This window comes from Microbacterium sp. NPDC064978, from assembly GCF_044543605.1.
Classification (GTDB): Bacteria; Actinomycetota; Actinomycetes; order Actinomycetales; family Microbacteriaceae; genus Microbacterium; species Microbacterium meiriae.
In genome coordinates this window covers 281,415-336,566 of record NZ_JBITWF010000002.1, presented here as the reverse complement: position 1 = coordinate 336,566, position 55,152 = coordinate 281,415, and the positions used below count along the sequence as shown (strand labels likewise).

Genomic DNA, 55,152 nt, shown 5'->3' with positions numbered 1-55,152 from the left:
ACCTCGTCGGCGTGGGTCCAGAGGAGGCCGTGCGGGGCGCCCTCCACCTCGACGTACTCGGCCTCGGCGACGGCCTGGTGGAAGCGGCGGGCGGTCGCGTCGATCGGCAGGATGTTGTCCTTGGTGCCGTGCAGGATCAGGGTCGGCTTGCCGGCGGCGGCCACGGCCTTCACGTCGTCGCGGAAGTCCTCGATCCAGGTCGGGACCACGGCGTAGGCGGCGACCGGGGCGCTGGTGACGGAGAGGCTCCAGTTCGCGTCGACGACCTGCTGGCTGATGCGCGTGCCGAGGTTCTCGTCGAGGTTGTAGAAGTCCTTGTAGAACTGGGTGAACCAGGAGTAGCGGTCGTCCTTGGCGGCGGCCTCGATCCCGTCGAAGACCTCCTGCGGCACGCCCTCGGGGTTGTCGTCGCGCTGCACGAGGAAGGGCTCGAGCGACGCGAGGAAGGCGAGCTTCGCGACGCGCTCGTGGCCGTAGCGGCCGACGTAGCGGGCGAGCTCGCCGGTGCCCATGGAGAAGCCGACGAGCACGACGTCGCGGAGGTCGAGGGTCTCGAGCACGGTGTTCAGATCGGCGGCGAAGGTGTCGTAGTCGTAGCCGGAGCCGACCTTGGAGGACTGTCCGAAGCCGCGGCGGTCGTAGGTGATGACGCGGTACCCCTGGGCGAGGAGCTCGCGGGTCTGGCGCTCCCAGCTGTGCCCGTTGAGCGGGTAGCCGTGGATCAGCACGACGGGCTGACCGCTGCCCTGGTCTTCGTAGTAGAGCTCGATCGGGGTGGTGTTCTCGGTGCCGACGGTGATGTAACCCATGATGTGTTCCTTCCGATGCCGGTGAGAACGATCGTTCTCGCCTGATGTGATCAATCTAGAGAACGTTCGTTCTCATGTCAAGTAGACTTCTGGACATGACCGAAGACGAGGCGCGCGAACGCATCCTCTCCGCCGCGGAGGAGCTGTACTACCGCAAGGGCTACGCGGCGGTCGGCATGGACGAGCTGCGGGCTGCCGCCGGCGTGTCGTTGCGGCGCGTGTACTCGCTGTTCCCGGCGAAGACCGACATCGTCGCGGCGGTGCTGACGCGGAAGCACGCCGAATGGGAGCAGGGGCTCACGGCGGCGGTGGCACAGAGCGGCGACGACCCGCGCGCCCGCCTCCTCGCGGTCTACGGCTACCTGGAGGACTGGTTCTGCAGCGACGGGTTCCGGGGCTGCGCCTTCATCAACGCATTCGGCGAGCTCGGGGGCACGAGTCCCGAGGTCGCCGGCATCGTCCGCGCGCACAAGGCGTCGTTCCAGCAGTACATGGCGGAGCTCGTCGCGGCGACCGGCGCCCCGGTGGGCCTGGCCGCCCAGCTCTCGCTCCTCGCCGAGGGGGCGCAGAGCACGGCGGCGATCGGTGCGGACCCGGAGGCCGCCGTGCACGCGCGCCGCGCCGCCGAGGTCCTGATCGACGCCGCCCTCGCTCCGGCCTGACGCCTCCACTCGCTAACCTGGTTAGCGAAACGAAGGGGCACTGTCAAGGCCACTCCCTTCCGTCCCCGTCCGGCGTAGGGTGCGGGCATGGAGACCTCGACGAAGGGCATCGCCCGCCAGAGCCTCGTGATCGCCGCCGCCGTGTTCATGCTGATCGCCGCGGCCATCGGCGCCGGCGCCTTCGGCGGTGACTCCGTCGATGAGCTGCAGAACGGCGCGCTCTCGGCCCAAGGCTCGTACCTCGCCCCCGCCGGACCGGCCTTCTCGATCTGGTCGCTCATCTATGTGGGACTCCTCGCCTACACCGTGTGGCAGGCGCTCCCCGCGCAGCGCCGCGACGAGCGACAGCAGGCGGTCGGCGGCTGGATCGCCCTCTCGATGGTGCTCAACGGCCTCTGGCTCGTGACCGCGCGCTACCTGACGCTGTGGCTGACCGTGCTCGTGATCGCGCTCCTGCTCGCGACGCTCGCCCGCGTCATCGTGCTCCTCGGCCGGTTCCCCGCCCGCAATCTCGCTGATCGCCTCCTCACCGACGGGGCCAACGGCCTGCACTTCGGCTGGGTCACCATCGCGACGGTCGCCAACACCGCCGCCTGGCTCACCCAGACGGTCCCGGAGATCGGAGCGGGTGCCCCCGACGCTTGGGCCGTCGCCGTGCTCGTGGTCGTGCTGGTGATCGGCGCCGCATCGGCCTGGTTCACCGGACGCCTCGCGCCGGCGCTCGCGACCGCCTGGGGTCTGAGCTGGCTCGCGGTCGGGCGTCTCACGGGCGAGCCGGAGAGCACGCCCACCGCCGTCACCGCGATCATCGTGGCCGTCCTGCTCGTCGTCGTCGGTGTCGTGGCGGTCCTCCGTCGGCGTCGCGTCGCGGGCACGCACGACCGCGCGCCGCTCGGTCGCTAGAGGACCAGCCGGTAGCCCATTCCTGACTCCGTCAGCAGGTGGACGGGCGTCGAAGGCTCGCGCTCCAGCTTCTTGCGGAGCCGGGACATGTAGAGCCGCAGGTAGCCGGAGTCGGACACCTGGGCACTGCCCCAGATCTCCTTGAGGAGATCCTGCCGGGTCACCAGCGCGCCCGGATGCCGCGCGAGGTGCTCGAGCATCCGCCACTCGGTCGGCGTGAGGTGCACCCGGGTGCCGGCGCGGGTCACGGTCTTCGTGGCGAGGTCGACGACGACGTCCCCGAACGCGACCACGGACTCACCGTTCGCGGCGACCGCGCGGCGGGAGAGCGCCCGCAGCCGGGCCAGCAGCTCGTCGACCTGGAAGGGCTTCGTGACGAAGTCGTCCGCCCCGGCGTCCAGCGCCTCCACCTTGTCGGCGGAGCCCGTCCGCCCCGACACGACGATGATGGGCACGCTCGTCCAGCCGCGGAGCGCCTGGATCACCTCGATGCCGTCGAGGCGGGGCATGCCGAGGTCGAGCATGATGAGGTCGGGATGGCTCTGCGCTGCGGCGGCGATCGCGGCGGCGCCATCGGCGGCCACGACGACCTCGTAGCCGTGCGCCGCGAGGGTGATCCGCAGCGCCCGCACCATCTGCGGGTCGTCGTCGGCGATGAGGAGCTTCACTCCGTCCCCTCCGTGTCGGAAGACCCTGCGGCGAGCGGCAGGGAGATGACCATGGTGAGTCCGCCCCCTGGGGTGTCCTCCGGAGTCAGGCTACCGCCCATGCCCTCCGTGAAACCGCGCGACAGGGCGAGCCCGAGCCCGAGCCCCGCTGTGTTGTCGGTGTCGCCGAAACGCTGGAACGGCTGGAAGACGGCATCGCGGCGTTCCGGCGCGATGCCCTCGCCGCGGTCGATGATCCGGAGCTCTGCCCGATCCCCCAGCCGGCTGCTCGACACGAGCACGCGACTGCCGTCGGGAGCGTGACGGTGGGCGTTGGCGAGCACGTTCACGAGTACCCGCTGCAAGAGCACGGGGTCCGCGTGCAGCGGCGGCAGGTCGGGGTCCAGGGCGAGCTCGACGTCGGCGGGGCCGAGACCGAGCTCGTCCACCGCGGCGAGCACGGGGCCGGCCGCGTCGATCCGCTGGGCCGAGACCGCGAGCACCCCCGCCTCCACGCGGCTCACGTCGAGGAGATCGGTGACGAGGGCGGAGAGGGTCGCGAGGCTCTCGTCCGCGGTCTCCAGCAGCTCCGCGCGATCCCCGGCGGACAGGCCGTGCGCGCCGCGGAGCCCGCCGATCGCGGCGACCGCCGAGGCCAGCGGCCGGCGCAGGTCGTGACTGACGGCGGAGAGCAGGGCGCTGCGGACCTGGTCGGTCTCGGCGAGGGCCTCCACCTCCCGTGCGGTCGCGCGGAGATCGGTGTGCTCGATGGCGGCGGCGAGCTGGGCGACGATCGCGTCGAGCAGTCGGCGCTCCGGACCGGCGATCGGCTCGCCGTTGAGCTCCAGCACGGCGCGCGGGCCCCCACCGGACGCGACCCCGACCGGGATGGTCGTGGCGCGGCCGTCCGGTACCGGCTCGCCGTCCCTGGCCAGCACCTCGCCGGAGGGAGTGAGCAGCCGCACCCCGCTCAGGCCGAACGCCTCCCGCGTGCGGCTGACGAGGGCGAGCACGGCGTTGTCGCCGCGGAGCACGTTCCCGGCGACGGCCGCGAGGAGCTCCGCCTCGGCGGTCGCCCGCTGCGCGGTCCGCGCTCGGCGGGCGGCCTGGTCGACGATGAGGCTCACGAGGATCGCGATGATCACGTAGAGGGTGAGCGCGAGCACGTGCAGCGGGTGCGCGATCGTGATCGTGAACAGCGGGGCGACGAAGAGGAAGTCGAGGGTGATGCCGGAGAGCACCGCCGCGAACACGGCGGGACGGATGCCGCCGATGAGGGCGACCACCACGACGAGCAGCTGGTAGGCGAGCACCTCCGCCGTGATCGACTCGGGGCTGCGGACGGTGAACATCAGCCAGGACAGCAGCGGGCCGAACACGAGGGCCACGCCGAAGCCCAGCGCCTGCCGACGCCAGCCGAGCGCACCGCCGGTGATGCGGGGGAGGGCGAGCCGGCCGCCCGCCGCGGCGTGGGTCACGATGTGCACGTCGATGTCGCCCGAGCGGCGGATGACCTCGGCGCCGATCCCCGGCCCGGTGAGGGCGGCGGCGAGGCGGCCGCGCCGGCTCACCCCGATCACGAGCTGCGTGGCGTCGGCGCCCTGCGCGAACTCGACGAGCGTCGCCGGGATGTCGTCCCCGACCACCTGGTGGTACGTGCCGCCGAGGGACTCGACGAGGGAGCGCTGCGCGGCGAGGGCGCCGGGGGTCTCGTCGCGCAGTCCGTCCTGGGCGGTCACGTGCACGGCGAGCAGCTCCCCGCCGGCGGAGCGTGCGGCGATGCGGGCCCCGCGGCGCAGCAGCGTCTCGCCCTCCGGGCCGCCGGTGAGGGCGACGACCACCCGCTCGCGCGCCTGCCAGGCTCCCGCGATGCCCTGTTCCGCGCGATAGCTGCGGAGCGCGCTGTCGACCTCGTCGGCGAGCCACAGCAGGGCGAGCTCCCGCAGGGCGGTGAGGTTGCCGAGCCGGAAGTAGTGCGAGAGGGCGGCGTCGACCCGCTCCGCGGGGTAGACGAGACCTGCGGCGAGCCGGTCGCGGAGCGTCTGCGGTGCGAGGTCGACGACCTCGATCTCGTCGGCGGCGCGGACGACCGCGTCCGGGATGGTCTCGCGCTGGGCGATCCCGGTGATCTTCTCCACGACCGCGTTCAGCGACTCGATGTGCTGCACGTTCACGGTGGTGACGACGTCGATCCCCGCGTCCAGCAGCTCCTCGACGTCCTGCCAGCGCTTGGGGTTCCGCGAGCCGGGGGCGTTCGTGTGCGCGAACTCGTCCACCAGAGCGATCTCCGGGGCGAGGGAGAGCACCGCATCGAGGTCGAGCTCGGAGAGGGTGACCCCGCGATGGGCGTCCTCGCGCCGCGGCACCTCGGGCAGGCCGGAGGTGAGGGCGGCCGTGGCCGCACGGCCGTGGGTCTCCACGATCGCGATGACCACGTCGCGGCCTTCCTCGCGGAGTCGCCGACCCTCGGCGAGCATCTCGAAGGTCTTCCCGACGCCCGGCGCGGCGCCGAGGAGGACGCGCAGCCGTCCGCGGCGGTTCCGGTCCGTCGCGGGGCGCGGCGGCCGCTCTGCGCTCATGCACCCTCCCGGTCGTCGAGTGCGAGATTCAGCTCCGCGACGTTGATGCGCTCCTCGCCGAGGAACCCCAGGTCCCGCCCTTGAATCCTAGACTCCACGAGGGCCCGCACCTCGTCTTCGGACAGGTCGCGGGCGGCGGCCACCCGCGGCACCTGGAGCAGGGCGTACGCGACGCTGATGTGCGGGTCGAGGCCGGAGCCGGACGCGGTCACGGCATCCGCGGGGACCGCAGACGGATCGACGCCCTCTCTGGCGGCGACCTCGGCCTTCCGCGCGGCGATGGCGGCGACGAGGTCGGGGTTCTCCGGCCCGAGGTTGCTGCCGCCGGACGACGCCCCGTCGTACCCGTCGCCGGCCGCCGAGGGGCGGGACTGGAAGTACTCGGGCAGGGCTTCACCGTCGGCATCCGTGAAGGACTGGCCGAGGAGCGCGCTGCCCCGGTCGCCGGGGAGCATCGAGCCGTTCGCCTGTGCGGGGAGGAGGAGCTGGCCGATGCCGGTGACGAGCAGCGTGTACCCGACGCCGAGGACGAGGGTGAGGACGAGCATCGCGCGGACGGCGACACCGGCGGTGCGCATCGTGGTGCGGGTGGTGGACGACATGGCGTTCCTTTCAGGCCCGGTCAGAAGCCGGGGAGGAGGCTGACGAGGAGGTCGATGAGCTTGATGCCGAGGAACGGGGCGATGACGCCGCCGAGGCCGTAGACGAGCAGGTTCCGCTGCAGGATCTGCGAGGCGCTCGCCGGCCGGTACTTCACGCCGCGCAGCGCGAGCGGGATGAGGAACACGATCACGATGGCGTTGAAGATGATCGCGCTCGTGACCGCGGAGGCCGGGGAATGCAGCTGCATGATGTTCAGTGCCGCGAGTCCGGGGAACACCCCCATGAACATCGCCGGGATGATGGCGAAGTACTTCGCGATGTCGTTCGCGAGCGAGAACGTCGTCAGCGCGCCGCGGGTGATGAGCAGCTGCTTCCCGATGCGGACGATGTCGATGAGCTTGGTCGGGTCGGAGTCGAGGTCGACCATGTTGCCGGCCTCCTTGGCCGCCGAGGTGCCCGTGTTCATCGCGACGCCGACGTCGGCCTGGGCGAGCGCGGGAGCGTCGTTCGTGCCGTCCCCGGTCATCGCGACGAGACGTCCGCCCTCCTGTTCCCGGCGGATGAGGTCGAGCTTGTCCTCCGGGGTGGCCTCGGCGAGGTAGTCGTCGACGCCGGCCTCGGCCGCGATGGCCTTCGCGGTGAGGGGGTTGTCTCCGGTGATCATGACCGTGCGGATGCCCATGCTGCGCAGCTCGTCGAACCGCTCTCGGAGGCCGTCCTTGACGATGTCCTTGAGGTGCACGACCCCGAGGATCCGCGCGTCCACAGCCTGGGTCCCTGAGCCTGTCGAAGGGCCTGAGTCCGGCTGGGTCCCTGAGCCTGTCGAAGGGCCTGGGCCTGTCGAAGGGCCCTGCACCGCGACGACGAGGGGCGTGCCGCCGCCCGAGGCGACGTCGTCGGTGAGGGTCGCGAGCTCGGGGCCGGGGGTCTGCCCCAGCCAGGCCGCCACGGCCGAGGCGGCACCCTTGCGGATCTGCGTGCCGTCGGCGAGGTCGAGACCGCTCATGCGCGTCTGCGCCGTGAACGGGACGACGACGGCGTCCGCCGGGGCCTCCACCCGGATCCCGCGGGCGGCGGCGAGTTCGACGATCGATGCGCCCTCCGGCGTCGGGTCGGCGAGCGAGGAGAGGGCGGCGGTGCGCAGCAGCTCCTCGGCGTCCACCCCGGTGAGCGGCAGCACGGCGTGGGCGCGGCGGTTGCCGTGGGTGATGGTGCCGGTCTTGTCGAGGAGCAGCGTGGTGACGTCGCCCGCGGCCTCCACCGCCCGCCCCGACATCGCCAGCACGTTACGCTGCACGAGCCGGTCCATGCCCGCGATGCCGATGGCGGAGAGGAGGGCGCCGATGGTGGTCGGGATGAGGCAGACGAGCAGGGCGATGAGGACGGGGATGCTCACGGGCGACGCGGCGTACGACGCGATCGGGTTCAGCGCGAGGACCACGACGACGAAGACGATCGACAGGCTCGCGAGGAGGATGTTCAGCGCGATCTCGTTCGGGGTGCGCTGCCGGCTCGCCCCCTCGACGAGGGCGATCATGCGGTCGACGAACGTCTCGCCGGGCTTCGACGTGATGCGCACGACGATCCGGTCCGACAGCACCCGGGTGCCGCCGGTGACAGCACTGCGGTCGCCGCCGGACTCGCGGACGACGGGGGCGCTCTCGCCGGTGATGGCCGACTCGTCGACCGTCGCGATGCCCGCGACGATGTCGCCGTCGCCCGGGATCAGTTCGCCCGCGGAGACGATCACGAGGTCGTCGCGCTGCAGCTCCGCCGACGACACCGTCTCCGTCTCGGGCTCCTGGGTCCCTGAGCCTGTCGAAGGGCCCACCACCCGCCGCGCCATCGTCTGGGTGCGGGTGCTCCGCAGGCTCGCGGCCTGGGCCTTGCCGCGCCCCTCGGCGACCGACTCCGCGACGTTCGCGAAGAACACGGTCAGCCAGAGCCAGAGCGCGATGCCCCAGGTGAACGCCGCCGGGACGGGGGTGCCGCCGGAGGAGGCGGGCCCGCCGAGGAAGGGCTCCGCGATCGCGAGGACGGTCGTGAACGCGGCGCCGACCCAGACGAGGAGCATCACGGGGTTGCGGACGAGCGTCGCGGGGTTGAGCTTCCGGACGGCACCGGGGAGCGCCTGCACGAGCTGGGCGCCGCCGAAGGAGCGCGGCGGACGGGCGGGGACGGCAGGGGCGTCCTGCTGTTCGGGAGGGGTGGTGAGGAGGGTCATGGTCAGAGTCCTTCGGCGAGCGGTCCCAGTGCGAGCACGGGGAAGTAGGTGAGGGCCGTCACGACGACGGTCACGGTGAGGAGCAGGCCGACGAACTGCGGCCGGTGGGTGGGGAGCGTGCCGGTCGTGGCCGGCACCCGATCCTGCGCGGCGAACGACCCGGCGAGAGCCAGCACGAGCACGATCGGGAGGAAGCGCCCGAGCAGCATCGCGACGCCCAGGGCGGTGTTGAACCACGGGGTGTTCGCGGTGAGCCCCGCGAACGCGGAGCCGTTGTTGTTCGCGGCGGAGGTGAACGCGTAGAGCACCTCGCTCATGCCGTGCACGCCCGGGTTGAGGATGCTCGTGGACTCCACGTCCTCGCGGATCCCGGGGATCGCGAAGCTCAGGGCCGTGCCGCCGAGGACGAGCGCCGGGACCACGAGGATGTAGAGGCTCGCGAGGGTCATCTCCCGCGGTCCGATGCGCTTCCCGAGCCACTCCGGGGTGCGGCCGACGAGCAGCCCGCCGACGAAGACCGCGACGATCGCGAGCACGAGCATCCCGTACAGACCGGAGCCGACGCCGCCCGGAGCGACCTCGCCGAGCATCATGTTCAGCATCGGCATCATGCCGCCGAGCGCGGTGTACGAGTCGTGCATCGAGTTCATGGCCCCGGTCGAGGTGAGGGTGCTCGCGCTGCCGAAGAGGGTCGAGCCGAGGATGCCGAAGCGCTGCTCCTTGCCCTCCATCGCCGCCCCGGCGAGCTCGGGGGCGGAACCGCGTCCCGCCAGCTCCAGCGCCGAGAGCGCGGCGAGCGAGGCGAGGAACAGGGTGCCCATGACCGCGACGATCGCGTAGCCCTGCCGGTGGTCGCCGACCAGTCGGCCGAACGCGCGGGGGAGGGCGAACGGGATCACCAGGATCAGCAGCACCTCGAGGAGGTTGGTCCACCCGGTCGGGTTCTCGAAGGGGTGGGCGGAGTTCGCGTTGAAGAAGCCGCCGCCGTTGGTGCCGAGCAGCTTGATGGCCTCCTGCGACGCGACCGGACCGCCGGGGATCGTCTGCGTGCCGCCGGAGACCGTGGCGACGTCGGTGAAGCCGTTCACGTTCTGGATCACGCCGCCCGTGAGCAGGGCCACCGCGCCGATCAGGGCGAGCGGGAGGAGCAGCCGCCCCAGACCGCGGGTGAGGTCGACCCAGAAGTTGCCGATCGTCGCGGAGCCGCGGCGTGCGAGACCGCGGATGAGGGCGATGGCGATGGTGAGGCCGACCGCGGCGGAGACGAAGTTCTGCACGGTGAGGCCCGCGAGCTGCACCGTGTAGCCCAGGGTCTGCTCGGGCGAGTAGGACTGCCAGTTGGTGTTCGCGACGAAGGAGGCGGCGGTGTTGAACGCGAGTCCCTCCGGCACGGCGGGCAGGCCCAGCGAGGCGGGGAGGAAGGCCTGGAGCCGCTGCAGCCCGTAGACGAGCAGGAGCCCGACGAGGGAGAACAGCAGCACGCTGCGGGCGTAGGCGCGCCAGGTCTGCTCGGAGCGGGGGTCGACCCCGATCACCCGGTACAGCCCGCGCTCGACGCGGAGGTCGCGCCCGGAGGTGTAGACGTGCGCGATGTAGTCGCCGAGGGGGCGGTAGAGGAGCACGAGCACGACCACGACGGCCGTGATCTGGAGGACGCCGAAGAGGACCGTCGCGTCCATCAGAAGCGCTCCGGGGCGACGAGCGCCACGACCAGGTAGACGACCGCGGCGACGGCGAGGACGGCGGCGAGGATCTCGAAGACGATCATGCGCGGTCCACCGCCTTGGCGATGAGGGACACGAGGGCGAACAGCGCCAGGGTCAGCGCGAGGTAGATGATGTCGAGCACGTCCTCGATCCAACTGCGCCGCCCGGCCGCATCCGTCGATCCTCACGGTTCCCCTACGCCCGTCCCCCGGATGCATGCGGGTTGCTCACACCTCCTGCCTTCGAATCGCGCACCTGGTCCCCAACCCGCCGCCGATGCAGCCAGGTGCGCGATTCGAAAGGGTGGCGCCGGCCCTATGCTCACGAGGTGGGGATCGGACGGATGCGGATCGGCGTCGTCGCCGGGCTCGTCGTGATCGCGCTCGTGTGCGTGCTCACGGGGTTCCTGCCGCGCACGGATGCCGGTGCGCTCGGGGCGCGGATCGCGCCGGTGCTGGGGTTCGTCGTCGCGATCACGATCGTCGCCGAGCTCGCCCGTGACGCGGCGGTGTTCGACGTCGTCTCGCAGCGCCTCGCGCGCTGGGGCCGCGGGCGGGTGCTGGTGCTGTGGGCGCTGGTGGTCGTGCTCGCGGTGGTGAGCACCGTGTTCCTCTCGCTCGACACGACCGCCGTGATCGTCACCCCGGTCGTGGTGGTCCTGGCGCAGAGCATCGGTGTCTCGCCGCTGCCGTTCGCCCTGGCCACCGTCTGGCTCGCCAACACCGCATCGCTCGCGCTGCCGGTCTCGAACCTCACGAACCTGCTCGCCGCGCCCGCGATGGGCGAAGGCCCCGGGGCGTTCATCGCGCTGAGCTGGGCGCCCACGCTCGTGGGGATCCTGGTGCCCGTCGCGATCCTCACCGTCCTGCATCGGCGCACGGTCTTCGGCGCGTACGAGACCCCCGTGCCCCGGCGGCCCGCCGATCCGACGCTGTTCTGGAGCGCCACCGGCATCCTCGTCGTCCTGATGCCGCTGCTCGCGCTCACCCCCGTCGTGTGGATCCCGGCCGCGGTGGCGGCTCTCGCGATGATCGTGCTCTTCGCCGTCCGTCGTCGCCGGGCCCTGCGGCTCTCGCTCGTCCCGTGGCAGGCGCTCGCGCTCGCCGCGTCGCTGTTCGTGCTGGTCGAGACCGCGCACGCGCAGGGGTTGCTCGATTTCCTGACCTCGGCGACCGCGAACGGCGACTCTGTCGGCGACCTGTTCCGGCTCGCCGCGCTCGGGGCCGTGAGCGCGAACGCGATCAACAACCTCCCCGCCTACCTCGTGCTCGAACCCGCGGCAGGGGACCCGGTCGCCCTGATGGCCCTGCTGATCGGCGTGAACCTCGGTCCGCTCGTCACGCCGTGGGCCTCGCTCGCGACGCTCCTCTGGCACCATCGCGTGACGGCGCTCGGGGTCGAGATCCGCTGGGGCCGCTTCGCCCTCTGGGGGGTCGTCGCCGCGGTCCCCACCGTCGCCCTCGCGACGCTGGCCCTGGCAGCCTCCTGACCCCTTTCGAATCGCGCACTGTGCTGCATATCCGGCCGAGATGGAGCACAGTGCGCGATTCGAACGGGGGTCACACGCGACGCATCTCGGCGGCCAGCGCGGGGTGAGCGGCGTCGAAGCGGGCGGCGATGCGCTCGCGGACCTCGGGGGCCTTGTTCTGGCTGAGCTTGGCGCGGGCGTCGAACCGGGTGACCCGGAGCCGCAAGCCGACCGTGCCCTTCGCGGCCCTCCGGGTGCCCGGTTCGTCCTCCGCGAGGCTCCGCCCGTGGGGCTGCCCACCCTCGAAGTGGTCGGTGAGCCGGGTGAGCATGGCGTAGTTCTCCTCCGCGGTCAGGATCTCGGGGGTGCCAGAGAGGTGCGCGGTGACATGGTTCCAGGTCGGGACGAGGTCTCCCGGCGCGTACAGACTCGAGGACACGTAGTCGTGCGGCCCCTGGATGATCACCAGGACCTCGTGTCGTCCGAGCTCGTGGAGCTCGTCGTCCGGGCGTCCGAAGTGGCTCACGAGCACGATGCCGTCCTCGTCCTCGTCGAGCAGAACGGGGTAGTGCGAGGCGACGAGACCGGTGGAGGTCGGCGAGACGAACGTCGCCCACGCGTGCGCGCGGATGAGGCGCTTGACCTCCTCCGGGTCGGTCATGAGGTAGCGGGGGGTGTGACGCATGGCGCCTCCTGTCGGGTGGGGGTGGGGGTGGGGGCGGGAGGAGAACTGCGGGTGCGGACGGCGAGTCCGGCGCACACGACGACCGCGAGTCCGCCGAGCACCGTGGCCAGGCCGACGTCCTCGTGGAAGAGGAAGGCTGCCCAGGTGATGCCCATGACGGGCTGCACGAGCTGGATCTGGCTCACCTGTGCCATGGGGCCGATCGCGAGGCCGCGGTACCAGGCGACGAATCCGAGGAACATGCTGACCGCGGCCAGGTAGGCGAACGCGAGCCAGGCGGTGGGGGTGGCGACGGGCGGTGCGGCGACCCCGGCGGCGATGGCCACCGCGAGCATGACGGGAGCGGCGAGCACGAGTGCCCAGGAGATCGTCTGCCAGGCACCGAGCTCGCGCGCGAGCAGGCCGCCCTCCGCGTAGCCGACGGCCGCGGCGATCACGGCCCCGAACAGCTGGAGGTCGGCGGGGCGGAGCGCGCCGGGCGTGCCGTTCTGCAGCGTCGCGAAGACGAGGGCTGCGGCGGCGCCGAGGAGTGCGAAGACCCAGAACGAGGGGGACGGGCGCTCCCGGGTGCGCAGCACGACGGCGACCGCGGTCGCGGCCGGGAGGAGGCCGATCACGACCGCGCCGTGACTCGCGGGCGTGGTGGTCATGGCGAACGAGGTCAGCAGGGGGAAGCCGGCGACGACTCCGAGGGCGACGATCGCGAGTCGCGCCCACTGGACCGGGCTCGGCGGCTGCTGGCGTGTGACGAGGAGGACGAGCGCGGCGAGCACAGCGGCGACGACCGCGCGGGCGGAGCCGATGAACAGCGGCGAGAGCCCGCCCCCGAGTGCGATCCGGGTGAACGGGAGCGTGAACGAGAAGGCGACGACGCCCAGGAGGCCCCAGGCGGGACCGGCGGCGCGGGATAGCAGTGTGCCGTTCGGACGGATAACGCTACTGTGTTCTTTCATGAGTCAGGATAGCACCGCACGCATCGTGGCCGGCCTCCGGACGTGGATCGCCGCCGCCGCACCCGGCGCCCGCCTCCCCTCCAACCGCGCGCTGACGGCCGAGTACGCCGCGAGCCCCGTGACCGTGCAGAAGGCGGTGCAGCAGCTCGTCCGCCTCGGGCTCGTCGAGGCGCGACCCGGGGTCGGCACCTTCGTGCGCGCGGCGCGCACGGTCCTGCCGGCCGACTACGGCTGGCAGGCCGGGGCGCTGGGCGCGGCCGCCGTGCGCCTGGACGGTCTCTCCTCGGCGCAGCGCCCGACCTCGCCGGACGCGATCGGGTTGCACTCCGGGTATCCCGCTCCGGATCTCTTCCCCGAGCGGCTCGTCCGCCAGGCCCTCGTGCGCGCTTCCCGCACCGGGTCCGCCCTCACCCGCTCGCCCGCGGCCGGCGAGCCCGGACTGCAGGAATGGTTCGCGGCGGAGCTGGCCGCGGCGGCCCCGGCCGGGATCACGGTGCCGACCGCCCGCGACGCCGTCATCATCTCCGGCAGTCAGAGCGGACTGAGCTCCATCTTCCGGGCGGTCGTCGGCGTCGGCCGCCCGCTGCTCATCGAGTCGCCGACGTACTGGGGCGCCCTCCTCGCGGCGGAGCAGGCGGGGGTCGTGCTCGTTCCCGTCCCCTCCGGCCCGCAGGGTCCGGATCCGGACGCGGTCGACAGGGCGCTCGCCGAGACCGGAGCCCGGGCGTTCTACGCGCAGCCCACGTTCGCGAACCCCACCGGTGCGCAGTGGCCGGCGGCGACCGGGGAGGCCGTCCTCGACGCGGTCCGTCGTCACGGGGCGTTCCTCATCGAGGACGATTGGGCGCACGACCTGGGCATCGACGCCGAGCCCCGTCCCGTGGCGGCCTCCGACCACGACGGCCACGTGGTCTACCTGCGCTCGCTGACGAAGAGCGTGTCGCCGTCCCTGCGGGTGGCGGCGGTGATCGCGCGCGGTCCCGCCAGGGACCGCATCCTCGCCGATCGCGCGGCGGAGTCGATGTACGTCAGCGGCCTCCTGCAGGCGGCCGCGCTCGACGTGGTGACCCAGCCGGCCTGGCGCACGCACCTCCGCGGCTTCCGCGAACAGCTGCGTTCGCGGCGCGATCTCCTGCTGTCGTGCCTGGCCGCGCAGGCGCCGACCGCGCTGGTGGAGGCCGTGCCGGTCGGCGGGCTGAACCTCTGGCTGCGGCTGCCCGACGGCACCGACGCCGCCGCGGTCGTCCGCGAGTGCGCGGCGCGCGGCCTGGTCATCGCGCCGGGGAGTGAGTGGTTCCCCGCCGAGCCGTCGGGGGCGTACGTACGGCTCAACTACGCGAGCGCCGACCCGTCCCGCTTCCCCGAGGCCGCGACGATCCTCGGCGCGGTCCTCGCCGGAACCTGACCGCCGCCGTCAGGACTCGGACGGCGGCCCGGCGGGGCGGTGCGCCCGGCGTCCGGCCACCACGACCGGCCGCCCCGCCCGCTCCTGACCGGGCAGCGGACGGGAGCGCCGGCCGTAGATGAGTTCGGACGAGTCGAGAAGCCACGGCACCAGGGTGATCGACACCCCGTGCACGAGCATGAGCTGGTTCGCGAGGCGGCGGGCGCGCCGGTTGTGCAGGAAGTTCTCCCACCAGTGCCCCACGATGTACTGCGGCAGGTAGACCGTGACGACGGAGGAGCCGTGCTTCTCGCGGTACTGCCGGATGAACTGCGTCACGGGCTGCGCGAACGAGCGGTACGGCGACTCGACGATCACGAGCGGCACCGGCACGAGGTGGTCGGTCCACTCCTGCTGCAGGCGCGCGGCGTCGTCCTGCGACACGGCCACGTGCACGGCGAGGGTCTTGTCGTGCTTGGCGGCGATCGCGTAGTCGATGGCCTTCATGACCGGCTTCTGCAGGTGGTTCACGAGGACGATGGCGACGTCGCCGGAGGCGCCGAAGCGGGTGGTGTCGTCGATGGCGATCTCGTGCTCGACGTCCCGGTAGTACCGCTTGACGCCGATCATGAGGAACGCGAGCACCGGGATGGCGAAGAACACGAGGTAGGCGCCGTGCGTGAACTTCGTGATCGTCACGATCACGAGCACGAGGACGGTCAGCGTCGCCCCGGCGGAGTTGATGAGCAGCCCCACGCGTGCAGAACGCCGGTCGGCGGCGCCGTCGCCGTTCGGCGGGGCGGGTGTCCGGAGCAGCCGTCGCCAGTGCCGCACCATGCCGATCTGGCCGAGGGAGAAGGAGACGAAGACGCCGATGATGTAGAGCTGGATCAGCGTCGTCAGCCGGGCCTGGAACACCACGAGCACGGCGATCGCGGCGATCCCGAGGAGGATCATGCCGTTGGAGAACACGAGCCGGTCGCCGCGGGTGTTCAGCGACTTCGGGGCGTAGCCGTCGCGGGCGAGCACGGCGCCGAGCAGGGGGAAGCCGTTGAAGGCGGTGTTCGCCGCGAGGAGCAGCACGCAGGCCGTGGCCGCCTGCACGATGAAGAACGGGATGCTGCCGCCGCCGAACGTCGCCGCGGCGATCTGCGCCATGAGGCTCGGCTGCGGGTTCGTGCAGTCGAACCCGATGAGGTCGCAGGGGTTCTCGGCGTAGTGCACGCCGGCGATGAGGGCGAGGGCGGTGAGTCCGGAGAACAGGCAGATCGCGATGGTCCCCATGAGCACGAGGGTCGACTGGGCGTTGCGCACCTTCGGGGCCCGGAACGCCGGGACGCCGTTCGACACGGCCTCGACTCCGGTCAACGCGGAGCAGCCGCTGGAGAACGCCCGGAGGATGAGCAGCAGCACGGCCGCCTGGCTGAGGCTCTCGGCCTGCACGGCGAACTCCGCGCTGGACGCGATCGGGGCGTCGCCGAGCGCCGTCCGGACGAGCCCGGTGACGATCATGACGCCGACCGAGCCGATGAACACGTACGTGGGGATGGCGAACACGAGCGAGGCCTCGCGCACCCCGCGGAGGTTCACGATGATGATGAGCACGACGAAGCCGACGGCGAGCTCCACGCGAAGAGGATCGAGACCCGGCACCGCCGAGATGATGTTGTCCACCCCGGAGGCGACCGACACCGCCACCGTCAGCACGTAGTCGACGAGGAGCGCTGCGGCCACGATCACCCCGGGGACCTCGCCGAGGTTCTTCGACGCGACCTCGTAGTCGCCTCCGCCGGAGGGGTACGCCTTGATGAGCTGCCGGTAGCTCAGCACCACCACGAGCAGCAGCACGACGACCGCCGCCGCGACGAGCGGGGTGAACGACAGGAACGTGAGACCGCCGATGAGCAGGATCATCACGAGCTCCTGCGGGGCGTAGGCCACCGAGCTCAGCGCGTCCGAGCCGAAGATCGGCAGCGCCATGCGCTTGGGGAGGAGCTGCTCGTCGACCTGGGCGCTCGTGAGCGGGTCGCCGAGCAGGATGCGCTTGGCGCGCGGCGGCGCGTCCGGGGTCGGCCTCGTTTGTTCTGACACGTCCGGCGACACTACGCCGACCGCAGCCGCCCTCACGCGATCCTCACGGAATCCCTACGGCGCGGTGGCGCTCCCTCACGGAATCCTCACGGCCTCCCGGTATCCTTGCGTCAGTGGGGGATCAGGTGGTTCTGGGCGTCATCGCCGTGGCGATCGGCCTCGCTGCGGGCGTCGTGCTCTTCGTGCCCTTCGTCGCGATCAGCTACCGCCGCCGCGGACGCCTCTCGCTCGGACGCACGCTGCTCTGGCTCGCGGCGCTCGTCTACTTCTGGGCCATCTGGACGTACACGCTGCTGCCGCTTCCCGACCCGGACACCATCCGCTGCGTGGGGGCGATCACCGACCCGATGTCCGTCGTGCGCGACGTGCGGAAGGCGTTCGCCGCTCCGGGCAACCCGCTGCGCCAGCCCGCCCTGCTCCAACTCGTGTTCAACGTGCTGCTGTTCGTCCCGCTCGGAGCGTTCCTCCGCGTGCTGGGCGGCCGCGGCCTCCCCACCGCCCTCGTGGTCGGGTTCGGTCTGTCCCTGCTGGTGGAGACCACCCAGCTCACCGGGGTCTGGGGGCTGTACCCGTGCGCCTACCGCTTCTTCGACGTGGGCGACCTGATGACGAACACGACCGGAGCGGTCGTCGGCTCCGTCCTCGCGCTCGTGGTGCCACGGTCGCTGCGCGGAGTCCAGGCCCGTGCGGACGCCGATGAGCCCCGTCCCGTCACGCGCGGTCGCCGCGCGCTGGCGATGCTCTGCGACGGGCTCGCGAACGGCTTCGTCGTGCTCGCCGGGGGCGTCGCGGTGCAGCTGTGGCTCGAGTACGTCGTGCAGGACCGCCAGGCCGTGCTCGACGGCACCCTCGCCGGCACGGTGAGCACGGCGACCGCCTGTGCCCTGTGGCTCGTGATCATCCTCGTCACCGGCCGCTCGGTGGGAGACCTCGCCGTGCAGCTGCGCTACACCGGGTCGCGACTGCCGGCCGCGCTCGCCCGGCTGCTGCGCTGGGCGGGCGGCATCGGCGGACTCACGGCGCTGGGGATGCTCGGCGGGGTGTTCGACGCGCTGTCCTCGCTGCTGATCCTCGTCGCGATCGTGCTGCTGTTCACCACCCGCCAGGGTCGTGGGCTTCCCGGCCTCCTCTCCGGCCAGCACCTCGAGGACGCCCGCGTCACCGCGAAGAGTTGAGCCCATTATGTACATAAGAGGTATTCTGTACGCATGAACACTCTCAGCCGCAGCGTGCCGTCGAAGGACCTGCGTGATCAGCTCGCCGACGTTCTCGGCGGTGTCGCGTACGGGGCGGAGCGGGTGGGGGTGACGCGTCACGGCAAGCTCACCGCGGTCGTGATCGGCGTCGACGACCTCGAGCTCCTGGAAGAGCTCGAGGCTGCGCGAGATGCGGCGGAGTTCGGAGCGGCGAAGGCGGCGGACGACGGGGGTCGAGTCTCGCTCGATGACCTCCGTGCGGAACTCCCGTGACGCGGTACCGCGTCACGTTCACCACCGCAGCGGCGAAGGAGGTCCGCAAGCTGGATCCTCCGCTCCGTCGGCGCATCCTCGCCGGGATCTCCGACCTCGAACGGGAGCCTCGTCCGCACGGCGTCCGCAAGCTCGCCGGGTTCGACAACGCGTGGCGCGTGCGGATCGGCGACTACCGTGTGCTCTACGAGGTCGTGGACGAGCGGGTGCTCGTCACCGTGGTCCGCGTCGCCCACCGGCGGGACGTCTACGACCTCTGAAGGCATCTCGAATCCACAGGGGTTTCCGATCACGGATCGATAACGTCGTCCTCATGAGCGTGATCCCGGTCGACGAGCACCTGATCTCCGAGGCGAAGGAGCTCCGCGACCAGCTGCAGCGCTTCCTCCGCGAGTACGAGTTCGGGATGCGCGAGGTGGAGACGAAGATCTCGATCCTCCGCGACGAGTTCACCCACGACCACGCGTACAACCCCATCGAGCACGTCAAGAGCCGGCTCAAGTCGCCGGACAGCATCGTCGAGAAGATCGCCAGGAAGGGCATCGACGACCCGGACTTCGATCGCATCCGCACGGAGATCACCGACATCGCCGGCGTGCGGGTGACGTGCAGCTTCGTCGCCGACGTCTACCGCCTGTTCGATCTGCTGACCGCGCAGGACGACGTGACCGTCCGCACGGTCAAGGACTACATCGCGAATCCGAAGCCGAACGGGTACAAGAGCCTGCACGCCATCATCGAGGTCCCCGTCTTCCTCTCGACCGGGGCGCTGGCCGTACCGGTCGAGGTGCAGTTCCGCACCATCGCGATGGACTTCTGGGCGAGCCTGGAGCACAAGATCTACTACAAGTTCTCCAACCAGGTGCCCGCGCACCTCGTCGACAGCCTCAGCGATGCCGCCGATGCCGCCGCCGAGCTCGACACCCGCATGGAGCGGCTGCACCGCGAGGCGCACGGCGTGCCGCAGCGGCAGCTCGCCCCGCCTCCTCCGCCTGCGCCGCGCGTCGTCGAAGTCTGAGCGCCCCGCCTCAGGCGAGGAACTCGCGGGCGGCCGCGGACATCGCGGTGACCCCGACCTCGATCGTCGGATGGATCTCCGGCGCGAAGAAGGGTGAATGGTTGGTGGGGATGTCCTTCTCCACGGTCCCCGCCGCAAGAGCCTCGACGAATCGGGCGGGGTCGACGCCGCCCCAGAACCAGAACACGAGCGGGACCTCGGCGTCGCGCGCGAACCAGGAGACGTCCTCGCTGCCGGTGAACATGCCGGGGTCGACGACGGCCGAGTCCCCGAGCGCGCGACGCAGCGCCGAGGAGACCCGCGCCGTCGCCTCCTCGTCGTTGATCGTGGCGGGCAGCGTGTGCTGCGTGTGGATCTCGGGCTCGCGCTCGGCACCGGACGCCATGGCCTCGGCGCGCACGATCCGTTCGACGCTCTTCAGCACCTTCTCGCGCGCGTCCTCGTTCGGATAGCGGAGGCTGAGCTCCAGCTTCGCCTCGGCCGGGATGATGTTGTTCTTGAGTCCGGCGTGGATCGATCCGACGGTCACCACGGCCACGCCCTGCGGGTCGATCTCGCGGGAGGCGATCGTCTGCAGGCGCATCACGGTCGCGGCCGCCATCACGACCGGGTCGATCGTGGCGTGCGGGCGGGAGCCGTGGCCGCCGCGGCCGTGCAGGGTGACGGTGAGGCCGTCGGAGGCGGCCATCTGGGTGCCGCTGCGCACGCCGATGATGCCCGCCGGGAGCGGGGTGACGTGCTGACCGAGCACCACGTCGGGCTTCGGGTAGCGGGCGAGCAGGCCGTCGTCGAGCATGGCCCTGGCGCCGGCGCCGTACTCCTCCGCGGGCTGGATGAGCACGACGAGGGTGCCCGACCACTCCGCGCGCTCGGCGACCAGCTTCTCCACGGCCCCGATCATCGCGGTGACGTGCATGTCGTGGCCGCAGGCGTGCATCACGGGCACGGTCGTGCCGGCCGGATCGACGCCCTTCGCGGTGCTCGCGTACGCCAGACCCGTCTGCTCCTCGACCGGCAGCGCGTCCATGTCGGCGCGTACCCACACGACCGGCCGCGGGAAGTCCTCCTCCTGGGTCCCTGAGCTCGTCGAAGGGCCTGTCGAAGGGTTGCGCAGCACGCCGACCACGCCGGTCACGCCGACCCCCTCCTCGACCTCGAGCCCCAGGTCGCGCAGGTGCTGGGCGGCGATGCCCGCGGTCCTGGTCTCCTGGAACGACAGCTCCGGGTGCTGGTGCAGATCGATGTAGAGCGCTTCGAGGTCGATGGCCATGCGCCCGAGCCTAGCCGGGAGGTCAGGGCCGCGCGTAGGACTCCAGGGCCGGTCCCGGATGCAGCACGCCGTTCACGATCGCGCGGATCGCGAACTCGCTCGCGGCGCCGAGGGGGACCACTCCGGGGTGCAGGAGCCACTGGAGCTGCAGCCCGTCCATCACGGCGAGGATGGCGGCCGAGGCGGCGGCGATGGTCGCGGGTTCGGTCACGCCCTCCTGAGCGCAGAGCTCGCCGAACGCCGCCGTCACCTCCCGGCGCAGGGTCGTGTAGCGGTCCTCGAAGTACTCGCGGCCGGGGTGGTCGTCGGTCACCGACTCGGAGGACAGGACCGTGTAGGCCTGCACGATGCCCGGCCGCTTCTCGTTGGCGAACGCCGTGCGGACGAGGTGGAGGAAGAGCTCCGGCCCGTCGGGGATGTGCTTCTCGGCGAGGTCGGCCACGTCGGCCTGATCCCGGTAGGCGAGCACTTCGAGGAGGAGCTTCTGCTTCGAGCCGAAGTGGTGCAGGACGCCCGCGTGGGTGATGCCGACCTGTTCGGCGACATCGGCGAGGGTGCCGTTCGTCGAGCCCTTGTTGCCGAAGATCTCCACCGCCGCCTTGAGGATCTGCTCGCGCTTCTCCCGCGTGGCCGGGCGCACCCGGACCGTGTGCACGTCGTCCGTCATGAGCCCACCTCCCCTCGTCGCACTCTGCTTGCCAACCAACTTACTCCTCGGTAACCTCTCCACAGCTTACTTTCTCGACAGTAAGCAAATGCGCGGCCGGAGGCGATCCGTCGGCCGCGTCGCCGCACAAGGACCCGTGCCCAAGGAGAAGCAATGAAGCTCACGAAAACCCTGATCGCCGCCAGCGCGGTCGCCGTCCTCGGCGTCTCCGCGCTCGCCGGATGCTCGGCCGGAGGGGGCGACGACGCCGCCGCGGGCGAGGCCGTCGCCCTCACCATCGCCAAGCCGGACGGCGCCATCACCACCGAGTCGAACAACCCGTACGTCGGAGACTCGTCCGCCTCGAAGTACGGCTACGGAAAGGTCGTCTTCGAGACCCTCGGCCTCGTCAACCAGACCGGAGACCGCGGGGTCACCCCCTGGCTCGCGGAGAGCATCGAGTGGAACGACGACTACACCGCCGTGACCGTCGTGCCCCGCCCCGACGTCACCTGGAGCGACGGGGAGCCGTTCACCGCCGACGACATCGTCTACTCGTACGAGCTCGTCTCCACGCCCGCGCTGGACACGGCCGGTCTGAAGTTCGAGGGCGCCACCGTCGACGGCGACGCGGTCACCCTGACGTTCGGCGAGTCGAAGTACGTCAACCAGGCGCGCGCCCTGCACGTGCCGATCGTTCCGAAGCACATCTGGGAGAACCTCGACGACCCCGCCACCGATCCCGTCAAGGGCGACGACCTCGTCGGCACCGGCCCCTACGCCCTCTCCAACTGGTCCACCGAGTCGGTCACGCTCACCGCGCGCGACGACTACTGGGGCGGCGACCTCGCCGTGCCCGAGCTGCACTACGTCTCCTACGGCGACAACACCGCGCTGACCACGGCCCTCGCCCAGGGCGAGGCGGACTGGGCGCAGGCGTTCATCCCGCAGATCCAGGAGCAGTTCCTCGACGCCGACCCCGAGCACAACAAGTTCTGGGCCGCCCCGACCACCGGCTCGGCGACGCTCTTCATGAACCTGCAGCAGAAGCCGTTCGACGACCCGACGTTCCGCCAGGCCCTCGCCTGGGTCATCGATCGCGACGCCTACGTGGACATCGCCCGGGAGGGCGCCAGCGAGCCGGTCTGGTCGGTGACCGGACTGTCGTCGATCCTGGACGACGAGATCCAGCCCGAGTTCGAGGGCCAGGAGTACGCCGTCGACGCCGAGAAGGCGCGGGATCTGCTGGAGTCAGCCGGGTACACCTGGAAGGACGACGCGCTGATCGATCCGGACGGCGCCCCCGTCTCGTTCACGCTGTCGGTGCCCTCGGGCTGGAGCGACTGGAACACGGCACAGGAGCTCATCGCGGAGGATGTGACCGAGGCCATCGGTGCCGAGGTGAAGATCGACATGCCCGACTGGGGCGGCTGGCAGGTCCCGCGTGACGAGGGCACGTTCTCCGCGATCATCCACTGGCTGGAGGACAGCGGCACCGCTTACGGCCTCTACACCTCGACCATGGACCCCCGCTGGATCTCCCCGGAGGGCATCGCCGGGTTCAACTTCGGCCGCTTCGAGGACCCGGAGGCCACGGCGGCGCTGAACAGCTACGCCAACGCGTCGTCGGACGAGGAGCGCACCACCGCCCTCACCACGCTGCAGGAGATCTTCGTCGAGCAGGTGCCCGCCATCCCGCTCGGCGCGCACCCGCTGCTGGGGGAGTTCAACACCCGGAACTACGTGGGCTGGCCCTCCGAGGAGGACCCGTACGCCTCGGCCGATCCGACCCAGCAGAACATCGTGCAGATCCTCACCAAGCTGGAACTCGCTGACTAGGGCTTCGACAGGCTCAGCCACCCACGGCGGGGCTTCGACAGGCTCAGCCACCCACGGCGGGGCTTCGACAGGCTCAGCCACCCACGGCGGGGCTTCGACAGGCTCAGCCACCCATCTGGGTCCCTGAGCCTGTCGAAGGGCCCGCCCCCCTCGAAGGACACCCCCATGTCAGATCCCCTGCTCACCGTGCGCGACTTCTCCGTCGTGTACGACGTCGACCCGCCCGTCGCGGCGGTGAAGAACGTCACCCTCCAGCTGCAGCGCGGCGAGATCCTCGGACTCGCCGGCGAGAGCGGCTGCGGCAAGACGACGCTCGCGTACGGCGTCCAGCGCCTGCTGCGTGCCCCGGCCGTCATCACCGGCGGCAGCGTGACATTCCACGACGTGACCGGTGTCGACATCGACATCAACGCGCTGGACGTCGACGCGATGCAGCGGTTCCGCTGGGACAAGGTGTCGATGGTGTTCCAGGGGGCGATGAACGCCCTCAATCCGGTGGCGACGGTCGGATCGCAGCTGGAGGACGTGTTCGAGATCCACCGACCCGACATGACCCGGAAGCAGCGCCGAGCCGAGGCGGAGGAGCTGCTCGAGATCGTGAAGGTCGGGCGTGAGCGTGCTCGCTCCTTCCCGCACGAGCTGTCCGGAGGCATGCGGCAGCGCGTCATGATCGCGATGGCCCTGGCGCTGCGGCCGCAGCTCATGGTGATGGACGAGCCCACCACGGCGCTCGACGTCCTCGTGCAGCGGGAGATCCTCACGCAGATCTCGCAGCTGCGGCACGAGTTCGGGTTCTCGGTCGTCTTCATCACGCACGACCTCCCCCTCCTGCTGGAGATCAGCGACCGGATCGCGATCATGCGCGAGGGAGAGATCATCGAGCTCGATACGGCAGAGCGCATCTGGACGCAGCCCGAGCACGAGTACACGAAGACCCTGCTGTCGTCGTTCCCCCGGCTCACCGGGGAGAGAAGAGTGCTGGTGCGATGACCACCCTCGAATTCCGTCACGTCACGAAGGCGTACAACGTCCGAGGCGCCGGCCAGATCAAAGCCCTCGACGACGTGAGCTTCACGCTGACATCCGGGCAGACGATCGGCCTGGTCGGACAGTCCGGCAGCGGCAAGTCCACGATCGCGAAGATCCTCACCCAGCTCGAGACCCCGACCGCCGGCGACGTGCTGCTAGACGGCGCGCCGGTCCCGCGCCGCGGCCGCGGACTGCGGAGATATCGGCAGCAGCTGCGGATGGTCTTCCAGGACCCGTTCGCCTCCCTCAACCCCTCGCACTCCATCCGGTACCACCTGGAGCGGCCCCTCCGTCTCGACGCCGTCGTGCCCAGAGCGGAGACGGAGGCCGAGGTGCGCCGGCTCCTGGAGCGCGTGCACCTCGACCCGGATGCGGTGATCGACCGCCGACCGCACGAGCTCTCCGGCGGGCAGCGTCAGCGCGTCGCCATCGCGCGGGCGCTCGCCTCCCGGCCGTCACTCCTCGTCGCCGACGAGCCCGTCTCCATGCTGGACGTCTCCATCCGGCTCGGGGTGCTCACCCTCCTCGCCGATCTGCAGCGTGAGGAAGGGCTCGGCGTGCTCTACATCACCCACGACCTCGCCACCGCACGCCACTTCAGCGACGAGATCATGGTCCTCAACCAGGGCCGGGTCGTCGAGTACGGCACGGCGGACGACGTGATCCTCAATCCGCAGGACCCCTACACCCGCGCTCTGCGCGCCGCATCGCCCGACCCGGAGAAGCACTTCGCGTCGGCGGCATCGAACGGAGGTGCGCGGTGAGCACGGCTTTTCCGCAGCTCGACGACAACGACCTCATCGCGCAGGGCGCACGGGAGGCGGGGACGACCGCGACGACGGTGGACCGCGGGACCCGGCGCGTGCCCTGGCGCTTCTTCGCCGGACGCGCCGCGTTCTACCTCTTCACGCTCTGGGCCGCGATCACCATCAACTTCTTCCTGCCGCGGCTGATGAAGGGCGACGCGGTGACGTCCTACCTCGCCCGCAACCGCACGGTGAGCCCGGAGGCCGCCGACGCCCTGCGCATCCTGCTGGGGATCGACACCGACAAGAGCCTCTGGCAGCAGTACCTCGAGTACTGGGGCATGCTGCTCCGCGGCGACCTCGGCATCTCGACCCTGCACGGGCTGCGGCCGGTGGCCGAGGTGCTGGGGGCGGCGTTGCCCTGGACACTGGGGCTGGTGGGCATCGCGACGATCATCTCGTTCGCGCTCGGCACCGTCGCCGGCGCCATCGTCGGCTGGAAGCGCGGGAGCAAGCTCGACGCGATCATCCCGGTCACGACGTTCTTCAACACGATCCCGTACTTCTGGCTCGGACTCATCGCGATCGCGATCTTCTCCTCGACCCTGAAGTGGTTCCCCTCATCGCACGCCTACGACAAGGGGCAATCGCCGGAGTGGAGTCTCGACTTCATCGGCCAGGTGATCATGCACGGCACGCTGCCGGCGCTGACCATCGTCGTCGCCTCGCTCGGCGGCTGGGTCCTCGGCATGCGCAACATGATGCTGACGGTGCTCGACGACGACTACATCACGGTCGCGCAGGCGAAGGGCATGCCCAACAAGCGGGTGCTCTGGGGCTACGCCGCCCGCAATGCGGTGCTGCCGCAGATCCAGAGCTTCGCGCTGTCGATCGGCTTCATCGTGGGCGGCACCATCGTGATGGAGATGGTGTTCAGCTATCCGGGTGTCGGCAAGCTGCTGCTCGACGCGACCAACGCCAAGGACTTCGCCCTCATGCAGGGTGTGTTCCTCGTGATCACGCTGTCGGTGCTCGTGGCCAACATCCTCGCCGATGTCGTCTACGCCTACCTCGACCCGCGCACGCGCCAGATGGAGTCCTGACATGACCGTTCCCACCACCGCAGCGACGACAGCGCCGGACGGATCGACCGTCGTCTCCGGCATGCCCGAGACCGCCACGCTGCGCACCCCGCCGACGGGAGCGCCGCCGCGCAAGACGTTCTGGTCGCAGCTCGCGCAGGCGTTCGCGATGTTCCGCAACCCGAAGTCCATCGCGGGGCTGATCATCCTCGGGGCGTTCGTGCTCATCGCCGTCCTCGCCCCCTGGATCGCCCCGTACGGCCCGACGCAGAAGGACCGCTCCGCGCTCCGGCAGCCGCCGTCCTGGGAGCACTGGCTCGGCACCACGCACATGGGCGAGGACGTCCTGAGCCAGATCATCTACGGCACGCGCGGGGTCATCGTCGTCGGCTTCCTCGCCGCCTTCATCGCCACGGCGATCGCGATCACCATCGGCGTCATCGCGGGCTACGTGCGCGGGTGGCGGAGCGAGTCGCTGTCGGCGCTGACGAACGTGTTCCTCGTCATCCCCGGCATCCCGCTCATCATCATCATCGCCTCCCAGTTCGACAACCCGCCGCTCATCGTGATCGCCGCCGTGCTCGGGCTGACCGGGTGGGCGTGGGGAGCCCGCGTGCTGCGCGCGCAGACCATGTCGCTGCGCAACCGCGACTTCATCCAGGCCGCCCGCGCGAACGGCGAGCCGCTGCGCCGCATCATCACGGTAGAGATGCTCCCGAACCTCATGGCGCTCATCGCCTCGAGCTTCGTCGGCACCGTGACCGCGGCCATCCTCGGCCTCACCACTCTGGCCTTCATCGGCGTGATCCCGGTCAGCAACCTGAACTGGGGGACGATCCTGTTCTGGGCGCAGCAGAACGGCGCGTTCCCGCGGCTGTGGTGGTGGTATGTGCCGGCCGGGCTCTGCATCGCGATCATCGGCGTCGCGCTCTCGCTCATCAACTTCGGCATCGACGAGTACGTCAACCCGCGCCTGCGCTCGGCGGGAGAGCGGGCCAGGGCGATGAAGAAGAAGGGGCTCAACGTGAACGACGCCGTCACGGCCGTCCGCAGCGTGCCCCTGCCGGAGAAGAGCCCCGATCCCGTATCGTCGGCGACTTCGCCGGGCGCTTCCGGCACCACCGACTCCTCGAACACCGCGACACCGCACACGAACCAGAACACGAAGTGATGACCTCTCAGACTCTGACCACGCAGCTCCCGTACCAGGACCCCGCTCTCTCGATCCCCGAGCGCGTGGCCGACCTCCTCAGCCGCATGACGCTGGAGGAGAAGGTCGGGCAGATGCTCCAGCTCGACGCCCGCGACGACATCGACGACCACGTGCTCCGGCGGTACGCGGGCTCGATCCTGCACGCCTCGGACGAGCGTCTGCGGCGGGCTGCCGTCCTGGTCGCGCAGACCCGACTCGGCATCCCGCTGCTCGTGGGCGAGGACTGCATCCACGGCCACTCCTTCTTCCCCGGTGGCACGATCTACCCGACGCAGCTCGGCATGGCGGCCTCGTGGGATCCGGCGCTCGTCGAGCGTGTGGCGCGGGCGACGGCCGAGGAGGTCGCCGTCACCGGCATCCACTGGACGTTCTCGCCGGTGCTCTGCATCGCCCGCGACCTGCGCTGGGGGCGGGTGGGGGAGACCTTCGGGGAGGACCCGTTCCTCATCGGGGAGCTGGCTTCGGCCATGGTGCGCGGCTATCAGGGTGACGGGCTCGACGACCCCACCGCGATCCTCGCCACGGCCAAGCACTTCGCCGGCTACTCGGAGACGCAGGGTGGACGCGACGCGAGCGAGGCGGACATCTCCCCGCGCAAGCTGCGCTCCTGGTTCCTGCCGCCGTTCGAGCGGGTCGCCCGCGAGGGCTGCCGGACGTTCATGCTCGGCTACCAGACGACGGACGGGGTGCCCATCACGCTGAACGAGTGGCTGCTCAGCGACGTGCTCCGTGGCGAGTGGGGCTACACCGGCACGCTCATCACCGACTGGGACAACGTGGGCCGGATGGTGTGGGAGCAGCGGGTGCAGCCCGACCTCACGCATGCGGCGGCCGCCGCGGTGCGCGCAGGGAACGACATGGTGATGACCACGCCCGGGTTCTTCGAGGGGGCGCTGGACGCGGTCGCCAGGGGGCTGCTGCCGGAGGACGCGTTCGACGACGCGGTCTCCCGCATCCTCACGCTGAAGTTCGAGCTCGGACTCTTCGAAGACCCCCGGCTACCCCGCGACGACGTGTCCGCCGTGGTCGGCAGCGCCGCGCATGCGGAGCTCAACCTCGAGATCGCGCGCCGCTCGCTCGTGCTCCTCGAGAACGACGGCCTGCTGCCGCTGGACCCGGCGGCACCGCTGCGAGTGGCGGTGACCGGGCCGCTCGCGGACGACGCGCAGACGCAGCTCGGCGACTGGGCGGGCGGCTCGGGCCAGGCGGGCTGGCTCGACGGACAGCCCCGCGAGATGATCACGACCGTGCTCGACGGCCTCCGCGCGGTCGACGCGTGGACGGTCACGCACACGCGCGGCGCCGACATCCTCACGCTCGCCGACGACCCCCGCGGCACGCACTTCCCGGACAACCAGCCGCGTCCTCCCGTGGTGCAGCCGTGCCCGCCGGATCCCGCGCTGATCGCGGAGGCGGTGGCCGCCGCCGAGGCCGCGGACGTCGTGGTCGCGGTGGTGGGCGATCGCATCGAGCTCGTGGGTGAGGGACGGTCCACGGCCACGCTGGAGCTCATCGGCGGCCAGAACGCCCTGCTCGATGCGTTCATCGAGACCGGGACGCCCGTCGTCGTGGTGCTGCTGGCATCCAAGCCTCTCGTGCTCCCGCCTTCGGTGCAGCGCGCGGCGGCCGTCGTATGGGCGGCCAACCCGGGCATGCAGGGCGGACGGGCGTTCGCCGACATCGTCACGGGTGCCGTGGAGCCCTCGGGGCGGCTGCCGATCTCGTTCGCGCGGCACGTCGGACAGCAGCCGACCTACTACAACCAGATCCGCGGCCAGCACGGCGACCGCTACGCCGACCTCACCCAGGCGCCCGCGTGGGCCTTCGGCGAGGGCCGGTCGTACACGACCGTGGCGTACGCGGACCTGGAGCTGGAGCAGACGGAGCTGCGCCTCGGCGGCACCGTGGTGGGGCACGTGACCGTGACGAACACGGGGGACCGGCCCGTCCGCGAGACCGTGCAGGCCTACGTGCGGGACGAGGTGACGAGCGTGAGCTGGACCGATCGTGAACTGAAGTCCTTCCGGCAGGTCGAGCTCGCGCCGGGGGAGAGCGCCCGCGTGCGGATCGAGGTCCCCGTCGCGGACTGCACGATCGTGACCGCCGCCGGCGTCCGGACCGTGGAGCCCGGTGCCTTCACGCTCCTCGTCGGCCCCAGCTCCCGCGAGGAGCACCTCCTCCCCGCCCCCTTCGAGATCTCCCCGTCCTGATTCCCCGAGACCCCGCTTCCCCGCCGAGACCCCGTCGTATCCGCGCGGCGGCGGCGGGGTCTCGGCGCGAGGCCGGGGTCTCGGCGCCTCGATTTGACCTCAAGTGCACTTGAGGTTTTACGGTGGAAGGCGTGAGTGGGACAGAGAAGAAGTCGCGATGACGTACGTGATCGCGCTGCCGTGCGTCGACCTCAAGGACAAGGCCTGCATCGACGAATGCCCCGTCGACTGCATCTACGAGGGCGAACGGTCGCTCTACATCCACCCGGATGAGTGCGTGGATTGCGGGGCGTGCGAGCCGGTGTGCCCCGTCGAGGCGATCTACTACGAGGACGACCTCCCCGACGAGTGGCAGGACTACTACAAGGCCAACGTCGAGTTCTTCGACGAGATCGGCTCGCCCGGCGGCGCCGCCCGCACCGGACTCATCCGGCACGACCACCCCCTCATCGCCGCGCTCCCGCCGCAGGAGGTGCACGAGTGACCCCGCGCATCGCCATCGTCGGCGCGGGCCCCGCGGGCATCTACGCCGCCGACCTCCTCCGGGCGCAGGTGCCGGAGGCGGCCATCGACCTGTACGAGAAGCTCCCCGCCCCGTACGGCCTCGTCCGCTACGGCGTCGCCCCCGACCACCCGCGCATCCGCAAGATCATCGATGCGCTGCACGACGTACTCCTCCAGCCCGGCATCCGGCTGCGCGGCAACGTCGAGGTCGGCGTCGATGTGACGGTCGACGAGCTCCGCCGGGCGTACGACGGCGTCGTCATCGCGACCGGAGCCGACCGCGACGTGGCGTTCGACGTGCCGGGAGCCGACCTGTCCGGATCGTACGGAGCCGCGGAGTTCGTGGCCTGGTACGACGCGCACCCCGACGTCGCCCAGGGCTGGGGTCCGGAGGCGGAGTCCGTGGCCGTGCTCGGCGCAGGCAACGTCGCGCTCGACGTCACGCGCATCCTCTCGAAGCACGCCGCGGCGCTGGAGTCGACCGACACCCCCGACCACATCCTCGACGCGCTCGCCGCGAGTCGGATCCGCGACGTGCACCTCTTCGCCCGCCGTGGCCCGGCCGATGTGCGCTTCTCGGCCCTGGAGCTGCGCGAGCTGGGCGAGCAGCACGACGTGGAGGTGATCGTCGATCCCGCCGATCTCGAGCTCGACGACCACGCCGCCCGCATGCTGGAGCAGTTCTCCCAGCGCCGCATCATCGTGCGCACCCTCAGGGACTGGGCGGAGCGTCCGTCCGCCGGGGCCTCCCGGCGCATCCACCTGCACTTCCGGCATCGACCCGTCCGCGTCCTCGGTGCGGACCGCGTGGAGGGCATCGAGTTCGAGCGCACCGCGTCCGATCCGCTCGGACGCATGGTCGGCACCGGCGAGCTCGTGCGCTACGAGGTCGGCGCCGTCTACCGGGCGATCGGCTACCTCTCCTCGCCCGTGCCCGGTGTGCCGTTCGACGCGGCACGGGGCATCGTGCCGAATGCGGAGGGGCGGGTGCTCGATGCCGACGGCACGCCCGTCCCCGGCCTCTACGCCACCGGCTGGATCAAGCGCGGGCCGATCGGACTCATCGGCTCGACCAAGTCCGACGCCGCACAGACCGTGCAGCATCTCGTCGAGGACCTCGCTGCCACTCCGTCCGCCCGCATCGACCGGGACCCGCCCCTGGACCTCCCCGGCGTGGTGGACTGGGAGGGTTGGTTGCGCATCGACGAGGCCGAGCGCCGCGCCGGAGCCGTCCGCGGCCGGGAGCGCACGAAGCTCGTCGACCGCGCGGCCATGCGCGCCCACGCGACCCCCACCCCCATCCCTCTCGAGGAGAGCACCCGATGACCCGCGACCCGCACACCACCCCGCACCCCGCCGCTCCGGTGCCCACGCCGGTCGGAGAGGGGCTCAAGGCGGCGTTCCGCACCCACCCCGCCGGTGTCGCCATCATCACGGCGCAGGGTCCGGACGGCCCCGTCGGCCTCACGGCGTCGAGCGTGTCGTCGGTCGCGGTCGATCCGGCGGCCATCGTGTTCTCGGTGACCAGGGCGACCGGAAGCGCCGGGGCCATCCTCGGCGCGGAGACCTTCGTCGTGCATCTCATCGACGACGAGCACTCCGCGCTCGCCCAGAGCTTCGCGGTGAGCGGTTCCGAGCGCTTCACGCCCGAGCAGGGCTGGACGACGCTGCCGACCGGGGAGCCGCACCTGGCGGAGGCCAGGGTCGCGTTGCGCTGCCGAGCGATCCAGACCGTGCCCGTCGGCTCGTCGACCGTGGTGATCGCCGAGGTGCTCGAGGTGCTCGCGGGCCGCCCCGCCCGCCCGCTCGTCTACATCGACCGCCGATTCCACGCCCTGTCCCACGACACCGCCCTCTGATCCCGTCACGAAAGGAACAACCATGTCCACTCCGTACACGCTCCCCGAGCTGCCCTACGACTACTCCGCGCTGGAGCCGCACATCTCCGGCAAGATCATGGAGCTGCACCACTCCAAGCACCACCAGGCCTACGTGACCGGCGCGAACACGGCGCTGGAGCAGCTCGCGGCGGCCCGGGACAGCGGCGACCTCGGAGCGGTGAACAAGCTCGAGAAGGACCTCGCGTTCAACCTCGGCGGCCACATCAACCACTCCGTGTTCTGGCAGAACCTCTCGCCGGAGGGCGGCGGGGCTCCGGAGGGCGAGCTCTCGGCGGCCCTGGCGGACTCCTTCGGGTCGATCGACGGCTTCCGCGCGCACTTCACCGCGACGGCGCTCGGCGTGCAGGGCTCCGGGTGGGCCGTGCTCGCCTGGGACTCGGTGGGGGCCCGCCCCGTGATCTTCCAGCTCTTCGACCAGCAGGGCAACGCGCCGCTCGGCGTCATCCCGCTGCTGCAGCTCGACGTGTGGGAGCACGCCTACTACCTCGACTACCTCAACGTGCGGGCGGACTACGTCAAGGCGTTCTGGAACCTCGTGAACTGGCCCGACGTGCAGCGCCGCTTCGAGACGTCGCGCACCGCGACCGCGGGTCTCCTCGTCCCCTGATCCCCTCTTCGCCGACCCGGCCCCTTGCGTGCGCCCCGGCCCGTTGCGATCGTCCGCAACGGGCCGGGGTGGCCGCGAGGGGCCGGGTCGCGTTCAGGCGAGGGTGAGGAAGAGCTTCTCCAGGTCGGGGAGCGGGACGGCGTCGTCCTGCGCGGGGTCCTCCAGGCAGGTCTTCATGGCGGAGGCGATGATCTGGAACCCCGCCTTGTCCAGGGCGGAGGTCACGGCGGCGAGCTGCGTGACGACGGCCCGGCAGTCACCGCCGCTCTCGACCGCGGCGATCACGGCGCCGAGCTGTCCCTGTGCGCGCTTGAGACGGTTGGCGATCTTGCGCTGCGTGTCGATGTCGACGGTGGTCATGGTCACTCCCTGAAGGCCGGCTGTGCGCTCCACTATACCCCCGGGGGTATAGTGTCTGCATACCCACCGGGGTATCGAGTGAGGAGAGAACACATGTGTCGAGCAGTCCGTTGCCGTACCTGCGGGAAGACCACCTGGGCGGGGTGCGGTCAGCACGTCGACGCCGTCCGCCGCACCGTGCCGGCATCGGACTGGTGCGCGGGCCATCCGAAGGACGAGGCCAAGAGCGGTCTCCTGGCCCGGCTGTTCGGCCGATGAGCGCGCCACTCCGCGTCGTCATCGTCGGCGGTGTCGCCGGCGGCATGTCGGCGGCGACCCGGCTCCGACGCCTCGACGAGTCCGCGGACATCGTCGTCTTCGAGCGCGGGCCCGAGGTCTCCTACGCCAACTGCGGTCTGCCCTACTACGTGGGCGGCGTGATCGAGGAGCGCCACGCCCTCCTGCTGCAGACCCCGGAGTCGCTGCACCGCCGCTTCCGGCTGGACGTCCGCGTCCGTCACGACGTCGTCGGCATCGACACCGCGCGCAAGACGGTCGAGGTCGTCGATCTCGACAGCGGCCACCGGAGCACCCACCCGTACGACCGCCTCGTGCTCGCCACCGGTGCCCGGCCCCGCGGCGACGAGCCGACCGGAGCCCTCCCCGCGCGGAGCCTGCGGACCGTGGCGGATGCCGATGCGATCGAGGCCGCCCTCCGCCCCGGACTGCCGGTGGTCGTCGTCGGCGGCGGATACACGGGACTCGAGGCCGTCGAGAACCTCGTCGCCCGGGGCGCCGCGGTGGCCCTGGCGCAGCGCGGTGCCCAACTGCTCGGGCCGCTGGATCCGGAGATGGCCGCCCCCCTCGCAGCCGAGGTCCGGCGCCGCGGGGTTGACGTGCGACTCGGCGTCGAGGTCGTGGCCACGGCCGCGGATTCCGTGACCCTGAGCGACGGTGCCACCCTCCCTGCGGAGTTCCTCGTCGACGCCTCCGGGGTCGTGCCCGAGGTCGGACTCGCCCGCACCGCCGGGATCCGCCTTGGCGAGACCGGCGGAATCGCCGTCGACGAGGCCTGCCGCACCAGTGCGCCCGACGTCTTCGCGGCCGGCGACGGCGTCGAGAAGGCCGACCTCATCGGCGGTGGTGCGGCACTCGTGACCATGGCCGGTCTCGCCAACCGCCACGGCCGGATGGTCGCCGACGTCATCGCGGGGCGGGAGGAGTCAGCGCGCCCCGCGCTCGGCACCGGCATCGTGCAGGTGTTCGGCCTGGCCGCCGCGAAGACCGGATGGAGCGAGAAGCAGCTCCGTGCCGCGGGCCGCGACTTCTACGCCGTGCATGTGCATCCGGCGTCGCACGCCGGCTACTACCCGGGCGGGGAGACCCTCTCGATGAAGCTGCTTGCCGACCCCGCCACCGACCGCATCCTCGGGGCGCAGATCGTGGGTCGTGACGGCGTGGACAAGCGGATCGACGTCATCGCGACGGCGCTGCAGGCGGGCGTCACGGCCGCCGGTCTCGCGCACCTCGAGCTCGCGTATGCCCCGCAGTTCGGCTCGGCGAAGGACGCCGTGAACATCCTCGGCTACGTCGCCGAGAACACCCGCAGCGGCACCACGCCGACCCTCCAGTGGCACGAGCTCGACGACGCCCTGCAGGCGGGCGCAGCCCTCATCGACGTCCGCTCCGCGGGCGAGTATGCGAACGGCGGCATCCCCGGCGCGCGGAACATCCCGCTCGACGAGCTGCGCGACCGCCTCGACGAGCTGCCGGACGGGCCCCTCGTGGTGCACTGCCAGGTCGGTCTCCGGGGGCACATCGCCACCCGGCTGCTGCGGCAGCACGGGCGCGAGGTGCGCAATCTCGACGGCGGCTACCGCACCTGGCGGGACGCGACCGCAGAGTGCTGAGCTCGACGCGTTCACAACTCAGGAGAACCGGCGCACCTGCGCCCGTCAGGGCCGGAACCGCGGTCTCTGCGCGCCGTACTCCTGAGTTGTGAACGCCACCCGGCTCAGACGAGCCGGGCGGTCGTGCCGCGGACGTTGAGCTCGTACGGCAGGGCGGCGGGCGGGCGCACGGCTTCCGGGTCGGTGAGCTTCGCGAGGACCGCGTCGGCCGCCCGTTCGCCCTGTCCGAGCGGGAACTGGTCGACCGTGGTGAGGCGGAAGAACTCGCCGAGCTCATGGCCGTCGATGCCCACGATGGACAGGTCCCCCGGCACCGCGAAGCCGAGGTCGCGCGCGGCGAGGAGCGCCCCGATCGCCATCTCGTCCGACGCGGCGAACACCGCGGTGGGACGCGGCCCCGGACGCCCGAGGAGCTGCTTCGCGGCGCGGTAGCCGCCCTCCACCGTGAAGTCCGCGGGCTCCAGGAACGCGGGGTTCAGGGGGATGCCGGCCGTGGCCAGTGCCCGCTCGAACCCGAGTCGTCGGTTCGTGGGGATGTGGAAGTCGATGTCGAACTCGGGGTTCGCGCCGATGTGGGCGATCTCGGTGTGGCCGAGGCCGAGCAGGTGCTCCGTCGCGAGCTGCGCCACGGCGACGTCGTCGACCGTGAGCGTGTCGAGCTTCGGATTGGGGCCGCCGATCGCGATGACGGGTAGGCCGAGGTCGAGGAGCTGCTGGGTCTCGTCCTCGTCCAGCTCGATGGACACGGCGATCACGGCGTCGACCCGCTGGCGGCGCAGGAACGTGTCGAACACGTGGCGGCGCACGTCCTTGTCGGCGGTGATGTTGTAGAGCGTGATGTCGTAGCCGGCCCGCATCAGTGCCGCGGAGACCCCGGACAGCACGGTGCTGAAGAACCAGCGGTCGAGGAACGGCACCACGACTCCGATGTTGCGGGTGCGCCCCGACGCGAGGCTCGAGGCGCGGGAGGAGACCACGTATCCGAGCGAGGCGGCGGCGGCCTGCACGCGCTCGCGCGCGGACTCCGACACGTGCCCGCGGCCGCTCAGCGCGCGCGAGACCGTCGCGGTGGAGACCCCGGCGAGCCGGGCGACCTCGTCGATGCTCGCCATCGTCGTTCCTTCGGATCGGAGACGCCCGTGCCGCGCCCCGGGTGGAGCGCGCCACGGGCGCCGCGGTGTCAGGCCGTGGTGTACCAGACGGCGGTGTCGACCGGGACCTGGGCGCCGTCGAAAGGCTGGCTGCGGAGCAGGACGACCGCGCCTTCCGGAAGGTCGAGCGGAGCCGTGCCGAGGTTCGCCAGCACGTGGACCTCACCGCGACGGAAGGCCACGGCGTCGGGGCCGGCGTCCTGCCACACCAGCGACCCGGTGCCGAATCCGAACTCGCGACGACCGGCGAGCAGGCGCTTGTACAGGGCCAGGGTCGACGCCGGGTCGACCTCCTCGACGTCCCGGGCGTAGGCCGCCCAGTCCGCGGGCTGCGGGAGCCACGAGAGTCCGGTGTCGTTGAAGCCGAACGCCGGGGCCTCCGCCTCCCACGGCAGCGGCACACGGCAGCCATCGCGGCCGTAGCGCTCGCCGTTCGTGCGGAACCAGGTCGGGTCCTGACGGTACTCGTCCGGGATCTCCATGGCCTCGGGCAGTCCGAGCTCTTCACCCTGGTAGAGGTAGGCGGAGCCGGGGAGCGCGAGCATCAGCGTGGTGGCCGCGCGGGCGCGGGCGAGGCCGATGGCCGTGTCCGGCTTGTCCGGGGTGTTCGGGCCGATGCCCTCGCCCTGCGGGTTGTCGATCGTGAGCGCCAGGCGCGTGGCGTGCCGCACGACGTCGTGGTTCGACAGCACCCAGGTGCTCGGTGCACCGACCGCGCCGAAGGCGTCCAGCGACTCACGGATCACGTCGCCGAGCGCCTTCGCGTCCCACGCCGTCATCAGGTACGGGAAGTTGAAGGTCTGGTGCATCTCGTCCGGACGCACCCAGAGCGCGGTCTCCTTCAGCGTCGGCATCCAGGCCTCGCCGCAGAGCGCGCGGTCGCCGTCGTACTCCGCGAGCACCTTGTGCCAGTCGCGGTAGATCTCGTGCACGCCGTCCTGGCCCCAGTACGGCACGTTCGACTCGCCGCCGCCCATGGAGTCCGCGTCGGTGGGCGGTGTGTAGTCGGGGAGGCCCTCGGTCTTGATCATGCCGTGGGCCACATCGACCCGGAAGCCGTCGACACCGCGGTCGAGCCAGAAGCGCAGGATCGAGCGGAACTCCTCCTGCACCTCCTCGTTGTTCCAGTCGAAGTCGGGCTGCGTGGCGTCGAAGATGTGCAGGTACCACTGACCCGGCGTGCCGTCGGCCTCGGTGACGCGCTGCCACATGCCGCCGCCGAACACCGACTCCCAGTTGTTCGGGGGCAGTTCGCCGTTCTCACCGCGGCCGTCGCGGAAGATGTAGCGTGCGCGCTCCGGGCTGCCCGGCGCGGCCTTGAGCGCCTCCTGGAACCAGGGGTGCTGGTCGGACGAGTGGTTCGGGACGAGATCGACGATCACGCGGATGTCGCGGGCGTGGGCCTCGGCGAGCATGAGGTCGAAGTCGGCGAGCGTGCCGAACAGCGGGTCGACGTCGCGGTAGTCGGCCACGTCGTAGCCGGCGTCGCGCTGCGGGCTCGTCATGAACGGGCTGAGCCAGATCGCGTCGACGCCGAGCTCCTGCAGCGAGTCGAGGCGACTCGTGATGCCGGGGAGGTCGCCGATGCCGTCGCCCGACGCGTCCGCGAAGGAGCGGGGGTAGATCTGGTAGATGACGGCGCTGCGCCACCACTCGGAACCGGGGGCTGCGATCTGTTCGAGCTGTGCCATGCGATCAGGCTACTGCAAACGCTTACAGTCCCGCCACCACAGGTATCGAAACGGTTCGGCGATCCCTTTCGCCCTCTCCGCCGACCCACCCCTTTCCGTCCGACCCACCCCCTTGCGGACGGCCGGAGGGGGCCGGGAGGAACGGAAGGGGGTGGGTCGACAGGGGATGAGAGTCAGGGGGTCGGCATGCCGCCGTTGACGTTCAGGGTCTCGCCGAGGACGTAGCTCGACTCCGGGGAGGCGAGGAAGACGTACGCGGGGGCGAGCTCCGCGGGCTGACCCATCCGGCCGAGCGGAGTGTCCTGGCCGAACTGGTCGATCTTCTCCTGCGGCTGCCCGTCACTCGGCTGCAGCGGGGTCCAGATCGGTCCGGGCGCTACGGCGTTCACGCGGATGCCCTTGGGTGCGAGCTGCTGGGCGAGGCCCTTCGTGAACGCGTTGATGGTCGACTTGGTCGACGCGTAGTCGACGAGGATGTCCGACGGCGAGTAGGCCTGGATGGAGGTCGTGTTGATGATCGTCGACCCCGCGGGGAGGTGCGGCAGGGCGGCCTTCGTGATCCAGAACATCGCGTACACGTTGGTCTTGAACGTGTCGTCGAACTGCTCGTCCGTGACGTCGGTGAGGGACTCCTGGAAGACCTGCTTGCCGCCGTTGTTGACGAGGATGTCGAGTCCGCCGAGCGCCGCGACGGCCTCGGCCACCAGGGTCCGGCAGTACTCCGGGTCGCGCAGGTCGCCGGGGATGGTGGCCACGGTGGCACCCGCCTCGCGGAGGATCCCGGCGATGCGGCTGGCGTCTTCCTCCTCTTCGGGGAGGTAGGAGATCGCGACGTCGGCCCCCTCGCGAGCGAACGCGATGGCGGTGGCCGCGCCGATGCCGGAGTCGCCGCCTGTGATGAGCGCCTTGCGTCCGGTCAGTCGTCCGGTGCCGCGGTACGACTCCTCGCCGAGGTCGGCCTTCGGGGTGAGGTCCGCGTCGAGACCGGGCTCGCGCATGTGCTGCTTCTGCGGCTGGATGTCGGCGTAGAGCTCGACCGGGTTGGTGAAGGTGTACTGGTCGCGGGACATGGGGTGTCCTTTCCGGGAGGTCGGGGACGGGAGGACCATCGTGCGCCTCGCGCTCCGGGTCCGGCAAACGCCTTGCACGCGTCCGGTCGCTTTGGTACACGCGCATGTGGCCGAAAGACACTTCCCCTCGAGCCTCCTGTCATGACAGGGTGGCGACATCCCCCCGTGTCGCTCGCGGCATGTCCCCCGGGGGGTCCTGCCGTCGAGAGGTCGTGATGTCCGCTTCCGCCCGCCGATCCGCGCCCTGGGCGGTCGTCGCCGCCCTCGTCGTCGGCGCCGTGCTCGTCGGTGCCGCCCCCGCCGTGTCCGATGCGTTCGGCACGCGCGTGCAGCCCCCGGCCGACCCGGTGAACGACCCCGCCGCTTCGGTCGCGCTCGCCTACGAGTTCCTCGACGCCCGGGTCGACGAGTTCTGCGACGGCGAGGGCCGGTGCCTGCCGCGCAGCTACGAGGGCGGATTCTTCACCACGCCGTCCTGGGACTTCACGCCCTCCTTCGTCTACGACGACGCCCTTGTCGTCATCGCCTACACCGCCCGCGGTCTGCCGGACGACCTGCGCCGCGCGCAAGCTGTCGCGGACACCCTCCTCTTCGTGCAGGAGAACGACCCGGTCGCCGACGGCCGCGTCCGCACCTCGTACGAGCCGCACGGCATCCGTCAGGGCCGGATGGAGATCACCGGACCCGGCACCTTCACCGGCAACCAGGCCTGGGTGGGTATGGCGCTCGCCCGCCTCTTCCACGCCACCGGCGAGACGCGGTATCTCGACGGCGCGGTGCGCATCGCGGAGTGGATCCAGGACAACACCGCCGACATGACCCGCGCGCCCTACGGCTACACCGGTGGGCAGACCGATGCCGGGGTGCCGCTGGAGTGGAAGTCCACCGAGCACAACAGCGACATCGCCGGGTTCTTCACGCAGCTCGCCCAGCTCACGGGCGACGCGGTGTGGGCGGAGCGGGCGGCGGTGGCCGCAGGCTTCGTCGCGGCGATGCAGAGCGCCGACGGGCACGTGGACACCGGGACACTGCTGGACGGCAGCACGATCAACACCCGCCCGATCCCGCTCGACGCGCAGACGTGGAGCCTCCTCGGCACCGGGGACGCCCGGTACGGAGCGGCCGTCGACTGGACGCTCGCGCACCTCGTGGCCCAGGACGGTCCCTACCGAGGCCCGTCGATCAGTGACGTGGACGTGTCCAAGGTCTGGTTCGAGGGGAGCGGACACCTCGCCCTCGCGCTGCAGGAACGCGGGGCCCCTGGTGACCAGGCGCGCGCGGAGGAGCTGCTGGCCGACATCCGACTGGTGCAGCGCGACGCGGCGAACGGCGACGGCAAGGGCATCGTGGCGACTTCGACCGACGGACTCGACTCCGGCTTCGGCGACCTCTACTACGCGAGCCTGCACACCGGCACGACGGCCTGGTACCTGCTCGCGGCCGTGGGCGACAACCCCTTCCGTCTCCCCTGACCTCGTCCGTCGACCCGGCCCCTTGTGGTCGACCCGGCCTCGTCAGTGCGCCCGCAAAGGGGTGGGACGCTCGCAGAGGGGTGGGTCGACGGAGGGGTCAGGCGGCGACGCGGGCGACGGCGGCGATCGCGCTCGTGAAGAAGTCGAGACCGTCCACCCCGCTGCGCATCGCGACGGCGGTGTCCGGACCGAAACCGGGCTCCGTGGCGTGCTCGGGGTGCGGCATCAGTCCCACGACGTTGCCGGCCTCGTTCGTCAGCCCCGCGATGTCGCGCAGGGAGCCGTTCGGGTTCACGCCGGCATAGCGGAACGCCACGAGACCCTCGCCCTCGATGCGATCGAGCGTCTGCTCGTCGGCGATGTAGCCGCCGTCCGCGTTCTTCAGCGGGATGATGATCTCCTGGCCGGTGCGGAAGGCGTTGGTCCACGCGGTGTCGGCGTTCTCGACCGTGAGCTTCTGGTCGCGGCGGACGAAGTGCTGGTGCCCGTTGCGGATCAGGCCGCCGGGGAGCAGGTGCGCCTCGACGAGCATCTGGAAGCCGTTGCAGATGCCGAGGACGGGCATGCCCTTCGCGGCAGCGTCCTTGACCTCGCTCATGATGGGCGAGAGCGCGGCGATGGCGCCGGCGCGCAGGTAGTCGCCGTAGCTGAAACCGCCGGGGAGGACGAGGGCGTCGACGCCCTCGAGGTCGTGCGAGCCGTGCCACAGGGCGACCGGCTCGGCTCCCGCGATGCGGACGGCGCGCTGCGCGTCGACGTCGTCCAGCGAGCCGGGGAAGGTGACGACGCCGATGCGGACGGTCACTCCGCCACCTCGACGCCCACGACGTCTTCGATCACGGAGTTCGACAGGACCTCGTCGGCGAGGCGACGAGCCTCGGCGAGGACCTCGTCGGTGACCTCGCCCTCGACCGTGAGCTCGAAGCGCTTGCCGATGCGGACGTCGGTGAAGCCCTCGACGCCGAGGCGGGCGAAGGCGCCGGAGACGGCCTTGCCCTGCGGGTCGAGCAGTTCGGGCTTGGGCATGACGTCGACGACGATGGTGGGCATGACGGCTCCAAGAGTCGCGGGCGGACGGGCGGTTTCAGTCTACCGGCTCGCCGATGCTCCGCCGAGACCCCGGGCTCCCGTCCAGACCCCGCCCTGCGCCCGCCGCTACATCGGGGTGTCGGCGGGAAACCGGGGTCTCGGCGTCAGAGGGGGGGTCAGGAGTGGAAGACGGTGTGGAGGTCGCCGATCGCCTCGCGGCCGCCGAGGCCGTCGATCTCGAAGAGCACCGAGATGCCGGCGACGTGGCTGCCGAGGCGCTCGACGAGCTCGCGACCGGCGGCCAGGGTGCCCCCGGTCGCGAGCACGTCGTCGATGAGGAGCACGCGGGAGCCCGCGGGCAGATCGTCGTGCATCTCGATGGTCGCGGTGCCGTATTCGAGGGCGTAGTCGACGGATGCCGCGGGCCGGGGGAGTTTGCCGGCCTTGCGGATCGGGATCAGTCCGACGCCTGCGGCGATGGCGGCCGCCCCGGCGAGGATGAAGCCGCGAGCCTCGATGCCGGCCACCACGTCGAACTGCCCCGCGAAGGGCTCGATGATCGCCTCGCTCGTCACGCGGAGGGCCTCGGCGTCGGCGAGGAGCGGCGTGATGTCGCGGAAGATGATGCCGGGCTCCGGGTAGTCCGGGATGCTGCGGATCAGGGATTCGGCGCGGGTGAGGGCGGGGGAGAGGGTGGCTTCGGGCACCGGACAAGGGTACGCCGCGTTCACAACTCCGGAGAATTCGCGGGCTCCGGGCCGGCGGCGGTCGAACGGCGGCATCGGATCCCGATTCTCCTGAGTTGTGAACGGGGACCGGCCTGCACCCGGCACCCTTGACATCGTGGGAGCGCTCCCATAGAGTTCACGGAAGTTCGTGGGAGCGCTCCCACGACTCACCCACGCACCACCACCCGCACGAACCCACAAAGGAGTGAACCGTGAACTCACGTGCCCGCACCCGGATCCTGGCGACAGCCGCCGTGGCATCCGTCTCCGCTCTCGCCCTGGCCGGCTGCTCCGGCAGCACCGGCGGCGACGGCGACAGCGGCGGCAGCGCCGACGAGAAGGTCACACTGACCGTCACCACCTTCGGCACCTTCGGCTACGACGACCTCTACGAGGAGTACGAGAAGGCGCACCCGAACGTGACGATCGAGGCCACCAACATCGACACCGGCGGCAACGCCCGCACCGACGCCTTCACCAAGATCGCCGCCGGCTCCGGCCTCAGCGACATCGTCGCGATCGAGGAGGGCTGGCTCGGCGCCATCATGGACGTCTCCGACACCTTCGTCGACCTGCGCGACTACGGCATCGAGGACCGCAAGGACGACTGGGTCGACTGGAAGTACGGTCAGGCCACCGACGCCGAGGGCCGCGTCATCGGCTACGGCACCGACATCGGCCCGAGCGGCATCTGCTACAACGGCGCCGCCTTCGAGGCCGCCGGCCTGCCCAGCGACCGCGAGTCCGTCGCCGAACTGCTCAACGGCGACTGGGAGAACTACTTCCAGGTCGGTGCCGACTACACCGAGAAGACCGGCAAGGCCTGGTACGACCACTCCGGCTTCGTCTGGAACGCCATGGTCAACCAGCTCGACGAGGGCTACTACACCGCCGACGGTGAGCTGAACGTCGAGGGCAACGACGAGCTCCAGGAGCGCTTCGAGCTCCTCGGTGCCGCGACCGAGGGCGGTCAGTCCGCAGCGCAGACCGCGTGGGACTGGAACGGCGGCAAGTCGTTCGTCGACGGCACCTTCGCCACCTTCGTCTGCCCCGGCTGGATGCTCGGCGTCGTGCAGGGTCAGGTCGAGGCCGGCGGCGGCGACGCGTCGACCGGCTGGGACTTCGCCGACGTGTTCCCCGGCGGCGCGGCCAACTGGGGCGGCGCGTTCCTGTCGATCCCGGAGTCCTCGGAGCACAAGGAGGCCGCGGCCGAACTCGCCGACTGGCTGACGCAGCCCGAGCAGCAGGTGAAGCAGTCCGCCGCCGCGGGCAACTTCCCCTCGACCATCAAGGCGCAGGAGTCCCTCGCCGACGAAGCCACGCCCAACGCGTTCTTCAACGACGCGCCGACCGGCGCCATCCTCGCCGAGCGTGCCAAGGGCGTCGTCGCGCAGTTCAAGGGCGCCGACGACTCGGTGATCCAGGAGAACGTCTTCGGCCCGGCGCTGAGCGCACTCGACCGCGGTGAGACCGACACGCAGGGCGCCTGGGACCAGGCGATCGGCCTGCTGAACGACCTCGTCGGCTGATCATCTCGCTTCGACAGGCTCAGCGACCCCGAGTGGACGCCCAGCGACCCGAGTGGGTGGCTGAGCCTGTCGAAGCCCGGCAAAGGACACGCCCATGACCCTCACCGCCCCGCCGGCGGAGCCGCAGGCCGCCGCCCCCGTGGCGGCGGACGCTCCGCCGCGACGCTCCTGGCGCACCCGCGTCTCCCGTTTCGACCACCGCGCCTCTCCGTACTTCTACATCTCCCCGTTCTTCCTCCTCTTCGGGCTCATCGGCCTCTTCCCGCTGCTGTACACGGTGTGGGTCGCGGTGCACGAGTGGGATCTGTTGAAGGGCGAGGGGCCTTTCGTCGGCTTCGGCAACTTCGCGGCGATCCTCGGCGACGGCATGTTCTGGAACTCCATCCGGAACACGCTGAGCATCTTCCTGCTCTCCGCCATCCCGCAGCTCGCCGTCGCCCTGGTGATCGCGTACCTGCTGGACCGCGGACTGCGGACGCCGACGTTCTGGCGGATGAGCGTCCTCATCCCCTTCGTGGTGACGCCGGTCGCCGTGGCGATCATCTTCTCGAGCATCTTCAACGAGGCGGACGGGCTGGCCAACAACCTCCTCAACCTCGTCGGCATCGCCGATCAGCAGTGGAAGCACGACACGTTCCTGTCGCACATCGCGATCGCGGTCATGGTGAACTTCCGCTGGACCGGCTACAACGCCCTCATCCTCCTCGCCGCGATGCAGGCCGTGCCGCGCGACCTCTACGAATCGGCCGCCCTGGACGGTGCCGGGGCTGTGCGGCGGTTCTTCGCCATCACGATTCCCACCATCCGTCCGACGCTGATCTTCGTCATCATCACGGCGACCATCGGCGGCCTGCAGATCTTCGCCGAACCGCGTCTGTTCGACGTCTCCACCGCGGGCGGCATCGGCGGCAGCGATCGGCAGTTCCAGACCACGGTGCTGTTCCTCTGGGAGCTGGCGTTCTTCCGCCGGAACCTCGGCGAGGCCTCGGCCGTCGCGATCCTGCTGTTCCTCCTCATCGTCGCGATCGGCCTCATCAACTTCCTGATCTCCCGGCGCATCGCCACCGGAGACGCCCCGAAGAACCGCGCGGCCCGACGCCGCATCCGCCCGACCGGAAAGGAGGAGGCGCGATGACCGCCACCCAGGCCCTCAGCGTGCCGGAGCGGATCCGTCGCCGGCGCGGCGCCGCGAGCGGGAGCGCCGGCCTCGGCAGCCGCCCCGGCTTCCTCACCTACGGGCTCCTCGCGGCCTTCGTCATCGGCGGCGCCTACCCGCTGTGGTGGTCGTTCGTCGTGGCGAGCGGGACCAACGCGACCCGCGGTGAGACCCTGCCCCTCATCCCCGGCGGCAACTTCCTCGCGAACGCGGCGAAGGTGTTCGATGCGATCCCGTTCTGGCTCGCGCTCGGCAACTCGTTCCTCATCTCGACGATCATCACGATCTCCGTCGTCACGTTCTCGACCCTCGCCGGCTATGCGTTCGCGAAGCTGCGCTTCCGCGGGCGGGACGGCCTCATGGTGTTCGTGATCGCGACCATGGCCATCCCTACGCAGCTCGGCATCATCCCGCTGTTCATGCTGATGCGCGAACTCGGCTGGACGGGGACGATCGGGGCGGTGATCGTGCCGACCCTCGTCACGGCGTTCGGGGTCTTCTTCATGCGGCAGTACCTCGTGGACGTCATCCCGGACGAGCTCATCGAGGCCGCCAGGGTCGATGGCGCGAACCAGTTCCGCACGTTCCTCACCGTCGGGGTGCCCGCGGCGCGGCCGGCCATGGCGATCCTCGGATTGTTCACGTTCATGACCGCCTGGACCGACTACCTCTGGCCCCTGATCGTTCTCTCCCCCCAGAACCCGACGCTGCAGACGGCGCTCAGCCAGCTGCAGTCCGGCTATTACATCGACTACTCGATCGTGCTCACCGGCGCGGTGCTCGCGACCCTTCCGCTCCTCGTGCTCTTCGTGATCGCGGGGCGGCAGCTGGTCAGTGGCATCATGGCGGGCGCGGTGAAAGGATGACCCCTATGACGCGTGCCTTCCCCTCGGACTTCCTCTTCGGCGCGGCGACCGCGGCCTACCAGATCGAGGGTGCCGCCTTCGAGGACGGACGGACGGCCTCCATCTGGGACGCCTTCTGCCGGGTGCCCGGGGCCGTGGTCGGCGGCGACGACGGGGATGTGGCGTGCGACCACTACCACCGGTACCCGCAGGACGTCGCGCTGATGAAGCAGCTCGGGCTGCAGACGTACCGCTTCTCCACCTCGTGGTCGCGGGTGCGCCCGGACGGCGGCGCGGTCAACCAGGCGGGGGTCGACTTCTACAGCCGTCTGGTCGACGAGCTCCTCGCGGCCGACATCCTGCCCTGGCTCACGCTGTACCACTGGGACATGCCGCAGGCCCTGCAGGAGGTCGGCGGCTGGACGAACCGTGACGCCGTCGACCGCTTCCTGGAGTACGCGGGCACCATGCACGACGCCCTCGGCGACCGCGTGAACGTGTGGACGACCCTCAACGAGCCGTGGTGCTCGTCCTTCCTCTCCTACACCGGGGGCGAGCACGCCCCGGGGCACACGAGCGTCGCCGAGGGACTGCTGGCCTCGCACCACCTGCTCCTCGCGCACGGTGCGACGGTGCGCGAGCTCCGCGGTCGCGATGCCTCCCTCAACCTCGGCATCACGCTGAACCACACGGTCGCCGATCCCGCCGACCCGCAGAACCCCGCGGACGTGGACGCCGCCCGGCGGCTGGACGGCCAGTTCAACCGCTGGTTCCTCGACCCCATCTACCGCGGCGCGTATCCCGCCGACACCGTGGAGGACATCCGCGCGGTGGACCCCGACGCGGTCGCGCGGTTCGAGGCGGCGGTGCACGAGGGCGACCTCGATACGATCGCGCAGCCCATCGACACGCAGGGCGTGAACTACTACCACGGCGACCTCGTGTCCGGCACGGGGCCCGACGACGCCCCGGTCTCCAGCGGCCCGGAGACGGCGCACGTGACCCGGAGCCCGTACCCCTCGCACGAGGGCATCCACGCGGTCGAGCGCGGGCTGCCCCGCACCGCCCAGGGCTGGGAGGTCCAGCCGGAGGGACTCACGCGACTGCTGCAGCGGTTGTGGACCGAGTACGCCGAGCCCGCGGGAGTCGTGTTCTCGGTGACGGAGAACGGCGCGGCCTATGACGACACGGTCGTGGTGGCGGACGGGGAGACCCGGGTGCCCGATGCCGACCGCACCGCGTTCCTGCGCGCGCACCTCGACGCCGTGCTGGACGCCAGGGACAGCGGTGTGGACGTGCGCGGCTACTTCTACTGGTCCCTGTTCGACAACTTCGAGTGGGCGTGGGGGTACGACAAGCGCTTCGGGATCGTCCGCGTGGACTACGACACCCAGGAGCGGACGGTCAAGGATTCCGGCCGCGAGTACGCCCGGATCATCGCCGCGCGCTCCCTCTGATCCGTTCGAATCGCCCGATTGGCTCCATCCGCGGCCGAGATGGGACCAATCGGGCGATTCGAAGCGGGGATTTTCACGGGCGAGGGTCCGGGTGGATGAGAATGGGGCGATGGAAGAGAGCAAGCGATGATGTCGCCCCGGGCGACCATCGAGGAGGTCGCGACGGCCGCAGGCGTGTCCCGGTCGACCGTGTCGCGGGTCGTCAACGGGTCGACGGCGGTCAGCCCGGAAGCGCTCGCCGCCGTGCGCGCCGCGATCGACGAGCTCAACTACGTGCCGAACCGGGCCGCGCGCTCCCTCGCCTCCCGGCAGACGCACGCGATCGCCCTCATCGTCCCCGAGGACACGTCGCGCTTCTTCGGCGACCCGTTCTTCGCAGCGATCGTGGCCGGCATCACCGGCGCCCTCCGCAGCTCCGACTACCTCCTGAACCTGCTGATCGCGAGCGACGACCCCGGCGACAAGATGACCAGCTTCGTGCGCAACGGTGGCGTCGACGGTGCTCTCATCGTGTCGCACCACACGAGTGACGCCTTCGTCGACCGGATCGCCGACGCGGTCCCCGTCGTCTACGGCGGCCGCCCGGTGCGCCGCGCCGAGGGGGACTACGTGGTCGACGTCGACAACGTCGCGGGAGCGCGCGAAGCCACGCAGCGCCTCGTCGACATCGGACGCACCCGCATCGCCACGATCTCCGGCCCGCTCACCATGCCCTCGTCGACCGACCGCGTGCAGGGGTTCCGCGCCGCGCTCGCCGCCGCCGGTCTCACCCCCTTCGCGGAGGAGGAGGGCGACTACAGCGAGGCGAGCGGAGCCGACGCCGCCCGCCGGCTGCTCGCGGAAGGGCGGCCGGACGCGATCTTCGTCGCCAGCGACCTCATGGCCCGAGGGGCGCTGACGGCGCTGCGGGGCGCCGGGGTGCGGGTGCCCGAGGACATCGCGCTCGTCGGCTTCGACGACTCGTCGGTGGCGCTGACCACCGATCCGCCGCTGACGACCATGCGCCAGCCCATGTACGCCCAGGGCGAGGCGATGACGCAGGTGCTGCTCTCCCGGCTCGCGGGGGAGGATCCGCCGCGCACCACGATCCTGCCGACGGAGCTCGTCGTCCGCGGTTCCGCCTGAGCCGCGTCGACCCCGGACACGGGTGAGGCCCGATCGCGGGCGACCGGGCCTCGGTGGTGCCGGAGCGAGTCCGACGAGAGGGTCAGTTCCCGTAGAGGGAGACGACCCCGGTGCGGTCGGCGGTGGTCATCGAGAGGTCGTCCGAGCTGCCGTTGCACTGCGGGTAGTGCATGATCGACGACGAGTCGTACGGGGTGAGCGGACGCCAGTTGTTGTCCTCGAAGCAGGTGCCGGCCTCCGGACGGGTGTGCTCGTGGCGGAAGCCGAGCACGTGGCCGAGCTCATGGCCGAGCACGTTCGTCGGCGTCCACGCTCCGGCGCTCCAGATCGAGTCGTCGATGAGCACGTTCTGCTGCCGGGCCGGCGTGCTGGGGAAGAACGCACGGGCGATGTACTGCGTCGTGGCCACCGGCTCGACGGAGAACACGACGGCGTTGTTCCGCGTGGTGCAGTTGGCGTCCGCGCTGCTCACGTACCGGAAGTCGATCTTCGAGGACGCGGACTCCCAGAGCGCGGCGCCGCCCTCCATCGCCCGGACGACGTCGGCGTGACGGCTGCCGAACTTCGTGCTCACGCAGTAGGTGAGGTTGGCCACCTGCGACGCCGACCACTTGTCGTCGATGTTGTTGACCGTGTTGACGATGAGGCCGTCGTTGCGGGTCTCGGGGCCGATCAGCCGGTCGTAGAAGGCGCGCAGCTCCTTCTTTCCGGAGATCACCTCGTCGCCGTTGACGACGTAGGCGCCGTCCACGTCCCGATAGGTGGACGACGCGAACTCCTGGTACGAGGGCGCGGAGTCGTCGGGCGACGCGGCCGTGGCGGGGATGACCGCGCTGAGGCTGAGCGCGGCCGCCGCGGTGGCGGCGAGCGCGAGTTTCTTGGTGAATCGCATGGAAGATCCTCTTCGATCTGAGCGGTGCCGCGCGTCCGGTGGGCGAGCGGTCTCCGGTCCGGACGGTGAGCATCGCTGCCACCGAGGGGCCGAAGCCCGCTCACGCTAACCGCGCCGTTTCGACGGGGTCAAGGCGCGACACGGCCCGTCGTGCGCTTTCTGTACTCAGGTCAGGAATCCGCCCGATGGGTCACCGCCGAAGGTCCCGTCGGCGCTCGGCCGGACGTCGGCACCGGTGGTCGACGACCGGGCCTGGTCCTCGGTCCGTCGTCGTATGCCGGAGGTCGAGGAGGGCCACGGACGCATCTCCGCCTCCCCCTCCATCGGCTGGAGACGCGTCCGTGGCTGCTGCGGCGAACCCCCGCGCCGCGAGTGCTCGCACCCTCCATAGGTTGAACGAGCATTCAGTGATTAATCTATCCCGAGACGGCCCGTGAGGGAATTCCGCCGGACCCGAAAGGTGGATGCCGTATGGCGCGATCGGATGAGCAGAATCGTCTGGCCCGCGAACGCGCCAGGGAGAACATCCTCCAGGCGGCGATCGAGGTCTTCAGCGAACGGGGCGTCGCCGGGGCGGGCATCGCCGAGATCACCCGTCGCGCCGGAGTTGCGCAGGGGCTGGTGAACTATCACTTCGGCGGCAAGGACCAGCTCGTCGCCGCGGTGATCGACCGCTGGTTCGAGACGGTCCTGGCCTTCGCGCAGGTCGAGGGCACGCCCGACGAGATGCTCGCCGCCATCATCGACGGGGCGATCGGTGCGACGGCCTTCGCGATGCCCTTGCAGCGCGCGGTGCTCGCCATGCAGCAGCAGCCGCTGACGCATCGCCTGTTCGCGGAATCGGAGCAGCGCTATGCCGAAGGTGCGATGGCCGCGGAGGACGCCGTGCGCGCCGTCTTCCGCGCCCGAGGTGCCGAGGACCCGGCCCTGGAGGAGGTCATGCTCCGCAGCACCCTGGAGGGGGTGTTCGTGAAGTACTGCGTCTTCGGCGACACGTATCCGCTCGAGGACGCGCGGCGCTGGCTGCACCGCCGGTACGGGCTGCCGGAGCCGACCGCCGCGCTGCCGGGCGTGCCGGCGTCATACCGGGGGGAGGAGCCCCGCCCCCGCGCGACCGCGGCGCTCCGGACCGACACCACCTGAGCAGCGGACCCCGCTCAGTCGAGCTGCATCCGCGCGAAGGCGCCGAGCACGACCCGCTCCGACTGCACGAGGTACCGCTCCAGCTCCGCCGCTCCGGCCTCGGCACCGCGGGTCAGGAAGGTGTCGAGCACGGCGCGGTTCTTCCGGACGAACGGCTCGTGCAGGGCGCGGGGGTCATCGATCTTGAGGAACGCGAGGCGCAGCTCCGCCGCGACGTTCCGGTAGGTGCGGGCGAGGCGCGGGCTGTCGGCGAGGTCGACCAGCGCGACGTGGAACGCCATGTTGGCACTGCCGACCGCGCGCCAGGCGGACGTGTCGTCGGGGGAGACCCCGGCCACGGCGGCCTCGGCCGCGGCGACCGCATCGGTCATGCGCTGGACGGCGGGATGCTCCGGTTCGGACTGCCGGAGAGCCGTGCACTCGATGACCCGGCGAGCCCGGTAGATGTCGATGACGTCGGCGATCGAGGGTGAGGCCACGGAGACGCCGCGGTGCGGGATGTGCTCGACGAGTCCCTGTTCCGCGAGCACCCGGAACGCCTCGCGCAGGGTGTTGCGGGACACGTCGAAGCTCTCCGACAGCGCCGACTCGGACAGCCGGGAGCCCGGGGCGACGTCGCCGTCGATGATGCGCTGACGGAGCACGTCGGCGAGCGGGCCCTGCTGGTTCATGCCTTCATCGTAGGGGCCGTCTCCGAGCGATGATCACACGAAAGCAACCGCGCTGTAGCACGACGGAAACATGATTGTTGAACAATCTGGTTCTGTCCGTTCTACACTGGGGGTCACCCGACACCCACCAACGACGATGGGACCCCCCTATGTCCGAGCAGTCCGCTCCCGCCCTCACCCCCGAGGACGAAGCCCGCGCCGCCCACGCGAAGAAGCGCGCCGGCCGCAGTGCCGTCATCGGCGCCATCTTCCTCATGGCCACGAGCGCCATCGGTCCGGGGTTCATCACCCAGACCGCGACGTTCACCGCCCAGATGGGAGCCGCCTTCGCGTTCGCCATCCTCGTGTCGATCCTCGTCGACATCGCGGTGCAGCTGAACATCTGGCGCATGATCACCTCGTCCGGCAAGCGCGCCGGCGAGCTCGCCAACAGCGCCATCCCCTTCTCCGGCCATGTGATCGCCGTGCTCGTCGTCATCGGCGGGCTCGCGTTCAACATCGGCAACATCGCCGGTGGCGGCCTCGGCCTCAACGCGCTGCTCGGGATCGACCCGAAGATCGGCGGCGCGCTCACCGCGGCCCTCGCCATCATCATCTTCCTCGTGAAGAAGGCCGGGAAGGTGATGGACATCGTGCTCATCGTCCTGGGCATCGCGATGATCGTGATGACGCTCGTCGTCGCGTTCATCGCCCAGCCGCCGGTCGGCGACGCCCTGCGCCAGACCTTCGTGCCCGACCAGCTCAACTTCGCCACCATCACCACGATCGTCGGCGGCACGGTCGGCGGCTACATCACCTACTCCGGCGCCCACCGCTACCTCGACTCCGGCCACGTGGGCCCGCAGTACGCGAAGCCCGTCATGCGGGCCGCCGCCAACGGCATCATCGTGACCGGCATCATGCGCTACGTGCTGTTCCTCGCGATCCTCGGCGTGGTCGCCTCCGGCGTGGCGCTCGACCTCTCCTCGCAGGCCGCCAACCCGGCCGGCCAGGCGTTCGGCGCGGTGCTCGGCGACGCGGGTCTGCGGATCTTCGGCGCGATCTTCTGGGCCGCCGCGATCAGCTCGGTCATCGGTGCCGCCTACACCTCGGCGACCTTCCTCTCGACGTTCACCGCCAAGCTCCGCGGCGGCTGGCCGCTGCAGCTCGCCACGGTCGCGTTCATCGTCGTCTCCCTCGGCGTCTACCTCGCGATCGGCACGGCCCCGGCCGCGATCCTCGTGTTCGTCGGCGGCTTCAACGGCCTGATCCTGCCCATCGGCCTGACGGTGTTCATGTACATCGGCTGGTTCCGCCGCGACCTCCTCGGCGACCGGAAGTACCCGATGTGGCTGCTCATCGCGGGCACCGTCGTGACCGCGCTCACCTGGTACATGGGCGCCGTCTCGATCGGCCCCATCTTCGCCTTCCTCGGAATCGGAGCATGACATGGCGACCATCGACCTGAACTCGGACCTCGGCGAGAACGTCTCCGACCGGATCGTCAGCGACGACGCGAGCATGCTCGAGATCGTCACGAGCGCGAACGTGTCGTGCGGATTCCACGCCGGGAGCCCGGAGGGCATCCGCGAGACCCTCGCGGCGGCGGTCGCCGGCGGCGTCGTGATCGGTGCGCACCCCGGGTACCGCGACTACGAGAACTTCGGGCGCACGAAGGTCGACATCGACTCGGCCACGCTGCAGGCACATGTCGAGTACCAGCTCGGTGCCCTCCTCGGGCTCACCGCGGCGGTCGGCGGGCGGGTCGCCTACGTCAAGCCGCACGGAGCGCTCTACAACACCATCGCCCGCGACGAGCGGCAGTCGAAGGACGTGGTGGCGGCCATCACGGCGATCGACCCCTCGCTCGTGCTGCTCGGTCTCGCCGGCGGCGTCGTGCTCGACGTCGCCGAACGGGCGGGGCTCGCAGTCGCGGCGGAGGCCTTCGCCGATCGCGCCTATCAGCCGGACGGTCAGCTCGTCTCGCGCACCGAGGAGGGGGCCGTGCTGCACGACCCCACCGCGGTGGCGGAGCGGATGGTGCGCCTGGCCGCGGAGGGTGTGATCCGGGCGATCGACGGCACCGACGTCGCCGTGTCCGCGCAGTCGATCTGCGTGCACGGCGACAGCCCGGGATCCGTCGCGATGGCCGCGGAGACGAAGCGGCTGCTGCAGGCGGAGGGCATCACCATCGCCCCGTTCGCCGGAGTCTGACATGGCGGTGCTCGCGACTCCCGCCCAGCTCGCCGACGCCCGGGCCGCCCGTGCGGCGCACCGCGCCGGTCACGCCGCGCCTACCAGCGGCGTCGCCCCGGGGCTGACCCAGGCGAACCTCATCGCCGTGCCCGCGCACTGGGCCTTCGAGACCCTCCTCTATGCGCAGCGCAACCCGAAGCCCTGCCCCGTCCTCGAGGTGATCGAGCAGGGCGAGGTGGAGTCGCGGCTCGCTCCGGGCAGCGACATCAGGACCGACATCGGGCGCTACCGCATCTGGCGGGACGGCGAGCTGGCCGAGGAGGTCTCCGACGCGACGGCGGCGTGGGCCGAGCATCCCGACCTCGTCGCGTTCCTCATCGGCTGCAGCTTCACGTTCGAGACGGGTCTCGTCGAGGCCGGGATCCCGATGCGTCATCAGGAACTCGGACGCAACGTGCCGATGTACCGCACGGCGGTGGACTGCACGCCGGCCGGGCGCCTCCGCGGCGAGATGGTGGTCTCGATGCGTCCGATCCCCGCGGACCGCGTGGCCGACGCCGTGCAGATCTCCGGGCGCACCCCGGCTGTGCACGGCGCGCCGGTGCACATCGGCGATCCGGCGTCGCTCGGCATCGCCGATGTGATGGCGCCCGACTTCGGCGACGCCCCCGAGATCCGCCCCGGCGAGATCCCCGTGTTCTGGGCGTGCGGTGTGACCCCGCAGGCGGCGATCATGGCGTCGAAGCCGCCGTTCGCCGTCACCCACGCCCCGGGGTACATGTTCGTCACCGATGTTCCGGATGCGGAGTACCGGGTCTGATGCGCATCCTCACGGCCTCCGACAGCGCGCTGCTCGTCGAGGCGGACGACCTCGAGCAGGCCATGCGGCTGAATCTGGCGTGGAGCGACATGCCCGGTGTGCTCGAGCGCATCCCCGGCGCCCGCACCGTGCTCGTGCGGTTCGATCCGCACCGCACCTCGGCCGCCGCGCTCGCGGAGGCGCTCGCCGCGACCGAGGTCGACGCGGCGGCCCTGCCCGATGCGGGGGAGGTCAGCATCCCGGTCCGCTACGACGGGGAGGATCTCGACGAGGCCGCCGCGCTCTTCGACGTCTCGGCGGAGGAGCTGGTGGCTCGTCACCTCGCCGCGGACTGGCGCGTGGCCTTCTCGGGTTTCGCTCCCGGCTTCGGCTACGCCGTGAGCGGCGACCCCCTCTTCGACGTGCCGCGGCGGTCGTCGCCGCGCACCCGGGTGCCCGCCGGCTCCGTCGCGCTCGCCGGGGCGTTCAGTGGCGTGTATCCGCGGGAGAGCCCGGGCGGCTGGCAGCTCATCGGCCGGACCGCCCTGGAGATGTGGGACATCGACCGCGACCCGCCGGCCCTGCTCGCGCCGGGTCGACGCGTGCGCTTCGTGCGTGCGGAGCGGGAGACCGTGGCGGCGTCGCCTATGAGGGTGGCCGACGCGACGCGTGTCGACCGCCGCGCGGGCGGTCCGGCGGTCGAGGTCGTGCGATCCTCGCTGCAGCTCCTCGTGCAGGACGCGGGTCGCCCCGGCTTCGCGGCCCTGAGCGTCTCGGCCTCCGGCGTCGCCGATCGTGTCGCGATGCACGCGGCGAACCGGGCGGTGGGCAACACCCCCGCCGCGGCCGTGCTGGAGAGCGTCGGCGGAGCCGTGCTGCGCTTCCACGGTGCGGGAGTGGCCGCGGTCACCGGCGCCACGGGCCCGCTCACGCTCACCGACGCCGATGGCACCGAGCGCACGCTCCTCCCCGGGGTGCCCTTCGCGACCGTCGACGGCGATGAGCTCACGCTGGGCCACCCCGACCGCGGACTCCGGTCCGTGATCGCGGTCCGCGGAGGGCTCGCTCCGGCCGCGGCGCTCGACAGTCGCGCGACCGACACGCTCGCCGGGCTGGGCCCCGCGCCGCTGTCCGTCGGCGACCTCCTCCCGATCGGAGATGCCGCCGTGGCCGCCGTCGAGCCGGATCCGGTGCCGCGCGCGCTTCCCGCGGCCGGGGAGCTGGTCGCGCTCGAGATCACGCTCGGGCCGCGCGACGACTGGTTCACCGCCGCCGGCGTCGACGCGCTCACCGGGCAGGCGTGGACGGTCACGCCGCGCTCGGACCGCGTGGGCATCCGACTGCAGGGCGACGTGCCCCTGGAACGGGCGGTCGGCGGCGAGCTGCCGAGCGAAGGCGCCGTGACCGGGGCCATCCAGGTGCCGCCGGACGGGCAGCCCGTGCTCTTCCTCCCCGATCATCCGCTCACCGGCGGCTACCCCATCATCGGTGCCCTCACCGATCGCAGCCTCGACCTCGCCGCCCAGCTCCCGCCGGGTGTGCGGGTGCGCTTCACCGTCAAGGAGACCTCATGACCACTGTGCTGATCGCCAACCGCGGCGAGATCGCGGTCCGCGTGATCCGCGCGTGCGCCGAGGCCGGCTACACGTCGGTCGCCGTCTACGCCGACCAGGACGCCGACGCCCTGCACGTGCGGCTCGCGGACGAGGCGATCGGCCTGGG

Annotated in this window: 53 protein-coding genes (2 of these 53 running past the window's edge); 32 read left to right on the top strand and 21 right to left on the bottom strand. The window is 71.1% G+C overall.

The features are described from left to right. Positions 1-809 carry the 5' portion of an alpha/beta hydrolase gene (locus ACIGJI_RS08510; protein ID WP_363444990.1) on the bottom strand. It extends 34 nt beyond the left edge of the window, so only the first 809 of its 843 coding nucleotides appear in the window; the start codon lies at positions 807-809; its stop codon lies beyond the left edge, outside the window. Positions 810-904: 95 nt separating this feature from the next. Here ACIGJI_RS08510 and ACIGJI_RS08505 point away from each other — a divergent pair, with 95 nt between their 5' ends. Both ACIGJI_RS08505 and ACIGJI_RS08500 read left to right on the top strand, forming a co-directional pair. Further along, positions 905-1,471 carry a TetR/AcrR family transcriptional regulator gene (locus tag ACIGJI_RS08505; RefSeq protein ID WP_363444989.1) on the top strand — a complete coding sequence of 189 codons (567 nt, stop codon included), beginning with the start codon at positions 905-907 and terminating at the stop codon, positions 1,469-1,471. Between the two features lie 87 nt (positions 1,472-1,558). Continuing rightward, positions 1,559-2,374: a TspO/MBR family protein gene (locus ACIGJI_RS08500; RefSeq protein WP_363444987.1), complete on the top strand. Its 816-nt coding sequence runs from the start codon at positions 1,559-1,561 to the stop codon at positions 2,372-2,374. Here ACIGJI_RS08500 and ACIGJI_RS08495 read toward each other — a convergent pair. The 6 genes from ACIGJI_RS08495 to ACIGJI_RS08470 are packed head-to-tail and all read right to left on the bottom strand — an operon-like array spanning position 2,371 to position 10,195. Continuing rightward, positions 2,371-3,042: a response regulator gene (locus tag ACIGJI_RS08495; protein ID WP_363444985.1), complete on the bottom strand. Its 672-nt coding sequence runs from the start codon at positions 3,040-3,042 to the stop codon at positions 2,371-2,373. The genes ACIGJI_RS08500 and ACIGJI_RS08495 overlap by 4 nt on opposite strands. After that, positions 3,039-5,600, bottom strand: a complete 2,562-nt coding sequence (locus ACIGJI_RS08490) for an ATP-binding protein (RefSeq protein ID WP_363444983.1) — start codon at positions 5,598-5,600, stop codon at positions 3,039-3,041. Before ACIGJI_RS08490 ends, ACIGJI_RS08495 begins: the two co-directional genes overlap by 4 nt. Then, complete coding sequence (kdpC, locus tag ACIGJI_RS08485; RefSeq protein ID WP_259954931.1) at positions 5,597-6,202, bottom strand: potassium-transporting ATPase subunit KdpC; 606 nt, start codon at positions 6,200-6,202, stop codon at positions 5,597-5,599. Before kdpC ends, ACIGJI_RS08490 begins: the two co-directional genes overlap by 4 nt. Positions 6,203-6,222: 20 nt before the next feature. Then, entirely contained in the window at positions 6,223-8,427 is a 2,205-nt protein-coding gene (gene kdpB, locus ACIGJI_RS08480; protein ID WP_363444981.1) for a potassium-transporting ATPase subunit KdpB, read from the bottom strand. 2 nt (positions 8,428-8,429) lie between these two features. Further along, positions 8,430-10,106, bottom strand: coding sequence for a potassium-transporting ATPase subunit KdpA (gene kdpA, locus ACIGJI_RS08475; RefSeq protein WP_363444979.1), 1,677 nt, complete (start codon positions 10,104-10,106; stop codon positions 8,430-8,432). Further along, on the bottom strand, positions 10,106-10,195 hold the full coding sequence (locus ACIGJI_RS08470) for a potassium-transporting ATPase subunit F (RefSeq protein WP_036292752.1): 90 nt from the start codon (positions 10,193-10,195) through the stop codon (positions 10,106-10,108). Before ACIGJI_RS08470 ends, kdpA begins: the two co-directional genes overlap by 1 nt. Positions 10,196-10,476: 281 nt before the next feature. Between ACIGJI_RS08470 and ACIGJI_RS08465 the strand changes: the two genes are divergently transcribed. Continuing rightward, positions 10,477-11,622 (top strand): SLC13 family permease, encoded by a 1,146-nt coding sequence (locus ACIGJI_RS08465; protein ID WP_363445340.1) that lies wholly within the window; start codon positions 10,477-10,479, stop codon positions 11,620-11,622. Between the two features lie 70 nt (positions 11,623-11,692). Here ACIGJI_RS08465 and ACIGJI_RS08460 read toward each other — a convergent pair whose 3' ends face one another. Both ACIGJI_RS08460 and ACIGJI_RS08455 read right to left on the bottom strand, forming a co-directional pair. Further along, complete coding sequence (locus ACIGJI_RS08460) at positions 11,693-12,286, bottom strand: FMN-binding negative transcriptional regulator (protein ID WP_363444977.1); 594 nt, start codon at positions 12,284-12,286, stop codon at positions 11,693-11,695. Then, positions 12,259-13,239, bottom strand: a complete 981-nt coding sequence (locus ACIGJI_RS08455) for a DMT family transporter (protein ID WP_363444975.1) — start codon at positions 13,237-13,239, stop codon at positions 12,259-12,261. Before ACIGJI_RS08455 ends, ACIGJI_RS08460 begins: the two co-directional genes overlap by 28 nt. Between ACIGJI_RS08455 and ACIGJI_RS08450 the strand changes: the two genes are divergently transcribed. Then, entirely contained in the window at positions 13,238-14,644 is a 1,407-nt protein-coding gene (locus ACIGJI_RS08450; RefSeq protein ID WP_363444973.1) for a PLP-dependent aminotransferase family protein, read from the top strand. The two genes, ACIGJI_RS08455 and ACIGJI_RS08450, sit on opposite strands and share 2 nt — an antisense overlap. A gap of 9 nt (positions 14,645-14,653) precedes the next feature. Here ACIGJI_RS08450 and ACIGJI_RS08445 read toward each other — a convergent pair whose 3' ends face one another. After that, the gene (locus tag ACIGJI_RS08445) at positions 14,654-16,603 is read right to left on the bottom strand and encodes an APC family permease (protein WP_396667025.1); all 1,950 of its coding nucleotides are present in this window, start codon (positions 16,601-16,603) and stop codon (positions 14,654-14,656) included. A 224-nt stretch (positions 16,604-16,827) separates the two neighbouring features. Here ACIGJI_RS08445 and ACIGJI_RS08440 point away from each other — a divergent pair, with 224 nt between their 5' ends. The 4 genes from ACIGJI_RS08440 to ACIGJI_RS08425 are packed head-to-tail and all read left to right on the top strand — an operon-like array spanning position 16,828 to position 19,201. Further along, entirely contained in the window at positions 16,828-17,889 is a 1,062-nt protein-coding gene (locus tag ACIGJI_RS08440; RefSeq protein ID WP_363444971.1) for a VanZ family protein, read from the top strand. A 33-nt stretch (positions 17,890-17,922) separates the two neighbouring features. Then, complete coding sequence (locus tag ACIGJI_RS08435; RefSeq protein ID WP_085604709.1) at positions 17,923-18,183, top strand: type II toxin-antitoxin system prevent-host-death family antitoxin; 261 nt, start codon at positions 17,923-17,925, stop codon at positions 18,181-18,183. Beyond that, on the top strand, positions 18,180-18,443 hold the full coding sequence (locus ACIGJI_RS08430; protein ID WP_292796176.1) for a type II toxin-antitoxin system RelE/ParE family toxin: 264 nt from the start codon (positions 18,180-18,182) through the stop codon (positions 18,441-18,443). Before ACIGJI_RS08435 ends, ACIGJI_RS08430 begins: the two co-directional genes overlap by 4 nt. 53 nt (positions 18,444-18,496) lie before the next feature. Next, positions 18,497-19,201, top strand: a complete 705-nt coding sequence (locus tag ACIGJI_RS08425; RefSeq protein WP_259954947.1) for a GTP pyrophosphokinase family protein — start codon at positions 18,497-18,499, stop codon at positions 19,199-19,201. A gap of 10 nt (positions 19,202-19,211) precedes the next feature. On the opposite strand, the gene ACIGJI_RS08420 is transcribed toward ACIGJI_RS08425, so the two are convergent. Next, entirely contained in the window at positions 19,212-20,471 is a 1,260-nt protein-coding gene (locus ACIGJI_RS08420) for an amidohydrolase (RefSeq protein ID WP_363444968.1), read from the bottom strand. Between the two features lie 22 nt (positions 20,472-20,493). After that, positions 20,494-21,138: a TetR/AcrR family transcriptional regulator gene (locus ACIGJI_RS08415; protein WP_187663056.1), complete on the bottom strand. Its 645-nt coding sequence runs from the start codon at positions 21,136-21,138 to the stop codon at positions 20,494-20,496. 153 nt (positions 21,139-21,291) lie between these two features. On the opposite strand from ACIGJI_RS08415, the gene ACIGJI_RS08410 reads away from it, so the two are divergent. The 10 genes from ACIGJI_RS08410 to ACIGJI_RS08365 all read left to right on the top strand — a co-directional run bounded on the left by ACIGJI_RS08410 (position 21,292) and on the right by ACIGJI_RS08365 (position 32,248). Beyond that, complete coding sequence (locus ACIGJI_RS08410; RefSeq protein WP_363444966.1) at positions 21,292-22,956, top strand: ABC transporter substrate-binding protein; 1,665 nt, start codon at positions 21,292-21,294, stop codon at positions 22,954-22,956. Between the two features lie 165 nt (positions 22,957-23,121). Further along, entirely contained in the window at positions 23,122-23,946 is an 825-nt protein-coding gene (locus ACIGJI_RS08405; protein WP_363444964.1) for an ABC transporter ATP-binding protein, read from the top strand. After that, a complete protein-coding gene (locus tag ACIGJI_RS08400) occupies positions 23,943-24,749 on the top strand; it encodes an ATP-binding cassette domain-containing protein (protein WP_363444962.1) in 807 nt (268 codons plus the stop codon). Before ACIGJI_RS08405 ends, ACIGJI_RS08400 begins: the two co-directional genes overlap by 4 nt. After that, positions 24,746-25,834, top strand: a complete 1,089-nt coding sequence (locus ACIGJI_RS08395; protein ID WP_363444960.1) for an ABC transporter permease — start codon at positions 24,746-24,748, stop codon at positions 25,832-25,834. The genes ACIGJI_RS08400 and ACIGJI_RS08395 overlap by 4 nt, the downstream gene beginning before the upstream one ends. Before the next feature lies 1 nt (position 25,835). Next, a complete protein-coding gene (locus ACIGJI_RS08390) occupies positions 25,836-26,984 on the top strand; it encodes an ABC transporter permease (protein WP_363444958.1) in 1,149 nt (382 codons plus the stop codon). Further along, on the top strand, positions 26,984-29,236 hold the full coding sequence (locus tag ACIGJI_RS08385) for a glycoside hydrolase family 3 N-terminal domain-containing protein (RefSeq protein ID WP_366244203.1): 2,253 nt from the start codon (positions 26,984-26,986) through the stop codon (positions 29,234-29,236). Before ACIGJI_RS08390 ends, ACIGJI_RS08385 begins: the two co-directional genes overlap by 1 nt. 157 nt (positions 29,237-29,393) lie before the next feature. Next, on the top strand, positions 29,394-29,720 hold the full coding sequence (gene fdxA / locus ACIGJI_RS08380) for a ferredoxin (RefSeq protein WP_025103996.1): 327 nt from the start codon (positions 29,394-29,396) through the stop codon (positions 29,718-29,720). Then, complete coding sequence (locus ACIGJI_RS08375; RefSeq protein ID WP_363444954.1) at positions 29,717-31,066, top strand: FAD-dependent oxidoreductase; 1,350 nt, start codon at positions 29,717-29,719, stop codon at positions 31,064-31,066. Before fdxA ends, ACIGJI_RS08375 begins: the two co-directional genes overlap by 4 nt. Beyond that, the gene (locus ACIGJI_RS08370) at positions 31,063-31,599 is read left to right on the top strand and encodes a flavin reductase family protein (protein ID WP_187663063.1); all 537 of its coding nucleotides are present in this window, start codon (positions 31,063-31,065) and stop codon (positions 31,597-31,599) included. The genes ACIGJI_RS08375 and ACIGJI_RS08370 overlap by 4 nt, the downstream gene beginning before the upstream one ends. Before the next feature lie 22 nt (positions 31,600-31,621). Continuing rightward, positions 31,622-32,248, top strand: a complete 627-nt coding sequence (locus ACIGJI_RS08365) for a superoxide dismutase (RefSeq protein ID WP_363444952.1) — start codon at positions 31,622-31,624, stop codon at positions 32,246-32,248. Positions 32,249-32,341: 93 nt separating this feature from the next. On the opposite strand, the gene ACIGJI_RS08360 is transcribed toward ACIGJI_RS08365, so the two are convergent. After that, positions 32,342-32,608: a metal-sensitive transcriptional regulator gene (locus ACIGJI_RS08360; RefSeq protein ID WP_187663064.1), complete on the bottom strand. Its 267-nt coding sequence runs from the start codon at positions 32,606-32,608 to the stop codon at positions 32,342-32,344. Positions 32,609-32,701: 93 nt separating this feature from the next. Between ACIGJI_RS08360 and ACIGJI_RS08355 the strand changes: the two genes are divergently transcribed. Both ACIGJI_RS08355 and ACIGJI_RS08350 read left to right on the top strand, forming a co-directional pair. Beyond that, a complete protein-coding gene (locus ACIGJI_RS08355; RefSeq protein ID WP_315638026.1) occupies positions 32,702-32,866 on the top strand; it encodes a hypothetical protein in 165 nt (54 codons plus the stop codon). Then, entirely contained in the window at positions 32,863-34,497 is a 1,635-nt protein-coding gene (locus tag ACIGJI_RS08350; protein ID WP_363444949.1) for an FAD-dependent oxidoreductase, read from the top strand. The genes ACIGJI_RS08355 and ACIGJI_RS08350 overlap by 4 nt, the downstream gene beginning before the upstream one ends. 104 nt (positions 34,498-34,601) lie before the next feature. Here ACIGJI_RS08350 and ACIGJI_RS08345 read toward each other — a convergent pair whose 3' ends face one another. From ACIGJI_RS08345 to ACIGJI_RS08335, 3 genes are all read right to left on the bottom strand, one after another. After that, positions 34,602-35,609 carry a LacI family DNA-binding transcriptional regulator gene (locus tag ACIGJI_RS08345; RefSeq protein WP_187663066.1) on the bottom strand — a complete coding sequence of 336 codons (1,008 nt, stop codon included), beginning with the start codon at positions 35,607-35,609 and terminating at the stop codon, positions 34,602-34,604. A gap of 68 nt (positions 35,610-35,677) precedes the next feature. Beyond that, entirely contained in the window at positions 35,678-37,339 is a 1,662-nt protein-coding gene (locus ACIGJI_RS08340; RefSeq protein ID WP_363444947.1) for a glycoside hydrolase family 13 protein, read from the bottom strand. A 173-nt stretch (positions 37,340-37,512) separates the two neighbouring features. Beyond that, entirely contained in the window at positions 37,513-38,409 is an 897-nt protein-coding gene (locus ACIGJI_RS08335; RefSeq protein WP_101847638.1) for an SDR family oxidoreductase, read from the bottom strand. A 215-nt stretch (positions 38,410-38,624) separates the two neighbouring features. Here ACIGJI_RS08335 and ACIGJI_RS08330 point away from each other — a divergent pair, with 215 nt between their 5' ends. Further along, positions 38,625-39,881: a hypothetical protein gene (locus tag ACIGJI_RS08330; protein ID WP_259955275.1), complete on the top strand. Its 1,257-nt coding sequence runs from the start codon at positions 38,625-38,627 to the stop codon at positions 39,879-39,881. A gap of 97 nt (positions 39,882-39,978) precedes the next feature. On the opposite strand, the gene purQ is transcribed toward ACIGJI_RS08330, so the two are convergent. The 3 genes from purQ to ACIGJI_RS08315 form a co-directional block, all read right to left on the bottom strand. Then, complete coding sequence (gene purQ, locus ACIGJI_RS08325; RefSeq protein WP_187663069.1) at positions 39,979-40,686, bottom strand: phosphoribosylformylglycinamidine synthase subunit PurQ; 708 nt, start codon at positions 40,684-40,686, stop codon at positions 39,979-39,981. Beyond that, entirely contained in the window at positions 40,683-40,931 is a 249-nt protein-coding gene (purS, locus tag ACIGJI_RS08320) for a phosphoribosylformylglycinamidine synthase subunit PurS (RefSeq protein ID WP_050304938.1), read from the bottom strand. Before purS ends, purQ begins: the two co-directional genes overlap by 4 nt. Before the next feature lie 155 nt (positions 40,932-41,086). Beyond that, complete coding sequence (locus tag ACIGJI_RS08315) at positions 41,087-41,617, bottom strand: adenine phosphoribosyltransferase (protein WP_363444945.1); 531 nt, start codon at positions 41,615-41,617, stop codon at positions 41,087-41,089. 233 nt (positions 41,618-41,850) lie between these two features. On the opposite strand from ACIGJI_RS08315, the gene ACIGJI_RS08310 reads away from it, so the two are divergent. The 5 genes from ACIGJI_RS08310 (at position 41,851) to ACIGJI_RS08290 (ending at position 47,750) form a co-directional block, all read left to right on the top strand. Further along, positions 41,851-43,167, top strand: a complete 1,317-nt coding sequence (locus ACIGJI_RS08310) for an ABC transporter substrate-binding protein (RefSeq protein ID WP_363444943.1) — start codon at positions 41,851-41,853, stop codon at positions 43,165-43,167. Positions 43,168-43,261: 94 nt separating this feature from the next. Then, positions 43,262-44,302 (top strand): carbohydrate ABC transporter permease, encoded by a 1,041-nt coding sequence (locus ACIGJI_RS08305; RefSeq protein ID WP_187663072.1) that lies wholly within the window; start codon positions 43,262-43,264, stop codon positions 44,300-44,302. After that, the gene (locus ACIGJI_RS08300) at positions 44,299-45,189 is read left to right on the top strand and encodes a carbohydrate ABC transporter permease (protein ID WP_259952927.1); all 891 of its coding nucleotides are present in this window, start codon (positions 44,299-44,301) and stop codon (positions 45,187-45,189) included. The genes ACIGJI_RS08305 and ACIGJI_RS08300 overlap by 4 nt, the downstream gene beginning before the upstream one ends. Before the next feature lie 5 nt (positions 45,190-45,194). Continuing rightward, entirely contained in the window at positions 45,195-46,625 is a 1,431-nt protein-coding gene (locus tag ACIGJI_RS08295) for a GH1 family beta-glucosidase (protein ID WP_363444941.1), read from the top strand. A gap of 129 nt (positions 46,626-46,754) precedes the next feature. After that, positions 46,755-47,750 carry a LacI family DNA-binding transcriptional regulator gene (locus ACIGJI_RS08290; RefSeq protein ID WP_187664081.1) on the top strand — a complete coding sequence of 332 codons (996 nt, stop codon included), beginning with the start codon at positions 46,755-46,757 and terminating at the stop codon, positions 47,748-47,750. 82 nt (positions 47,751-47,832) lie between these two features. Here the strand turns inward: ACIGJI_RS08290 and ACIGJI_RS08285 are convergent, their stop codons facing one another. Next, entirely contained in the window at positions 47,833-48,642 is an 810-nt protein-coding gene (locus ACIGJI_RS08285; RefSeq protein ID WP_187663075.1) for a M57 family metalloprotease, read from the bottom strand. 471 nt (positions 48,643-49,113) lie between these two features. Here ACIGJI_RS08285 and ACIGJI_RS08280 point away from each other — a divergent pair, with 471 nt between their 5' ends. Then, complete coding sequence (locus ACIGJI_RS08280; RefSeq protein WP_363444939.1) at positions 49,114-49,785, top strand: TetR family transcriptional regulator; 672 nt, start codon at positions 49,114-49,116, stop codon at positions 49,783-49,785. A 14-nt stretch (positions 49,786-49,799) separates the two neighbouring features. On the opposite strand, the gene ACIGJI_RS08275 is transcribed toward ACIGJI_RS08280, so the two are convergent. After that, entirely contained in the window at positions 49,800-50,456 is a 657-nt protein-coding gene (locus ACIGJI_RS08275) for a GntR family transcriptional regulator (protein WP_259952920.1), read from the bottom strand. A 149-nt stretch (positions 50,457-50,605) separates the two neighbouring features. Here ACIGJI_RS08275 and ACIGJI_RS08270 point away from each other — a divergent pair, with 149 nt between their 5' ends. The 5 genes in view from ACIGJI_RS08270 to ACIGJI_RS08250 are tightly spaced (at most 1 nt apart) and all read left to right on the top strand, a layout consistent with a single transcriptional unit that may run on beyond the window. Next, a complete protein-coding gene (locus tag ACIGJI_RS08270; protein ID WP_259952916.1) occupies positions 50,606-51,883 on the top strand; it encodes an NRAMP family divalent metal transporter in 1,278 nt (425 codons plus the stop codon). A gap of 1 nt (position 51,884) precedes the next feature. Continuing rightward, complete coding sequence (locus ACIGJI_RS08265) at positions 51,885-52,649, top strand: 5-oxoprolinase subunit PxpA (protein ID WP_363444937.1); 765 nt, start codon at positions 51,885-51,887, stop codon at positions 52,647-52,649. Between the two features lies 1 nt (position 52,650). Next, on the top strand, positions 52,651-53,451 hold the full coding sequence (locus ACIGJI_RS08260) for a putative hydro-lyase (RefSeq protein WP_363444935.1): 801 nt from the start codon (positions 52,651-52,653) through the stop codon (positions 53,449-53,451). After that, positions 53,451-55,004 (top strand): urea amidolyase family protein, encoded by a 1,554-nt coding sequence (locus ACIGJI_RS08255; protein WP_366244195.1) that lies wholly within the window; start codon positions 53,451-53,453, stop codon positions 55,002-55,004. Before ACIGJI_RS08260 ends, ACIGJI_RS08255 begins: the two co-directional genes overlap by 1 nt. Beyond that, a protein-coding gene (locus ACIGJI_RS08250; RefSeq protein WP_363444931.1) for a biotin carboxylase N-terminal domain-containing protein crosses the window boundary here: on the top strand, positions 55,001-55,152 show its start. It continues 1,564 nt past the right edge of the window; 152 of the gene's 1,716 nt are visible here — the first part of the coding sequence; it begins with the start codon at positions 55,001-55,003; its stop codon lies beyond the right edge, outside the window. The genes ACIGJI_RS08255 and ACIGJI_RS08250 overlap by 4 nt, the downstream gene beginning before the upstream one ends.

Bases quoted from the DNA above. Each gene is read 5' to 3' on its own strand.
- ACIGJI_RS08270 (WP_259952916.1), top strand. From the start codon at position 50,606: ATGTCCGAGCAGTCCGCTCCCGCCCTCACCCCCGAGGACGAAGCCCGC.
- ACIGJI_RS08355 (WP_315638026.1), top strand. From the start codon at position 32,702: ATGTGTCGAGCAGTCCGTTGCCGTACCTGCGGGAAGACCACCTGGGCG.
- ACIGJI_RS08390 (WP_363444958.1), top strand. From the start codon at position 25,836: ATGACCGTTCCCACCACCGCAGCGACGACAGCGCCGGACGGATCGACC.
- ACIGJI_RS08465 (WP_363445340.1), top strand. From the start codon at position 10,477: ATGCGGATCGGCGTCGTCGCCGGGCTCGTCGTGATCGCGCTCGTGTGC.
- ACIGJI_RS08340 (WP_363444947.1), bottom strand. From the start codon at position 37,339: ATGGCACAGCTCGAACAGATCGCAGCCCCCGGTTCCGAGTGGTGGCGC.
- ACIGJI_RS08360 (WP_187663064.1), bottom strand. From the start codon at position 32,608: ATGACCACCGTCGACATCGACACGCAGCGCAAGATCGCCAACCGTCTC.
- ACIGJI_RS08335 (WP_101847638.1), bottom strand. From the start codon at position 38,409: ATGTCCCGCGACCAGTACACCTTCACCAACCCGGTCGAGCTCTACGCC.
- ACIGJI_RS08505 (WP_363444989.1), top strand. From the start codon at position 905: ATGACCGAAGACGAGGCGCGCGAACGCATCCTCTCCGCCGCGGAGGAG.
- ACIGJI_RS08455 (WP_363444975.1), bottom strand. From the start codon at position 13,239: ATGAAAGAACACAGTAGCGTTATCCGTCCGAACGGCACACTGCTATCC.
- ACIGJI_RS08415 (WP_187663056.1), bottom strand. From the start codon at position 21,138: ATGACGGACGACGTGCACACGGTCCGGGTGCGCCCGGCCACGCGGGAG.
- ACIGJI_RS08405 (WP_363444964.1), top strand. From the start codon at position 23,122: ATGTCAGATCCCCTGCTCACCGTGCGCGACTTCTCCGTCGTGTACGAC.
- ACIGJI_RS08345 (WP_187663066.1), bottom strand. From the start codon at position 35,609: ATGGCGAGCATCGACGAGGTCGCCCGGCTCGCCGGGGTCTCCACCGCG.
- ACIGJI_RS08425 (WP_259954947.1), top strand. From the start codon at position 18,497: ATGAGCGTGATCCCGGTCGACGAGCACCTGATCTCCGAGGCGAAGGAG.
- ACIGJI_RS08285 (WP_187663075.1), bottom strand. From the start codon at position 48,642: ATGCGATTCACCAAGAAACTCGCGCTCGCCGCCACCGCGGCGGCCGCG.
- ACIGJI_RS08305 (WP_187663072.1), top strand. From the start codon at position 43,262: ATGACCCTCACCGCCCCGCCGGCGGAGCCGCAGGCCGCCGCCCCCGTG.
- ACIGJI_RS08435 (WP_085604709.1), top strand. From the start codon at position 17,923: ATGAACACTCTCAGCCGCAGCGTGCCGTCGAAGGACCTGCGTGATCAG.
- kdpC (WP_259954931.1), bottom strand. From the start codon at position 6,202: ATGTCGTCCACCACCCGCACCACGATGCGCACCGCCGGTGTCGCCGTC.
- ACIGJI_RS08330 (WP_259955275.1), top strand. From the start codon at position 38,625: ATGTCCGCTTCCGCCCGCCGATCCGCGCCCTGGGCGGTCGTCGCCGCC.
- ACIGJI_RS08400 (WP_363444962.1), top strand. From the start codon at position 23,943: ATGACCACCCTCGAATTCCGTCACGTCACGAAGGCGTACAACGTCCGA.
- ACIGJI_RS08445 (WP_396667025.1), bottom strand. From the start codon at position 16,603: ATGGCGCTGCCGATCTTCGGCTCGGACGCGCTGAGCTCGGTGGCCTAC.
- ACIGJI_RS08470 (WP_036292752.1), bottom strand. From the start codon at position 10,195: ATGATCGTCTTCGAGATCCTCGCCGCCGTCCTCGCCGTCGCCGCGGTC.
- kdpB (WP_363444981.1), bottom strand. From the start codon at position 8,427: ATGACCCTCCTCACCACCCCTCCCGAACAGCAGGACGCCCCTGCCGTC.
- ACIGJI_RS08280 (WP_363444939.1), top strand. From the start codon at position 49,114: ATGGCGCGATCGGATGAGCAGAATCGTCTGGCCCGCGAACGCGCCAGG.
- ACIGJI_RS08350 (WP_363444949.1), top strand. From the start codon at position 32,863: ATGAGCGCGCCACTCCGCGTCGTCATCGTCGGCGGTGTCGCCGGCGGC.
- ACIGJI_RS08460 (WP_363444977.1), bottom strand. From the start codon at position 12,286: ATGCGTCACACCCCCCGCTACCTCATGACCGACCCGGAGGAGGTCAAG.
- ACIGJI_RS08420 (WP_363444968.1), bottom strand. From the start codon at position 20,471: ATGGCCATCGACCTCGAAGCGCTCTACATCGATCTGCACCAGCACCCG.
- ACIGJI_RS08255 (WP_366244195.1), top strand. From the start codon at position 53,451: ATGCGCATCCTCACGGCCTCCGACAGCGCGCTGCTCGTCGAGGCGGAC.
- ACIGJI_RS08490 (WP_363444983.1), bottom strand. From the start codon at position 5,600: ATGAGCGCAGAGCGGCCGCCGCGCCCCGCGACGGACCGGAACCGCCGC.
- ACIGJI_RS08275 (WP_259952920.1), bottom strand. From the start codon at position 50,456: ATGAACCAGCAGGGCCCGCTCGCCGACGTGCTCCGTCAGCGCATCATC.
- ACIGJI_RS08260 (WP_363444935.1), top strand. From the start codon at position 52,651: ATGGCGGTGCTCGCGACTCCCGCCCAGCTCGCCGACGCCCGGGCCGCC.
- purS (WP_050304938.1), bottom strand. From the start codon at position 40,931: ATGCCCACCATCGTCGTCGACGTCATGCCCAAGCCCGAACTGCTCGAC.
- ACIGJI_RS08450 (WP_363444973.1), top strand. From the start codon at position 13,238: ATGAGTCAGGATAGCACCGCACGCATCGTGGCCGGCCTCCGGACGTGG.
- ACIGJI_RS08500 (WP_363444987.1), top strand. From the start codon at position 1,559: ATGGAGACCTCGACGAAGGGCATCGCCCGCCAGAGCCTCGTGATCGCC.
- fdxA (WP_025103996.1), top strand. From the start codon at position 29,394: ATGACGTACGTGATCGCGCTGCCGTGCGTCGACCTCAAGGACAAGGCC.
- ACIGJI_RS08370 (WP_187663063.1), top strand. From the start codon at position 31,063: ATGACCCGCGACCCGCACACCACCCCGCACCCCGCCGCTCCGGTGCCC.
- ACIGJI_RS08410 (WP_363444966.1), top strand. From the start codon at position 21,292: ATGAAGCTCACGAAAACCCTGATCGCCGCCAGCGCGGTCGCCGTCCTC.
- ACIGJI_RS08265 (WP_363444937.1), top strand. From the start codon at position 51,885: ATGGCGACCATCGACCTGAACTCGGACCTCGGCGAGAACGTCTCCGAC.
- ACIGJI_RS08295 (WP_363444941.1), top strand. From the start codon at position 45,195: ATGACGCGTGCCTTCCCCTCGGACTTCCTCTTCGGCGCGGCGACCGCG.
- ACIGJI_RS08385 (WP_366244203.1), top strand. From the start codon at position 26,984: ATGACCTCTCAGACTCTGACCACGCAGCTCCCGTACCAGGACCCCGCT.
- ACIGJI_RS08365 (WP_363444952.1), top strand. From the start codon at position 31,622: ATGTCCACTCCGTACACGCTCCCCGAGCTGCCCTACGACTACTCCGCG.
- kdpA (WP_363444979.1), bottom strand. From the start codon at position 10,106: ATGGACGCGACGGTCCTCTTCGGCGTCCTCCAGATCACGGCCGTCGTG.
- ACIGJI_RS08300 (WP_259952927.1), top strand. From the start codon at position 44,299: ATGACCGCCACCCAGGCCCTCAGCGTGCCGGAGCGGATCCGTCGCCGG.
- ACIGJI_RS08290 (WP_187664081.1), top strand. From the start codon at position 46,755: ATGTCGCCCCGGGCGACCATCGAGGAGGTCGCGACGGCCGCAGGCGTG.